Annotated in this window: 48 protein-coding genes; 28 read left to right on the top strand and 20 right to left on the bottom strand. The window is 70.7% G+C overall.

The genetic code is table 11. From position 1 onward, the window contains the following. Nucleotides 1-606: aldo/keto reductase (locus Q0116_RS04425; protein ID WP_297885893.1), on the top strand; the 606-nt coding region annotated here is incomplete at its 5' end. 357 nt (nucleotides 607-963) lie between these two features. On the opposite strand, the gene Q0116_RS04420 is transcribed toward Q0116_RS04425, so the two are convergent. Next, nucleotides 964-1,359 carry a universal stress protein gene (locus tag Q0116_RS04420; protein WP_297885891.1) on the bottom strand — a complete coding sequence of 132 codons (396 nt, stop codon included), beginning with the start codon at nucleotides 1,357-1,359 and terminating at the stop codon, nucleotides 964-966. A gap of 190 nt (nucleotides 1,360-1,549) precedes the next feature. Here Q0116_RS04420 and Q0116_RS04415 point away from each other — a divergent pair, with 190 nt between their 5' ends. The 7 genes from Q0116_RS04415 (at nucleotide 1,550) to Q0116_RS04385 (ending at nucleotide 9,958) form a co-directional block, all read left to right on the top strand. Beyond that, nucleotides 1,550-2,800, top strand: a complete 1,251-nt coding sequence (locus Q0116_RS04415; protein WP_297885889.1) for an ABC transporter substrate-binding protein — start codon at nucleotides 1,550-1,552, stop codon at nucleotides 2,798-2,800. Next, nucleotides 2,800-3,642 (top strand): ABC transporter ATP-binding protein, encoded by an 843-nt coding sequence (locus Q0116_RS04410; RefSeq protein ID WP_297885887.1) that lies wholly within the window; start codon nucleotides 2,800-2,802, stop codon nucleotides 3,640-3,642. Before Q0116_RS04415 ends, Q0116_RS04410 begins: the two co-directional genes overlap by 1 nt. Further along, nucleotides 3,642-4,475 carry an ABC transporter ATP-binding protein gene (locus Q0116_RS04405; protein ID WP_297885886.1) on the top strand — a complete coding sequence of 278 codons (834 nt, stop codon included), beginning with the start codon at nucleotides 3,642-3,644 and terminating at the stop codon, nucleotides 4,473-4,475. Before Q0116_RS04410 ends, Q0116_RS04405 begins: the two co-directional genes overlap by 1 nt. Continuing rightward, the gene (locus Q0116_RS04400; RefSeq protein WP_297885885.1) at nucleotides 4,476-6,554 is read left to right on the top strand and encodes an AMP-binding protein; all 2,079 of its coding nucleotides are present in this window, start codon (nucleotides 4,476-4,478) and stop codon (nucleotides 6,552-6,554) included. Further along, entirely contained in the window at nucleotides 6,555-7,508 is a 954-nt protein-coding gene (locus Q0116_RS04395; protein WP_297885883.1) for a branched-chain amino acid ABC transporter permease, read from the top strand. Between the two features lie 87 nt (nucleotides 7,509-7,595). Further along, nucleotides 7,596-8,642, top strand: coding sequence for a branched-chain amino acid ABC transporter permease (locus Q0116_RS04390; protein ID WP_297885882.1), 1,047 nt, complete (start codon nucleotides 7,596-7,598; stop codon nucleotides 8,640-8,642). A 152-nt stretch (nucleotides 8,643-8,794) separates the two neighbouring features. Then, a complete protein-coding gene (locus Q0116_RS04385; RefSeq protein ID WP_297885881.1) occupies nucleotides 8,795-9,958 on the top strand; it encodes a phenylacetate--CoA ligase family protein in 1,164 nt (387 codons plus the stop codon). Between the two features lie 54 nt (nucleotides 9,959-10,012). Here Q0116_RS04385 and Q0116_RS04380 read toward each other — a convergent pair whose 3' ends face one another. Together Q0116_RS04380 and Q0116_RS04375 are read right to left on the bottom strand one after the other, a co-directional pair. Continuing rightward, on the bottom strand, nucleotides 10,013-10,858 hold the full coding sequence (locus Q0116_RS04380) for an amidohydrolase family protein (RefSeq protein ID WP_297885880.1): 846 nt from the start codon (nucleotides 10,856-10,858) through the stop codon (nucleotides 10,013-10,015). After that, nucleotides 10,851-11,312, bottom strand: a complete 462-nt coding sequence (locus Q0116_RS04375) for a PaaI family thioesterase (protein ID WP_297885879.1) — start codon at nucleotides 11,310-11,312, stop codon at nucleotides 10,851-10,853. Before Q0116_RS04375 ends, Q0116_RS04380 begins: the two co-directional genes overlap by 8 nt. Nucleotides 11,313-11,447: 135 nt before the next feature. Between Q0116_RS04375 and Q0116_RS04370 the strand changes: the two genes are divergently transcribed. From Q0116_RS04370 to Q0116_RS04355, 4 genes are all read left to right on the top strand, one after another. After that, nucleotides 11,448-12,020, top strand: a complete 573-nt coding sequence (locus Q0116_RS04370) for a peroxidase-related enzyme (protein WP_297885878.1) — start codon at nucleotides 11,448-11,450, stop codon at nucleotides 12,018-12,020. 121 nt (nucleotides 12,021-12,141) lie between these two features. Next, a complete protein-coding gene (locus Q0116_RS04365) occupies nucleotides 12,142-12,882 on the top strand; it encodes a helix-turn-helix domain-containing protein (RefSeq protein ID WP_297885877.1) in 741 nt (246 codons plus the stop codon). A gap of 47 nt (nucleotides 12,883-12,929) precedes the next feature. Continuing rightward, nucleotides 12,930-13,121: a hypothetical protein gene (locus tag Q0116_RS04360; RefSeq protein ID WP_297885875.1), complete on the top strand. Its 192-nt coding sequence runs from the start codon at nucleotides 12,930-12,932 to the stop codon at nucleotides 13,119-13,121. Nucleotides 13,122-13,284: 163 nt separating this feature from the next. Continuing rightward, the gene (locus Q0116_RS04355) at nucleotides 13,285-13,491 is read left to right on the top strand and encodes a hypothetical protein (RefSeq protein WP_297885873.1); all 207 of its coding nucleotides are present in this window, start codon (nucleotides 13,285-13,287) and stop codon (nucleotides 13,489-13,491) included. 20 nt (nucleotides 13,492-13,511) lie between these two features. Here Q0116_RS04355 and Q0116_RS04350 read toward each other — a convergent pair whose 3' ends face one another. The 3 genes from Q0116_RS04350 to Q0116_RS04340 all read right to left on the bottom strand — a co-directional run bounded on the left by Q0116_RS04350 (nucleotide 13,512) and on the right by Q0116_RS04340 (nucleotide 16,051). Continuing rightward, nucleotides 13,512-14,888 carry a M28 family peptidase gene (locus Q0116_RS04350; RefSeq protein WP_297885872.1) on the bottom strand — a complete coding sequence of 459 codons (1,377 nt, stop codon included), beginning with the start codon at nucleotides 14,886-14,888 and terminating at the stop codon, nucleotides 13,512-13,514. Between the two features lie 56 nt (nucleotides 14,889-14,944). After that, nucleotides 14,945-15,652, bottom strand: coding sequence for a DUF2270 domain-containing protein (locus Q0116_RS04345; protein WP_297885870.1), 708 nt, complete (start codon nucleotides 15,650-15,652; stop codon nucleotides 14,945-14,947). Between the two features lie 63 nt (nucleotides 15,653-15,715). Further along, nucleotides 15,716-16,051 (bottom strand): hypothetical protein, encoded by a 336-nt coding sequence (locus Q0116_RS04340; protein ID WP_297885868.1) that lies wholly within the window; start codon nucleotides 16,049-16,051, stop codon nucleotides 15,716-15,718. Between the two features lie 125 nt (nucleotides 16,052-16,176). On the opposite strand from Q0116_RS04340, the gene Q0116_RS04335 reads away from it, so the two are divergent. Then, nucleotides 16,177-18,069 carry an ATP-binding protein gene (locus Q0116_RS04335; protein ID WP_297885866.1) on the top strand — a complete coding sequence of 631 codons (1,893 nt, stop codon included), beginning with the start codon at nucleotides 16,177-16,179 and terminating at the stop codon, nucleotides 18,067-18,069. A gap of 13 nt (nucleotides 18,070-18,082) precedes the next feature. Here the strand turns inward: Q0116_RS04335 and Q0116_RS04330 are convergent, their stop codons facing one another. Then, on the bottom strand, nucleotides 18,083-18,493 hold the full coding sequence (locus Q0116_RS04330; RefSeq protein ID WP_297885864.1) for an RDD family protein: 411 nt from the start codon (nucleotides 18,491-18,493) through the stop codon (nucleotides 18,083-18,085). Nucleotides 18,494-18,618: 125 nt separating this feature from the next. Here Q0116_RS04330 and Q0116_RS04325 point away from each other — a divergent pair, with 125 nt between their 5' ends. After that, the gene (locus Q0116_RS04325; protein WP_297885863.1) at nucleotides 18,619-19,071 is read left to right on the top strand and encodes a universal stress protein; all 453 of its coding nucleotides are present in this window, start codon (nucleotides 18,619-18,621) and stop codon (nucleotides 19,069-19,071) included. A gap of 24 nt (nucleotides 19,072-19,095) precedes the next feature. On the opposite strand, the gene Q0116_RS04320 is transcribed toward Q0116_RS04325, so the two are convergent. Beyond that, nucleotides 19,096-19,383 carry a transcriptional regulator gene (locus Q0116_RS04320; RefSeq protein ID WP_297885862.1) on the bottom strand — a complete coding sequence of 96 codons (288 nt, stop codon included), beginning with the start codon at nucleotides 19,381-19,383 and terminating at the stop codon, nucleotides 19,096-19,098. A gap of 189 nt (nucleotides 19,384-19,572) precedes the next feature. Between Q0116_RS04320 and Q0116_RS04315 the strand changes: the two genes are divergently transcribed. After that, nucleotides 19,573-20,295 (top strand): DUF4013 domain-containing protein, encoded by a 723-nt coding sequence (locus Q0116_RS04315; protein ID WP_297885861.1) that lies wholly within the window; start codon nucleotides 19,573-19,575, stop codon nucleotides 20,293-20,295. A gap of 95 nt (nucleotides 20,296-20,390) precedes the next feature. Here Q0116_RS04315 and Q0116_RS04310 read toward each other — a convergent pair whose 3' ends face one another. From Q0116_RS04310 to Q0116_RS04295, 4 genes are all read right to left on the bottom strand, one after another. Next, complete coding sequence (locus Q0116_RS04310; protein ID WP_006112818.1) at nucleotides 20,391-20,867, bottom strand: 50S ribosomal protein L11; 477 nt, start codon at nucleotides 20,865-20,867, stop codon at nucleotides 20,391-20,393. Between the two features lie 132 nt (nucleotides 20,868-20,999). Further along, entirely contained in the window at nucleotides 21,000-22,361 is a 1,362-nt protein-coding gene (locus Q0116_RS04305; RefSeq protein WP_297885858.1) for an MFS transporter, read from the bottom strand. After that, on the bottom strand, nucleotides 22,358-23,140 hold the full coding sequence (locus Q0116_RS04300; protein WP_297885856.1) for a TetR/AcrR family transcriptional regulator: 783 nt from the start codon (nucleotides 23,138-23,140) through the stop codon (nucleotides 22,358-22,360). The genes Q0116_RS04305 and Q0116_RS04300 overlap by 4 nt, the downstream gene beginning before the upstream one ends. A 166-nt stretch (nucleotides 23,141-23,306) precedes the next feature. Continuing rightward, a complete protein-coding gene (locus Q0116_RS04295) occupies nucleotides 23,307-23,501 on the bottom strand; it encodes a cold-shock protein (RefSeq protein ID WP_004046659.1) in 195 nt (64 codons plus the stop codon). A 244-nt stretch (nucleotides 23,502-23,745) separates the two neighbouring features. On the opposite strand from Q0116_RS04295, the gene sdhC reads away from it, so the two are divergent. From sdhC to Q0116_RS04265, 6 genes are all read left to right on the top strand, one after another. Continuing rightward, nucleotides 23,746-24,171, top strand: coding sequence for a succinate dehydrogenase, cytochrome b556 subunit (gene sdhC / locus Q0116_RS04290; protein ID WP_006112815.1), 426 nt, complete (start codon nucleotides 23,746-23,748; stop codon nucleotides 24,169-24,171). A gap of 1 nt (nucleotide 24,172) precedes the next feature. Further along, nucleotides 24,173-24,544 (top strand): succinate dehydrogenase hydrophobic membrane anchor subunit, encoded by a 372-nt coding sequence (locus tag Q0116_RS04285; protein ID WP_297885845.1) that lies wholly within the window; start codon nucleotides 24,173-24,175, stop codon nucleotides 24,542-24,544. Nucleotides 24,545-24,551: 7 nt separating this feature from the next. Further along, nucleotides 24,552-25,442, top strand: coding sequence for a succinate dehydrogenase/fumarate reductase iron-sulfur subunit (locus Q0116_RS04280; RefSeq protein WP_297885843.1), 891 nt, complete (start codon nucleotides 24,552-24,554; stop codon nucleotides 25,440-25,442). A gap of 53 nt (nucleotides 25,443-25,495) precedes the next feature. Next, nucleotides 25,496-27,325 carry an FAD-binding protein gene (locus Q0116_RS04275; protein ID WP_297885841.1) on the top strand — a complete coding sequence of 610 codons (1,830 nt, stop codon included), beginning with the start codon at nucleotides 25,496-25,498 and terminating at the stop codon, nucleotides 27,323-27,325. Nucleotides 27,326-27,615: 290 nt separating this feature from the next. Then, nucleotides 27,616-27,843 carry a helix-turn-helix domain-containing protein gene (locus Q0116_RS04270; protein ID WP_297885839.1) on the top strand — a complete coding sequence of 76 codons (228 nt, stop codon included), beginning with the start codon at nucleotides 27,616-27,618 and terminating at the stop codon, nucleotides 27,841-27,843. Between the two features lie 101 nt (nucleotides 27,844-27,944). Next, nucleotides 27,945-28,580 (top strand): uracil-DNA glycosylase family protein, encoded by a 636-nt coding sequence (locus Q0116_RS04265; RefSeq protein ID WP_297885837.1) that lies wholly within the window; start codon nucleotides 27,945-27,947, stop codon nucleotides 28,578-28,580. A 30-nt stretch (nucleotides 28,581-28,610) separates the two neighbouring features. Here Q0116_RS04265 and Q0116_RS04260 read toward each other — a convergent pair whose 3' ends face one another. After that, a complete protein-coding gene (locus Q0116_RS04260; RefSeq protein WP_297885835.1) occupies nucleotides 28,611-29,786 on the bottom strand; it encodes an NAD-binding protein in 1,176 nt (391 codons plus the stop codon). A gap of 119 nt (nucleotides 29,787-29,905) precedes the next feature. Between Q0116_RS04260 and Q0116_RS04255 the strand changes: the two genes are divergently transcribed. The 6 genes from Q0116_RS04255 to Q0116_RS04230 all read left to right on the top strand — a co-directional run bounded on the left by Q0116_RS04255 (nucleotide 29,906) and on the right by Q0116_RS04230 (nucleotide 35,420). Beyond that, entirely contained in the window at nucleotides 29,906-31,171 is a 1,266-nt protein-coding gene (locus Q0116_RS04255; RefSeq protein ID WP_297885833.1) for a potassium channel family protein, read from the top strand. Further along, nucleotides 31,168-32,559, top strand: coding sequence for a TrkA C-terminal domain-containing protein (locus Q0116_RS04250; RefSeq protein WP_297885832.1), 1,392 nt, complete (start codon nucleotides 31,168-31,170; stop codon nucleotides 32,557-32,559). The genes Q0116_RS04255 and Q0116_RS04250 overlap by 4 nt, the downstream gene beginning before the upstream one ends. A gap of 22 nt (nucleotides 32,560-32,581) precedes the next feature. Next, a complete protein-coding gene (locus Q0116_RS04245; protein ID WP_297885830.1) occupies nucleotides 32,582-32,866 on the top strand; it encodes a ubiquitin-like small modifier protein 1 in 285 nt (94 codons plus the stop codon). Nucleotides 32,867-32,905: 39 nt separating this feature from the next. After that, the gene (locus Q0116_RS04240) at nucleotides 32,906-34,003 is read left to right on the top strand and encodes a deoxyhypusine synthase (RefSeq protein WP_297885829.1); all 1,098 of its coding nucleotides are present in this window, start codon (nucleotides 32,906-32,908) and stop codon (nucleotides 34,001-34,003) included. A gap of 114 nt (nucleotides 34,004-34,117) precedes the next feature. Then, entirely contained in the window at nucleotides 34,118-34,591 is a 474-nt protein-coding gene (locus Q0116_RS04235; RefSeq protein ID WP_297885827.1) for a hypothetical protein, read from the top strand. 109 nt (nucleotides 34,592-34,700) lie between these two features. After that, nucleotides 34,701-35,420, top strand: a complete 720-nt coding sequence (locus Q0116_RS04230) for an SDR family NAD(P)-dependent oxidoreductase (protein WP_094582899.1) — start codon at nucleotides 34,701-34,703, stop codon at nucleotides 35,418-35,420. Between the two features lie 39 nt (nucleotides 35,421-35,459). On the opposite strand, the gene Q0116_RS04225 is transcribed toward Q0116_RS04230, so the two are convergent. From Q0116_RS04225 to Q0116_RS04195, 7 genes are all read right to left on the bottom strand, one after another. Then, the gene (locus Q0116_RS04225) at nucleotides 35,460-36,869 is read right to left on the bottom strand and encodes a carotenoid oxygenase family protein (protein WP_297885824.1); all 1,410 of its coding nucleotides are present in this window, start codon (nucleotides 36,867-36,869) and stop codon (nucleotides 35,460-35,462) included. Between the two features lie 138 nt (nucleotides 36,870-37,007). Continuing rightward, the gene (locus Q0116_RS04220; protein WP_297885822.1) at nucleotides 37,008-37,631 is read right to left on the bottom strand and encodes a hypothetical protein; all 624 of its coding nucleotides are present in this window, start codon (nucleotides 37,629-37,631) and stop codon (nucleotides 37,008-37,010) included. A 129-nt stretch (nucleotides 37,632-37,760) separates the two neighbouring features. Then, the gene (locus Q0116_RS04215) at nucleotides 37,761-38,798 is read right to left on the bottom strand and encodes an LLM class flavin-dependent oxidoreductase (protein ID WP_297885820.1); all 1,038 of its coding nucleotides are present in this window, start codon (nucleotides 38,796-38,798) and stop codon (nucleotides 37,761-37,763) included. 156 nt (nucleotides 38,799-38,954) lie between these two features. Beyond that, nucleotides 38,955-39,131 (bottom strand): 50S ribosomal protein L37e, encoded by a 177-nt coding sequence (locus Q0116_RS04210; RefSeq protein WP_006112801.1) that lies wholly within the window; start codon nucleotides 39,129-39,131, stop codon nucleotides 38,955-38,957. After that, nucleotides 39,128-39,370 carry an LSM domain-containing protein gene (locus tag Q0116_RS04205; RefSeq protein WP_297885809.1) on the bottom strand — a complete coding sequence of 81 codons (243 nt, stop codon included), beginning with the start codon at nucleotides 39,368-39,370 and terminating at the stop codon, nucleotides 39,128-39,130. Before Q0116_RS04205 ends, Q0116_RS04210 begins: the two co-directional genes overlap by 4 nt. Nucleotides 39,371-39,451: 81 nt before the next feature. Next, nucleotides 39,452-40,744 (bottom strand): hypothetical protein, encoded by a 1,293-nt coding sequence (locus tag Q0116_RS04200; protein WP_297885807.1) that lies wholly within the window; start codon nucleotides 40,742-40,744, stop codon nucleotides 39,452-39,454. Next, nucleotides 40,741-41,391 (bottom strand): hypothetical protein, encoded by a 651-nt coding sequence (locus Q0116_RS04195; RefSeq protein WP_297885805.1) that lies wholly within the window; start codon nucleotides 41,389-41,391, stop codon nucleotides 40,741-40,743. The genes Q0116_RS04200 and Q0116_RS04195 overlap by 4 nt, the downstream gene beginning before the upstream one ends. Before the next feature lie 255 nt (nucleotides 41,392-41,646). On the opposite strand from Q0116_RS04195, the gene Q0116_RS04190 reads away from it, so the two are divergent. Continuing rightward, nucleotides 41,647-42,609 (top strand): ribonuclease J (locus tag Q0116_RS04190; protein WP_297885803.1); only part of this gene is annotated, 963 nt, incomplete at its 3' end.

Genomic DNA, 42,609 nt, shown 5'->3' with positions numbered 1-42,609 from the left:
GGCTGGGCGCTCGGCCCCTCGATCGGCTGGCTCGCCGAGGGCGACGCCGCCGTCGAGTACGAGGAGTTCGACGCGGTCCAGACCGTCTTCAACCTCTTCGAGCAGGAGCCCGGCCGCCACTTCGTCGACACGATCCGCGAGTCCGGCTCCGACACCTCGGTCATCGCCCGCGTCCCGCACTCCTCGGGGCTGCTCAACGAGCAGGTGACGCCGGACACCGTCCTCGAGGACGGCGACCACCGCTCGCACCGCCCGAAGGAGTGGTACGAGACCGGCTGGGAGAAGGTCGAGGCGATCCGGTTCCTCGAAACGCCCGATCACGGCGAGGGGACCCGAACGATGGCGCAGGCCGCGATCCGCTGGCTGCTGGCCCACGACGAGGTCGCCTCCGTCACGCCCACCTTCCGGGACGGCGACGACATCGCCGAGTGGAGCGCCGCGAGCGACGTGCCGCCGATATCCGACGCCGAGTACGACCGCCTCGAAGATCTGTACGCCCGCAACTTCGACATCGACGGCGACGACGGGATGGACGTGCTCCGCACGTCGGTCGACGGCGACGACATCGAGGCCGCCGACCTCGACAAGCAGGCCGCCTCGTACTGAGCCGCGAACCGGCGACCGACTCCTCGCGGCCACCTCGAATCGCACCCGCTCCTTTCGCGTCGAAACCGCCGGACAGCGAGCCGGCGACTCCGCCTCTGACCACTTTCACCCCGACCCGACCGGCGCCGTCGATCCGGGGCCGGTCGTGCGCCGCCGATCCGCGGGGCGGCCGCGTCGCTGGCGGTCGTGGGAACGGTGGCTCGGTGGAAACCCGTCGTCACAAGGGGCTCAGTGGGGGTAACCGACTCGTCATCGCCACCACACCCCGATATACCCGCTCGCAGTGATAAACTGATCGCGATGGGCCCGGCTGACTCCCGGGCCGCCCCCCCGGGGCCCGTCCCCCGGGAGTTCGGTTCACTCGTCGCCGCTACAGACGAGGACGGGTCGTTGGGTGTCGAGGATGACGCTCTGGGTGACGCTGCCGAACAGGACCTTCCCGGTCGGCGTGCGCTTCCGGCCGGCGACGACGATCTGGTCGGCGTCGTAGTCGTCGGCGACGTTGAGGATCGCCGTGGCGGCGTCGCCGCCGTACCCCTCCGGCGTCACTTCGATCCCGGCGTCTTCGAGTCGAGACTGAGCGACCCGGACGGATTTGACCTGTTCGACGGTGGCGCCCTCCCGGTTCTCGCTGAACGAGTGGACGAGCACCGCCGTCACTTCGTCCGCCTCCAGCGGCATCGACGCGATCGTCTCCGCCTGTGTCTCGGCCCGCCCGACGTCAGTGTCGATACCCACGACGAATGTAAACATGGACTAGCCCTCTCGGCACTCGCATTTGTTTGTTTCGGCGAACCGACCGCTCCGCTCGCCGCTCGCGACCGCTCCGGTTCCGGGTGATCGCCCGCCGCGGGGTGAATCTATCCCTAATGATTATGTGGTATGTAGCTCACGGTAGTAGGTAGAACTCATGACAAACGATGACACAGCGAATTCGTCACGAGTGTACCGGCGGCGGAACGTCCTCAAGAGCGGCGCCGCGGGCGCCGCGACGCTGGCGCTCGCCGGGTGTATCGGCGGCGGGGACGGGGGCGACGGGAGCGACGGAGGCGACGGGGGCATGGCCGACTCGGTCACGGTACCCGGCATCTACGACGAGAGCGGGGCGACGTCCGACGTGGGGCGGCCGACGGCCATCGGCTCGCGGGACACGATCGCGTACATCAACGAGAACGACCTGTTCGACGTGACCCTCGACCACCCGAACAACGACTACGCCTACGAGGTGCCGCAGGCCCAGCAGTACTACCAGCAGTACACCTCCGAGTCGTCGCCGCCGCTGATCATCGGTTGGGGCACCGCCGACACCGAGGCGCTGGCGGGCACCGTCGCGGAGGACGAGGTGGTGTACGTCTCCGCGTCGTACTCCGCGAACCTCGTCACCGAGGAGTTCCCGTACAACTTCTTCGGCAACCTCGATTACACCAGTCAGGCCCGCGCGCACCTGAAGTGGATCGCGGACAACGACCCGGAGGCGACGGTCGGGTTCATCTTCTCGAACACGGCGTTCGGCCGGTCGCCCGTGGAGGGCGGCAAGCAGTACGCCGAGGAGCTCGGGCTCGACGTGGCCCCGGACATCAACCTCCCGTTGACCGCAAACTCGGCGACCACGCAGCTCCGGCAGGCCAGAGACCAGGACATCGACTACCTCATCCACCAGAACACCTCCGCGCCGATGCGGGTGCTCCTGGAGGACCGACAGGACATCTACCCCGACCTGACGGTCTGCGGCCTCACCTACACCGTCGACGAGCGCGTGGTCCAGCAGTCGCCCGACATCTTCGAAGGCGTGCGGTACGTCAACGCGTTCCGCACGTTCCAGGGCGCGCTCGACAGCGGCGGCCGGGGCGCGGAGATCATCGAGGCGAACTTCGAGCGCGAGGGGCGCAGCATGGACGACCCCGAGGTCGCCCAGCTCAACTACGTGCGCGGCGTGATCCACGCGCTGCTCGCGCTGAAGGGCATGCAAAACGCCGCCGAGGCCGGGAACGACGTCACGACCGGGCCGAATATCAGGCAGGGCATGTTCGGCATCGAGGACGACGACATGTTCGGGCTCGCCGAGCCGTTCAGCTACGCGGAGGGGGACCGCCGCCCGACGATGAACGGGCGGCTGTTCGAGGTCACCGACGGAAGCCTGAGCTTCGACACCGGCGTCGAACTGCCCCGGCGAGACTCATGGATCGGCCTGTAATGGCGACCAACGAGCAAGCGACCGCGACCGCGGTAGACGACGGCGACCGGCCGGTCGTCGAACTCGACAACGTCGAGATCGTCTACGACCGGCACTTCCTCGCGGTACAGGGCGTCTCGCTGTCGGCCAGCGAGGGCGACATCGTCGCGCTGCTCGGCCCGAACGGCGCCGGGAAGTCGACGATCCTGAAGATGATAAGCGGCATCGGGCGGAGCGAGCGCGGCGAGGTCACCCGCGGGCGCGTGTTCCTGCGCGGCGAGGACGTGACCAACGACGGCGCCAACGAGATGGTCGAGCGCGGCATCACGCACATCCTCGAGGGGCGGCGGGTGTTCGAGGACCTCACCGTCGAGGAGAACCTCCGGTGCGGGCTCTACCGCCAGGGCCGCCGGTTCCAGTTCGACGAGGACGACTACCAGATCGCCTTCGAGTACTTCCCGCAGCTGGAGGACATCATGGACCTCAAGGCCGGCTACGCCAGCGGCGGGCAACAGCAGATGCTCGTCATCGCTCGCGCGCTGATCCACCGGCCGAACCTCCTCCTGTTGGACGAGCCCTCCCTCGGGCTCGCGCCGAAGCTGGTCCGCGACATCTTCGAGACGCTCGTGGAGATCAACGAGCGGGAGGACATCACGATGCTCATCGCGGACCAGAACGCCAAGCGAACGCTCGAGATCGCCGACTACGGCTACGTCATGGAGAACGGCCAGATCGAGCTCCACGACCCGGCCGACGTGCTCGTCGAGCGCGAGGAGATCAAGGAGTTCTACCTCGGGACGTCCAGCGAGGACTCCCGGTACACCGACATCAGGCACTACAAGATCCGCAAGAGGTGGACCTGATGAGCGCCGATCAGGGGGCCGAGACGCGCGCGGCGTCGCTCAGGAGCGGCGCGCACGTGCCCCCCGAGGAGGCCGCGATCGGCTGCCGGAACGTGACCAAGACGTTCGGCTCGATCACCGCCGTCGACGACGTGGAGCTCGGCATCGCCGACGGCGAGTGGGTGTCCATCGTCGGCCCGAACGGGGCGGGGAAGACGACGCTGTTGAACATCCTCAACGGCTTCTACACGCCCGACGCCGGGAGCGACGTGTACCTGAACGGCGAGGAGGTCAGCGGCAGGCCGGAACACTACCGCGCCCGGCACGGCCTCGGTCGGACGTTCCAGGGGTTGGAGCTCTTCGAGAGCGAGGACGTCTTGGAGAACGTGATGACGACCCGGGCGGTCGCCGAACGCCCGAACGTGCTGTCGGCGATGCTGTACTACGGCACCGGGCGGAAGACGGAGGCCGAGAACATGCGGTTCGTCGAGGAGATACTCGACTACCTCGAGCTGTGGGAGTACCGCCACACGACGGTCTCGACGCTGCCGCTGGGCGTCCAGCGACGGGTCGACCTCGCCCGCTCGCTCGCGCTCGAACCGGACGTGCTCCTGCTCGACGAGGCGATGAGCGGGCTCACCTTCGACGAGAAGTACGACATGATCCGGTTCCTGACCGACCTCCACGAGGAGGAAGGGCTGACGCTCGTGATGATCGAACACGACCTCGAAGTCGTCACCGCGGTCTCCGAGCGGATGATCGTCATGCAGAAGGGCGGCGTCATCGCCCGCGGGCCGCCCGAGGCGGTGACGGACGACCCCGAGGTCGCCCGCGTCTACACGGGGGTCGAGTAGATGGCGGCCGACAACGCCGAGACCGAGGGGGTCGCGTCGGGCGACGCGGCCGACTCGGGGCTCTCCGTCGAGCGCGTCCTGACCGCGCCGGAGGGCGAGTCGGTGCCCATCGTCTCCGACCGGGCGCTCCCCGAGATCCTCATCGACCACGCCGCCGAGCACCCGGACGACATCGCCCTGCGCTGGAAGCAGTACGGCGTCTGGCAGGAGTTCACCTGGGAGGAGTACTACGACCGCGTGGAGCGGTTCGCGCTCGGGTTAGAGGAGTACGGGTTCGGCGACGAGGACGTGCTGTTCACCATCGGGTACAACCGCCCCCACCAGCTGTGGGCGTGGATCGCCGCGCAGTCGCTCGGCGGGATGGCGGCGCCGAACTACGAGGACATGCTGCCGGAGGACATCGAGAAACAGCTCCGGCTGCTCGAACCCGAGGTGGTGTACGCCGAAGACCAGGAGATGGTGGACAAGCTCCTCCTCGTCTCCGACGACGTGCCCTCGCTGTCGACGATCATCTACCGGGACGACAAGGGCATGTTCCGGTACGAGAACGGCGAGAAGACCGGGCCGGGCGACCCCGAGATCGTCGCCTACGAGGACGTCGAGGAGCGCGGCCGCGAGCGCCGCGAGTCCGGCGACGTGCCCGACGACTACCTCGCGTCCGAGATCCAGGCCGTGCCCGCGGAGGCGACCGCGATGCTCGCGCCCACGTCGGGGACGACGGGGATGCCGAAGCGCGTCCGGCTCTCGCATTTCAACCTCGTGAACCTCGCCAACGCGGCCATCGACATCGACCCGCTGCCGAAGGAGTCGGACTACTTCTCGTACCTCCCGATGGCGTGGGTGGGCGAGCAGATGATCCTCCTCGCGGCCGCGTTCGTCGCCGGGTGGACCGCGAACTTCCCGGAGCAGCCCGAGACCGAGGAGGAGGACCTCCGGGAGATCGGCCCGGAGATCATCTTCTCGTCGCCGAAGCGGTACGAGGCGTGGGTCGCGGACGTCAAGGCGAAGATCGAGAACACCTCGCGGTTCAAAGGCTGGGTGTACGACAAGGCGATGAGCGTCGGCGAGAAGTACGCCGAGTACGTCATCGGCGAGAAGAACGACGAGGAGCCCCCGGCGTGGCTGCGCGGGGCCCAGTGGCTCTCCTACTGGGTGGCGTACCGCCCGATACTCGACAAGATCGGACTGAAGCGCGCGAAGAACGTCTACACCGGCGGCGGTCCCCTCGGCGAGGACCACTTCGAGTACTACCACGCGATGGGCGTCCCGCTCAAACAGATCTGGGGGCAGTCCGAGGTCTGCGGGTTCGTGACGATGCACCGCGACGACGACGTTCAGGTCGAGACGGTCGGCGAGGTGTTCCCGAACGTCGAGGTGGGGATCACGCCGGGCGGCGAACTGCTCGTGCGCGGCCCGGTCGTCACCTCCGGCTACTACGGGATGCCGGAGAAGACCGAGTCGGCGTTCGAGGACGGCTGGCTCCACACCGACGACTTCGGCGCGCTCACCGACGACGACCACGTCCGGATCTTCGACCGGATGGACGACGTCTTGGAGATGACCGACGGCACCGCCGTCGCGCCGATCAGCGTCGAGACGAAGCTGAAGTTCAACCCCTACGTGAAGGAGGCGATGGTCGTCGGCGACGACCGCGCGGAGCTCACCGCGGTCCTGAACATCCGGTACGACAACGTCGCCGAGTGGGCCGACCAGCGCGACATCCAGTACGCGGGCTACCGCGACCTGACGCGGAAGGAACCGGTCTTGGAGCTGCTCCGCGGCGTCGTCGCGGAGACGAACGAGGACTTGGACAACCCGATCCGGCGGTTCGTGCTCCTGTTCAAGGAGTTCGACGCCGACGACGGGGAGCTCACCCGCACCGGGAAGCTCCGCCGCGAGGTCGTCGTCGAGCGATACGGCGACCTCGTGACGGCGCTGTACGACGGCAGCACGGAGGTAGAGATGGAACTCACGATCACGTACCAAGACGGCAGAGAGTCCGAGGAACACGGCGTCATGCGCATCGTGGACGTGGACCAGCCGGTCCTCGACGACGAGCGCGAACTGGAGGTGAGCTAGATGGTCAACTGGGTCACGCTCATCGACATCTCGCTGAGCGGCCTCGGACTGGGCGCGCTGTACGCGCTCGTGGCGATGGGCTTCTCGCTCATCTACAAGGTGACCGGCGTCCTGAACTTCGCGCAGGGCCAGATCGCGATGGTCGGCGCGTACGGGGTCGTCATCTTCGGCACGGCCACCGTGCTCCCGGCGGCGATACCGGCGTGGGCGGCGGTGCTCGTGACGGTCCTGCTCGGCGTCGTTCTCGGGCTGGCGCTCGAACGCGTCGTGTTCCGCCAGTTCATCGGCGAGCCGGTGTTGTCGGTGATCATCGTGACGCTGGCGCTCGGCAGCATCCTCGAGGGGGTCATCTTCTTCCTGTACGGGCAGAACGCGCAGGCGTACCCCGAGGCGCTGACGTTCGGCGGCCAGCTCAGTCTCCCGCTCGGCACGTCGATACAGGCGGCGTACGCCGTCGCCGTCGCCATCGCGCTGGTCGTCGTCGCCGTGCTGATGCTGTTCTTCCGGCGGACCGTCACCGGGTCGATCCTCCGGGCGTCCGCCAGCGACGAGCAGGCCGCGATGGTGCTCGGCGTCTCCATCGAGCGCACCATCGCGCTCGCGTGGACGCTCTCCATCGCCATCACCGCCATCGGCGGCATCCTGCTGGCGACGTCCAGCGGCGGGGCGGCGGTCTCCATCGAGAACACGGGGATCATCATCTTCGCCGCCGTCGTGTTGGGCGGACTGGACAGCATCCCCGGGGCGTTCATCGGCTCGATCGTCGTGGGCGTCCTCCAGGAACTCGGGTCGTACTACCTCGTGGGCGGCACCGCGGTGTACGTCCCGTTCACGGACATCCAGGCCAACTTCGGCGCGGGCTTCGGCGAGATCCTGCCGCTCGTGCTCCTGCTCGTCGTCATCCTGGTGAAGCCGTACGGCCTGTTCGGGACCGAGCGGATCGAGAGGCTCTGACCATGACGGGACACAGATCGCGCGCCACGCGGCGCTCCGACGGTGCATCGACGACTCGAACGGCCGCGGCCGACCGGGGGTGGTCGCATGCCCTGCGGTGAGTACTTCACCGACTACGAGTCGCGGATGGGGCTGGTCCGGTGGCGGACGCAGAAGATCGCCCTCGCCGTGGGCCTGCCGATCCCGTTCATCGCGCCGTTCCTCCTCGGCGGCGGCACGACCACGCTGTTGACGCAGGCGTACATCTTCGCCATCGCGGTGTTGGGGCTGAACGTCATCCTCGGCTACGCCGGCGAGATCGTGCTCGCGCAGGGGGCGTTCATGGCCATCGGCGCGTACAGCACGAGCCGGCTGCTCGCCGTCGGCGCGGGGCTCTTCCCGGCGCTCGCGGTCGGCGGCCTCATCTCCGCGCTGGTCGCCGTCGGCTTCGGCCTGCCGTCGTTCCGCGTCAAGGGGTTCTACATCGCCATCTCGACGCTGGCGCTCCAGTTCATCGCCGAGGAGTGGTTCTTCGTGAACTCCCAGCTCGCCTTCATCCACGGCGGGACCACCCAGTCGCTGCCCTCGAACGTCGGGCTCGTCGGGTCCGTCGGCACGCTCGGCACGACCGTCGACAAGTACCTGCTCGCGCTGGTGCTCATGCTGGTGTTCGCGATGCTCTCTTTGAACCTCTCCCGGACCGGCATCGGGAAGACGTTCCGCGCCATCCACGAGAACGACCTCTCCGCGTCCGTCCTCGGCGTGAACGTCTTCAAGAACAAGCTGCTCGCGTTCGCCATCGGCGGGTTCATGATCGGCGTCGCGGGCGGCCTGTTCGGGTTCCAGATCGGCTTCATCAACGCCGAGTACTTCACGATCGGGCTCACCCTCGAACACTACGTCATGCTGCTGTTCGGGGGCCTCGGACGCGTCTGGGGGGCGCTGCTCGGCGTCGGCGTCGTCACGCTCGTTCAGGACTACCTCAACGACGGGCTGAACTTCCTCGCCGACCTCACGGGCACCAACGCGACCGCGCTGCTGCCGGTGTTCTTCGGCGCGATCATCATCGTCGTGCTCGCCGTCGAGCCGAAGGGGGTGTTGGCCGGGCTCGGCAAGATCAAGGAGTACTTGCGCACGTGGCCGTTCGCGTACTGAACGCGACGGCCCGCGGTCCGCGTCCCTATCGTTTCGGCCTCTCTTGACCGCGCACGCGTTTCCGTTACGGCGCCGCCCCGCGCGGGCGTCGCCCGCACCGTCTCCACACCGGTGACGGAGCTTTATGTGGCAGTTTGCCGTGTGTTAACGCGATGTACGACGACAGTACACTCGCGGCGGTGGGGGAGCAGCTGGAGCGGGTCGCCGACCGCGACTTCTACGCCGAGAAGTTCGCGGACGCGGGCGTCGACCCGACGGCGGTGGACTCGTGGGCCGACTTCCGCGCCCTCCCGTTCACGACGGCCGCCGAGCTCGAGGCCGACTTCGAGGACGCGCCGCCGAGCGGGTCGCTGTACGACGGCGCGGCGATGGTCACGTTCTCGCCGATGGGCGAGCGGCTCCGGCCGGTGTTCGACACGGCCGACGACCTCGACGGGCAGGCGGCCGCCAACGCCGAGGTGCTCGAACGCGCCGGCATCGAGCCGGGCGACCGCGTCGTCAACACGTTCGGCTACGAGCTGTTCGGCACCGGCTACGTCCTCCACCGGGCGCTCGAACGCCTCGGCGCGGAGGTGTTCCCGCTCGGTCCCGGCGACTCCGAGCAGGCCGCCGCGACCATCGAGGCGTACGACGTGGACGCCGTCGTGGGCAACCCGAGCTTCGCGCTGAAGATCGGCGCGGAGGGCGGCTCGGTCGACACGTTCGTCGGCGCCGGCGAGCCGTTCACCTCGATCCCCGGCCGCCGCGAAGCGGTCAAGGACGCGCTCGACGCGTCCACGGCGGTGGACTACTTCGGCACGCGACACATCATGCCCGTGGCCGCCGAGACCGCCGCCGAGGACGGGCTCCGCGTCCGCGACGACTACGCCGTCGTGGAGGTCGTCGACCCGGACACCGGCGAGGCCTTAGACGCCGGCGAGCGCGGGGAGGTCGTCGTGACACACCTCCGGAAGGAGGGCATCCCGCTGGTGCGCTACCGGACCGGTGACCTCGCCGAACTGGCGGTTCGGGACGGGACCGTCGTGTTGCCCGACGGCGTCATCGGTCGCACGGACGAGCGGCTGAAGGTCAAGGGCGTGAAGGTGTACCCGGAGAGCGTCGAGACCGTGCTGGCCGGCTTCGAGGGGTTGACCGGCGAGTACCGCGTCGAGGTGTCGCAGCCGGAGACCACCGACCGCCTCGTCGTGGTCTGCGAGGGCGAGGCCGACGTCGACGAGCTGCGCGCGGCGCTCGGCGATCGCCTCATCGTGACGCCCGACGCCGTCGAACTGGTCGCGGACCTCGACGATCCCGGCGTCGTGGACGAGCGGTACTGAGCGCACGGCGGGCCCCACGGACACCCGCCGTCACCGACGAAGCGACGCCGTCCCTCAGTCGTCGCCGAGGAAGCGCCGCGCGGTTCGAGAGAAGATGTCACGCTGGGCCGCAACCGGGAGGTCCCGGGAGAGCAGGTGTTCCCGCTCCCGGGCGTAGGGATACGGGATGTTCGGGTAGTCCGACCCGTACATGACCGACTCGGAGAGCTCGATCAGCGTGTCGTCGTCGACGCTCGCGGGGTCGAAGTCCATGTACGTCTCGGCCACGCTCGACATGGCGAAGGTGGTGTCGAGGAAGACGTTGTCGTTGTCGCGGGCGAGCCCGACGAACGCGTCGACCTCGTACGCGCCCATGTGCGCGGCGCACACCCGCACGTCGGGGTAAGAGGCGAGGAACGACTCGAAGCGTTCGACGCCGACGTGGGGGCTGTCCTCGAACATCGGCGCCGTCCCGGCGTGGAGCACGACCGGCGCGTCGCGGGCGGCGACGACCTCGTAGGCCGGGTCGAGCCGCGGGTCGTCGGCCGCGAACCCCTGAACCGGGAGCTGGAGCTTCAGGCCGCGCGCGCCGGCGTCGAAGGCGTCGGAGACGACGGTCCCCGGATCGTCGTCGGCGGCGTGGACCGTGGCGAACGGGACCGCGCGGTCGGACGCCGCGGCGGCGTCGATCACCCACTCGTTGAGGTCGGCGGCCGCCCCCGGACGCGCGGCGTACGGGAGCGCGGCGTACCGCTCGACGCCCGCGTCGGCCAGCGTCGCCTCCATCCGCTCGCGGTCGGTCGGGTGGTCGAACGCCCAGCCGGCGTCGTCGCCGAGCGCCTCCCGGATGGCGGCCATCAGGCGCTCGGGCATCAGGTGGACGTGGGCGTCCACGACGCCGTCGACGGGGAACTCAGTCATCGGTGAGCTTGTAGACGCCCGTGCCGGTCGCGCAGACGGCGTCCCCGGACTCGACTTCGACGCTCGCCACGCCGATGTCGGCACCGCGGCGGTCCACCGTGGCCGTCGCGTACAGCGGCTCGCGGCCGGCGGCCTCGAGGTAGTTCACGCGGAGGTCGACGGTCGGGGTGTACGCCTCGCGGTCGCCGACGAAGACGGCGGCGCCGGCGAGGTCCACGAGCGCGCTGACGACGCCGCCGTGGAGGACGCCGAGGTCGGGGTTCCCCACGAGCCCGGGGTCGAAGGGGAGCTTGACCCTGGCGCGGTCGGGAGTCACGGAGAGCACCTCGAGGCCGTGTCGCTGGTGAAACGGGATGTCCCCGTACAGCCGCTCGACGACCGCCGTCCGGTCGGCCGCACCCGAACTCCTCGTCCCCCGCCGGTCGCCCTCGCCGGTGTCACTCGGGTCGGCCATGCGTGTGCCAACGGACAGCACGCCCCCGCATAAATCAACCGCCGCGGCACCGAGACCGTCCGAGTCGACCGCGAGCGGCGCAACGGCGCGCGGTCCGGGGGAACGGCTTTGTGGTCGCGGCGCGCGTCTGCCGGTATGAACGACGACGCGATGCGGCGGTTCCCCGTGCCCGACTACGAGGACCTCCCCGAGGACCTCCGCGAGCGCATCGACGAGGAGACCGAAGACGCCGGATTCACGCCGAACGTGTTCTCGGCGTTCGCGTACAAGCCCAGTCACTTCCGGGCGTTCTTCGCGTACTACGACGCGCTCGTGACGGACACGCCGCTCGCCCGCGAGGAGGTCGAGATGATCGTCGTCGCGGTGTCGGGCGCGAACGGCTGCCTCTACTGCGTCGTCGGCCACGGTGCGCTCTGTCGCATCTACGCCGGCGCGCCGAAGCTCGCCGACCAGCTCGCCACGAACCACCGACAGGCCGACGTGTCCGATCACCACATGGCGATGCTGGACTTCGCCGTCAAACTCACCGAGTCCCCCGGCGCCGTGACGGGCGAGGACGTCCAGCGACTCCGAGACGCCGGCTTCTCGCCGGAGGAAGTGTGGGACGTGGCCTCGGTCGCGGCGTTCTTCAACCTCTCTAACCGCATGGCGACCGTCGCGGACATGCGCCCGAACGACGAGTTCTACGCGATGGGGCGCGGCGACTGACCGCTCCCGCGAGGGGCCGGCGTCCCGGTGTCGCCGTCTCGACGGCGGCCCGCGCTCGCCCGTATAAATGCCTCGCGACCGGTCCGGAACGCGTTTGAACCCCGGCGGTCTCGAATCGATCATGCGGGAAGTGACGTTTCGGATCCACCACGCTGGGGAGCCGGAGTGCGAGGTGAGCGCGCGCCACCCGGAGGTGCGGTACCGGTCCGTCTCGTCGATGACGGGCAGCGGCTCCGAGCGCAAGCGGATCGCCGAGCTCACCGGCCCGACGGCCGAGATCGAGGCGTTCGTCGAGGAGTTCCGCGAGTTCGACCTGGTCGTCTCCGCGGAGCCGCTCGCGCCGATCGAGGGAACGCACGCGTACGTCGCCCTCACGATCGACGTCTCGGCGGCCGACTGGGAGGGGATCAGCGAGCGGTTCTCGCGGCTGGGGATCCACTACCGGATGGGCACGACCATCTCCGGCGGCGTCGAGCGCTGGACGGCGTACCTCGAGGACGGCGACGACCTCTCGGCGGTGATGCGGGAGCTCGAACGCGGCGGCAACGAGGTTAAATTGGCGCGGAACGTGGAGCTGGCCTCCATCGAGCGCTCCCCGCAGCTCCCCGCCTCCGGCCTCCTCGACGGCCTCACCGACCGGCAGCGGGAGGTGCTCGCGACAGCGATCGCCGCGGGCTACTACGACCACGGCGGCGGCGTGGGCGTCGAGGAGGTCGCCGCCGAGCTGGGGCTCGGCTCCACGACCGTGTGGGAACACCTCTCCCGCGCCGAGTCCGCGGTGATGAACGCGCTGTTCGACCGCTTCGCCGAGGGCGAACCGGCGGGCACCGTTCGCGGGGCCGACCAGACGGATCCGTCGTGAGCGGGGCCAGACCAACGCTTTTGTAGCTCCGGGACGCACCGCCGCGTATGGACGAGGGAACGGTCACCGTGCCGGACGAGCAGTACGAGCGGCTCGCGGCCCTCGCCGCCGCCCGCGGCGTGAGCCCCGAGACGCAGCTGGCCCGGCTCATCGACGACGCGTACGCCGGCCTCGACGCCGACGGCGACGCCCCCGAGTCGCTACCCCTCGGCGTCTGCGACGGCTCCGACGGGGAGTGATCCGGGCGGCGGACCGGGACGGGTCCGTGAGCCGCCGCGCCGGGCTCGACCGTGACCGACCGATTTTACGCCGAGCTCCGGCCCGTTAGGACACGCTCGCCGATTCCGGACCGGCGCTCACACCGAACCGATTTTCGCGGCGGCACCCGTACCGCCGACGGAGATGCCCGACGAGAGGACCTGTCCCGACTGCGACGAGCCGCTCGAACGGATGGAGCTACAGGGGACCGACGCCCTCGGCGAACTGTCGATCGCCTCCCCGTCGACGGACGACGGGTTCCTGAGCGGCGTCAGGGCGGCGGAGATCCTGACGCCGGTTCCGTACGTCTGTCCAGAGTGCCGACGGACGCTCCTGTACGCCGAGGAGTAGCCGCGCCGCGCCCGTCGCCGTCACTCGTCGTAGGGCCACCGTCCGCCCGTCTTCAGCTCCTCCACGTAGCCCTCGTCGATGGCGTCGCGGACCGACTCCCGCGAGCGGTGGGTCGCGCCGACCTCGCCCGTCGCGAACCGGTAGACGGCCGCGGCGACGAGCGTCGCCACCTCGCGGAGGTCCCGCGAGTCGAGCTTGTCGAGCGTGTCGGCGTGGGTGTGGCCCCAGCCGCGGCCGGACTGGTCGCTCGTCGTCGACGCCATCACGGCCGGGATCCCCTCCTGGACGAACGCCCACTGGTCGCCGTGCGGGGAGATCGTCTCGCCGGTCGCGAGGGGGGCGTCGAACGCGTCCGCGACCGCCTCGAACGTCTCGCGCATCCCGTCGAACCCGTTCGTCCCGACGCGGAGGTTCCGGGAGCTACACGCGCCGTCGAGGTTCACCACGCAGGCGATCTCCTCGCGCGGCGTGGTCTCCGCGGCGTGATACGCCCCCCACAGCCCGATCTCCTCCGAGCCGAAGGTGACGAGCCGCACCCGCGTGTCGAGGTCGTCCTCGACGGTCGCGAGCAGGCGACCGACCTCCGCGACGAGCGCCGATCCCGCCCCGTTGTCGTTGGCCCCGTCGCTCACGTCGTGTGCGTCGACGTGCGCGGTGAGGTACACCGCCTCCTCGGTGTTCGGGCCGAGCTCCGCGACCGCGTTCACCGACGTCGTCGGCTCGTTGCGGCAGTCGACGTCGAGCGAGACGGTCGGGCGGTCGCCACCCTCCGTGTCGCCGCCTTCCGCGGTTTCGGCGAGCCGCGCGAGCCGGTCGCCGACCTCCTTCGAGACGCCGACCGCGGGGATCGGGCCCGGTCGGTTGTGGTAGCCGATCTCGCCGGTGGGCGGGAGCGCCCCCTCGATGTGGTTCCGGAAGACGAACCCGACCGCGCCGCGCTCGGCCGCCGCGACGTACTTCTCCATCCGGTGGATCCACCGGTCGTGGCTCTCGGGCGTGCGCGAGGAGGCCATCGCGACCGCGCCGTCGAGGTCGTCCTCGGCGGCCGCGAACTCCTCGTCGGTCCCGTCGCCGACGTCGACGAGCGGGGCGCTCACCTCGCCGCTCGGTGTCCCGGGCAGCGCGATCACCTCGTGGGAGTTCTCGTGGCGGCGCTCGACCGCCCCGGACACCGACAGCGACGACTCGCCGCGCCACCAGCCGGGGATCTCGAACTCGTCGAGGCCGGCGTTCCGCAGTCCGGCCGCCTCGAACGCTTCGACGACCCGCTCTGCCCCGCGGCGCTCGCCGGTCGACCCGGCCATTCGGTTCCCGACGTCCGTCAGGTCCGTGAGAAGGTTCCACCCGAAGTCGCTCGTCCGCGCGTCGCCCACGACGCGGTCCGGTAGCTCCGTCATACCCACTGGTTGGGCCGCGCGCGAAAAGGGGTTGCGGGAGGCGGAGCCCGCCCGGCTCACTTCCACTCGTCGGCGTCTTCGGCGGCCTGCATCTCCCCCTTGGCGCGTCTCGGGGTCCGCCGAAGCGTCGTCGCTAACACGGCGGCGGAGAAGCCCCCGACGAGCGCGAGCACGAACGCACCGGGGATCGGCCCCACCGCCGCGGTCGCGACGACGCCGCCGCCGGTGGGGGTGAACACGGTGAGCCTGACGACCCACGCGGCGATGAGCACGGAGAACAGGGGAGCGTACACCCGCCGGAGCCGGCGAGACACCGCCTCGACGGTCGACATCTTGATCGTCGGCTCGCGGAGGTCCTCGCTCAGCAGCGCCCGCCAGTTCGACTGCTCGACGCCCTCGGGGTCGAGCGCGTTCGCGAACACGTTCTCCTCCAAGAGCCGCACGCGCGACCGCCAGACGTCGAAGGTCCGGTACCGCCGCGTCTCGATGCCGAGGAAGACGCTGAGCATGACGAGGCCGATGAGCAGCACGTAGTGCGGCCGCGACTCGTTCGAGAAGGTCCACGTGAGCAGCGACGCGGTCACCACCACCGCCCAGTTGGTCGTGCGGTCGATGCGGGTCCGCCACGAGCTCGTCCGGCCGAGCTCGCCGCGGTAGGCGTGGCCCATCAGCGAGAGGAAGTCTGACCGGTCGCCCGCGGCCTCGGCGGCGACCTCGCGCTCCTCCCGGGACCCGGGGTCGAAGTCCTCCGACGGTTCCGACATACTCCCCCGTACCGGGGCGGGACTCGTAAAAGGGGGACACGGACCGCCGACGGGACCGGCCCGTCAGGCGGGGTCCGGCGCGGTCACCTCGACCGACACCGCGGCGGGGTCGACGCCGATCCGCGCGAACTGCGTCCGGACGTGGTCGCGGGCCGCCTCGACCGCCTGATCGCGGGTGTCGAACCCGCGGGGCATCGGCTCCTCGAAGGCGACGCGGATCTCCTCGCCGTCGACGACGAGCGGCGAGCCGCCGCTCTCGACCTCGTAGAACGAGTCGCAGACCCACACGTACGGCGCGTCCTCGTCGGGCGCGCCCTTGTACGCGGGCGGCTCCTCACCGCGTTCGAACACCGTCCCGGTGAGGTCCGTCCCGCCGCCGCTACCGCGAACGAGTATCATAGGACACGTACGAGGCCGAGCCGGATAAGGCCCCCGTGACCGGTCGCGCAGGGCCGGTCGGCGGCGAATCGGCGCCCCGGCGCGCGAGGGCAAACGCTTTCGGCCCGGCGACCGGTGGATCCGCCATGACGCTGGAGGATTTCACCGAGTTCACCGGTGACGGCGACGGCGACGGCGGCTCCCCGGACGAGGCCGATGATGGGAGCGACGCCGCGGTCGGACCCGGCGGCGAGTCCGCCGCCGACGGGGGGAGCGCGGCGGGCGCGGCCCCCTCGGACGCGCCCGAACCCGACGCGAACGGCGACCGCGAGGGCGACGCGTTCGCCGACTACGAGGCGACCCCTGCCGGGAGCGACGCGGGGCTCGGCGTCGTGTCGGTGTCGCAGGGGCTCCGCGTCGCCGAGGAGGAGGACGAGACGTCGCTGAAGGCGTTCGTCACCACGGGGAACCGCGAGTCCGTGCGGCTCGGGAAGTACCTCCTGATCCCGTACCCGGACGGCGAGCGGCTGTTCTGTCGGATCACGGGGCTGGAGTACGCCCAGGAGTTCCAGTCGGACGACGCGACCGAGATCCACGCCCGCCGGCAGATGCGCCGCGACGAGTTCGCCGAGCGCGACTACAAGTTCGTCGCCGACTTGGAGCCGATGTCCGTCGTCTACGGCCAGGGCGAGGGGATGAAACGCCGCATGACGGACCGCGTGCCGAAGCCGGGCGCGGTCGTCGAGGAGGCGGCCGACGACGCCGAGATCAAGACGGGGCTGAAGATCCCCGACGACGGCGTGTTCCTCGGCCACCTCTCGGTCGGCGGCGAGAAGGTCCGGACCGCGGCCGAGCCGCCGACCGTCGACTACCGGGTGAAGGACGACTACGCCGACGGCGACCCGCTCGCGTTCCGGCACACGCTCGTCGCCGGCGGCACCGGGTCCGGGAAGACCCACGCCTCGAAGAACGTCCTGCGGCAGTACCTCGATTCGGACCGGACGTACCCGATGGGGGACGGGCGCGAGTCGCGGATGGCCGTCGTCCAGTTCGACCCGCAGGACGAGTACGCGCAGATGCACGACGACAACCCCGACCTCGACGACGCGTTCGCGCGCCGGCTGGAGCGCGAGGGAATCGCCCACGGGGGTCACGACGACACCGTCGCGCTCGTGCCCCGCGTCGCGAACGCGACGTACCCCGGCGAGGGCCACCGCGCCGAGCGCGTCGAGTTCACGATCCCCTTCTCGCTGGCCCGGGACATGCCGTGGCTGGTGGCCGGATCCGGGCTCAACGACAACCAGTACCCGGCGCTACTGACGCTGCTGAACCGCTTCTTCGACGACTACGGCGACGCGGGGACGTACAGCCAGTTCCTCTCGTACCTCGACGACCCGGCGCTGAAAGAGGAGCTCCACGAGAGCGGCCGGATCCACGAGGCGACGTTCGACGCCGTCAAGCGTCGGGTCCGCGGGGTCCCGAGCGGCGTGTTCGATCAGGACGCGAAGCCGATCACCGAGCTCGACCACACGCTGGTGCGCCCCGGCGGGCTCTCCGTCGTCCCCACCTACCACCTGCCGACCTCCCGGCAGAAGGAGATCGTCGTCCTCGCGGTCGCGGGGCTGCTCGTCGACGACAAGCTCTCGAACGACCCCGCCAGCGACCGGATCAAGGAGACGCCGCTGTTAGTCGGGATGGACGAGGCGCACAACTTCCTCGCCGACGCCGACAACGTCCAGGCCCAGAAGGTGGTCCAGAAGTTCACGGAGGCCGCGAAGCAGGGCCGCAAGGAGCGGCTCGGGCTCTTCCTCATCACGCAGGACCCGCAGGACGTCGCCGAGTCGGTGTTCAAGCAGGTGAACACGAAGATAGTCCTGAACCTCGGCGACGAGGACGCCATCTCCAGCGTCAACATCCCGTCGAACCTCGCCGGGAAGGTCCCGTACATGGAGAAGGGACAGATGGTCGTCTACTCGCCGGACAACTCCGAGCCCGTCGAGCTGATCGGCCTCTCGGAGTGCGTGACGCGGCACGACTGACGGCGGCGTCCCGCTAGACCCGCACGACCAGCGTGTCGGCGAACCGGTCGCCGAGCCGCTGGTTGTCGCGCGAGTCGGCGATGAACACGACGCCCGCGAGGACCAACAGGATCGAGCCGCCGCCGATCACCTTCGTGAGGTTCCGCACGACGGCGGCGCGCGCGGAGACGTCGCCGCCGTCGGCCTCCACGACTCTGATTCCGGCGACCCACTTCCCCGGGGTCCGCCCCCAGACCGCCTCCGGGACGACGTACCAGCCGACCGAGACGAGGAGGAACGCGAGGAGCCCGAGCGGGTCCGCGGCGACGCCGGCGACCCCCGAGACGACCGCGGCGACCACGAGGCTCGCGACGATGTCGACGAGCCAGGCGCCGCCGCGCGCGGTGACCGACGCCAGCTGCGACCGCGCGTACGGCTTGCTCATGTGGCCCGGTGACCCGCGGTCCGGCAAGTGCCTTGTGACCGCCCCCGTCGCGCGCCGCGTCGTGGATTGTCGCCGCCCCGGAGTCGCCGCCGCCCTTTTTGACCCGAGGCGGCGAACCGACGCGTATGTCCAAGCGCATCCTCGTCGCGGTCGACGGGTCGTCGGAGGCGATCGAGGCGTTACAGTTCGCCGCCACCGAGTGGCCGGACGCCGAGCTCACGGCGCTCCACGTCATCAACCCCGCCGACTCGGCGACCGGCGCCGACGGCGGGTTCCCGGGGGCGTCCGACCAGTGGTACAAGAGCGCCAAACAGCGCGGCGAGCGGACGCTCTCCGAGGCGACCGAGGCGGTCGACCGCGACGTCGAGACGCGGCTGGAGGTCGGCCGCCCGACAAAGACGATCCTCGGCGTGGCCGGCGGCGAGGAGCCGGCCGGCGGCGACGGGGACGCCGGCGAGCCGTTCGACCACCTCGTGCTGGCGAGCCGGGGGCGCACCGGCCTCTCGCGGGTCCTCCTCGGGAGCGTCGCCGAGGGCGTGGTCCGCCGCGCCGAGGTGCCGGTGACCGTCGTCCGCTGAGCGACCTCCGAGCGGGGTCTGCGGCTACTCCTCGGCGCGCTCGGCCGAGACCACCTCGCCGACCATCGACCAGCCCCCTTCGTCGGGCCCCGAGCGGCCGAGCAGGATCCGCTCGTAGCCCTCGGAGCTGATCAGCCGGAAGTCGGCCTCGGGGTCGGCGTCGGTCCGAACGCCCTCGCCGCGGAACTCCCGCTGGAAGAACTCCGTCGACGAGAACTCGTAGACGCCGGTCTCGCCGGAGTCGAGTTCGAGCCGCACCGGTCGGGGTTGGACGTTGTGGATCCGCTTCGCGATCGGATTGAGATCCGGCATGTCGGCGTCTCCGTCCGGTTCGGGCATAAGTGGACGGCTCCGCCGGCGGCGATCGGACCGCGGTCGCGGGGGCGCTGCGGCCGTTCGCCGCGCTGTCCACCTTCGCCGCGGTGTTCCCCGGTCGCCGTGCCGTCTCCGTTCGCCGTACTAGTTTAAGCCGTCTGAGCGCGTTCGGACGTGGGATACACCATGATAGAAGCGTCACTCAACTACCTTCGCGACGGCGACGACGCACTCGTCACGACCCTGATCGGCGGCGTCCTGCTCCTCGCGAGCCCGCTCCTGATCCCGTCGTTCCTCGTGCTCGGGTACCTCGCGCGCGTCATCCGGCGGACAGCCGACGGCGACGACGAACCGCCGGCCTTCGACGAGTGGGGCGACCTCCTCGTCGAGGGGCTGAAGGCGTTCGCGGTCACGTTCGTCTACTCGCTCGTCCCCCTCGCGGTCCTCGCGGTCGCCGCCGCGTTCGGCGTCGGCGCCGCCGTCCTCGGCTCCGCCGAGGGCGCCGGCGGCCTCCTCGGCGGCCTGGTCGGCGGGCTGGTGGCGCTGGCGCTCGTCGTCGTCGCGCTCGCCGCCTCGCTCGCCGGCCTCTACGTCACCCCGGCCGCGCTGGCCGCGGTCGCCGAGTCGGGGCGCGTCGGCGACGGCTTCGCCCTCGGCACGCTCTGGGGGATCGTCACGAAGCGGGCGTACGCCGTCGGCTGGCTCACCGCCGCCGCCGTGGTGTTCGCCGGCGCGCTGGCGATCGGCGTCCTCTCGATCGTTCCGGTGTTGGGGACGATCGCCGGATTCTTCGTCCAGTTCTACGCCGTCGTCGCCGCGGCCGCCATCATCGGCTGGACGTGGACCGACGTGCGACCGGTGACGGCCGAGCCGACCGAGGCCGAGCCTGCGGAACGACCGGTCGTGTAGGCGGCCGCTCCCGGAGGCGGTCGCTCTTGGAAACGGTCACTCCCGTGGACGGTCGGTGAGAAACGGACGGCGTCGGAAGAGGGCGGCCGCGGGCGTTACTCGTCGAGGACGTCGTCGTACTCGCCGGCGTCGACGCGGTCGTCGAACGTCCGGGCGTCCTCGCCCTCGATGGTGACGCCGAGGGAGGCGCAGGTGCCGCCGACTTCCTTGGCGGCCGCCTTCGTGTCGTACGCGAGCAGGTCGCTCGACTTCTGCTCGGCGACCTTCTTCACCTGCTCGATCGACATGTCGGCGACGAAGTTCTCCTGGGGCTCGCCGGAGCCGGTGTCGAAGCCGGCCTCGTCCTTGATGAGCTCCGCGGTGGGCGGCACGCCGACCTCGATGGTGAAGGAGCCGTCGTCGTCGTACTCGACGGTGACGGGCACCTCCATGCCGTCGAAGGCAGCGGTCTCGTCGTTGATCTCCGCGACGACGTCCTGGACGTCCACCGGCGTCGGTCCGAGCTCGGGACCGAGCGGCGGGCCGGGGTTGGCCTGCCCGCCGGGGACGAGCGCTTCGATAGTTCCAGCCATGTCCGTACGAACCCGTCGCCGACTTTTAACGGTTGTTCTTTCGGGCAGGGGGCGATAGCGGTTCGCATACGGCGTCCCGACGCCCCGCCGGAGGCGGTTCCCGCCCCGCCGCTCGGGCGGCGACGAGCGCGGCTACGCGTCGGTCGCGACGGGGTCGCTCCCGCCGGCCTCGCCCGCGACGCGCCCCGGGAGGAACGTCCCGGTCTCTCGACGGACCCCGAGGAGGAGGACGCAGCCGGCCAAGAGCGGGAGAGCCGCGCAGGCGGCGTAGATCGGCGCGAAGCCGACCGCCTCGATGAGCGGGAGCGACACCAGCGGCCCGAGCCCGCCCCCGACGTCGCCGAGGACGTTGTTCGTCCCGGAGGCGCGGCCCATCCGCTCGTCGGGCGTGAGGTCCGCGAGCAGCGCCATCATCGGGCCGCTCGTCCCGCCCTGTCCCGCGCCGATGAAGACGCAGGCGAAGCCCAGGGAGAGGACCGATCCGGCCCGGGCGAGCAGCAGGAACCCGACGAACGAGACGACGAGGAAGACTAAGAGGATCGGCGTCCGCGAGTCGCGGGTGTCCGAGACGCGACCGCCGACGAGCATGAAGAACGCGGCCGAGAGGACGGTGCCGGCCATGAACAGCCCGGAGGTCCCCTGCGGGGCGAGGCCGAACAGCGAGATGTCGTTCGCACCGAGGAACAAGACGAGCGTGGAGAACAGCGCGCCGATGTACGCGAACATCAGTCCGAAGTTGACCAGCCCGACCGTCAGCGCCGGGACGGCGGTGTCGACCTCCCACGGCCTGATCGAGTCCCCGGAGCGGTCGCCGGTGACGTGCGTCTCCGGCACGTAGCGGTGCGCGACGACGCTTGCGGTGAGCGCGAACGCGGCGGCGACGGCGAACGCCGCGACGTTGCCCGCGAGCGCGGAGACGACCCCGCCGAGCACGAGGCCGGCCGGGAACCCCATGGTGATCCCGCCGCGGACGATCCCCATGTTCGTCCCGCGCGAGCCGCTGTCGGAGAGGTCGGCGGCGATGGTGTACGCGGTCGCGAACACCGCGGCCGAGCCGAGCCCCCAGAGGACGCGCGCGAGCAGGAACCACGCCTCGGGCGCGACGACGACCGAGAGCGCGGCGAACCAGTCCGCCGGTCCGACGACCCCGAGCGTCGGCAGCGAGGCGGCGAGCGGGCGGAGCGACTCGGCGGGCGGCATCGCCAGCGCGACGACGTAGCCGAGCGTGGCGATCCCCTCGACGAACAGGCCGACGACGAACGGCGTCCGCGTCCCGTACCGGTCGACGAGCGCGCCGGCGGGTGCGTTCGCGACGAGCCGGATCCACCGGTTCGCGGAGAGGATCGCACCGACCATGAACGCCGAGATACCGAGGACCGCGCCGAGGTTGGGGAGGATCGGGAAGACGACGCCGCCGCCGAAGCCGACGAAGAAGGTGCTCGCGATCACCGCGAGCAGCACCGGCGGCGGCCGCTCGAACCCGAGCCGGGTCATCCGCTCCCGTCGCCGGCCTCCGCGGACTCCTCGGCCGCTCGCTTGTCACTTCTGTCGGCCGCCTCCCCGTCCGTTCTGCCGGCCGCGTCGTCGTCAGTTCCGTCGGCCGCGTCGTCGTCGGGGTCGCCCCGCAGCGCGCCGATCGCCCCGTCGAGCGGCGGCAGTTCCACGCCCTCCGCGAGCAGGGGGCCGACGATCCGCCGGAGCGCCGCCTCGGCGACCTCGCGGGTGTACCCCGCCGTGTCGCCGTCGCGTTCGGCCCCCGCGAGGGTGATCTGCCTGGTCCGTGCGCCGTCGAGGGTCGCCACGAGCAGCGCCGCCGTCTCCTCGACGTCGACATCCCGGAAGACGCCCGCCTCGATCCCCTCCGTGAGGATGTCGGCGACCGTGCCCCGGAGGAGCCGGTCGCTGCGGGCCAACTGTTCGCGGATCCGCTCGTTGAACGGCCCCTGCGTGCGCAGCTCCAGCAGCGCGATGTGGAACGCCTCGCGGTCGGCCTCGTCGGGCGCGAACACGAACCACCCGACGAACTGGACCAGCCGGTCGACGGGCGGGTCGTCGGCGCGGGCCGCGATCCGCTCTTCGGAGTCGGTGACGACGTAGTCTAAGAAGGCGACGAGCAGGTCCTCCTTCGTGTCGTAGTGGTAGTGGAGCAGCGACTTGCTCTTCGAACACTCGTCGGCGATGTCCTGCATCGTCAGGTCGGCGTAGCCGTGAGCGCGGAGGGCGCTGTACACCCCGTCCATGATCTCCGCGGCCGCGCTCGGCGAGTCGCTCATTGACTGACTGGTCAGTCAACGAACGGTAAATTCCTATCGGTCGGGGCCGTCGCGCGCGCAGCGCCGCTCGACGCGGCCCGTCGTCCGTGACGCGGGCGCTCCGTCGCCGTCGCTCGGCGGGTAGAAATCGGTCGAAAATCGATTCGCCTCGGGTGTCGTCTCCGACTTACAGACGGGTGACGTTCGTGGCGCGCGGACCCTTGTCCGCCTCCTCGATGTCGAACTCGACTTCCTGACCCTCTTCGAGGTCCGGGCCGCCGACGTCCTCCATGTGGAAGAACACGTCCTCGTCCGCGTCGTCAGTCTCGATGAATCCGTAGCCGCCAGTGTCGTTGAAGAAATCGACTTCGCCTTTCGCCATTGCGACCGGAGAAGCGTGTGTGGGACATAAAAGGCTTCCGCGACGCACCGCGCCGTGGAACGCCCTCTCACGGGGCGGGTCGCCGGCGCCGTGGGCCGCGCCTCGGCGCTCGCGGCGCGTCTCGGAATCCGGCGGCTCGGCGTCGCTCCCGGTCGAACGGGCGGACCGATCGCGTCCCGAGCGCGGGAGTCAGACGCCGCCGTGTTAGTAACTACTATACGACCCCGGTTCAGAACCGTTAGGTATGAGTCAGTCGTACAATCGAGGCCTCATCGAGGACTTCGCCCGCTGGCGGGAGTTCGAGGCGGGGATGTGGGCGTGGATCTTCCACAAGTTCACGGGCTGGGTGCTCATCGGGTACCTGTTCACCCACATCGCCGTGTTGAGTACGGGGATTCCGGCGGCCGGAGCCAGCGAAGCGGCGATCGCTGCCGGAAACGACGTGTACACGCAGACGATCGTCTCGCTGGAGGGGCTGCTGCTCGTCCGCCTGCTGGAGGTCGGCCTGCTGGCCGTCGCCGTCTTCCACATGCTCAACGGGACCCGACTCCTCCTCACCGACCTCGGAATCGGGCTCGACGCACAGGACAAGAGCTTCTACGCGTCGCTGATCCTCACGGGAGCGATCACCGTCGCGTCCGTGCCGACGTTCATCGCGGGGGCGTTCTGAGATGGCCGAGCGCTACTCCTCGTTCCAATCGGGCGGTCGCATGTGGCTGCTCCAGCGGGTCACCGCGGTCTTCCTCTTAGTCGTGTTGGCGTTCCACTTCTTCCTGCTCCACTTCGTCCACCACGCCGACGAGGTGTCGTTCCTCGCCAGCTCGGCCAGGATGGAGTCGCTGAGCTACTACTCGCTGATGATCCTCTTCCTCGTGACCGCGACGTTCCACGGGGTCAACGGCGTCTACAACGCCTTGGTGAACCAGGGGCTCACCGGCACGAAACGCACCGTGATCAAGTGGACGCTCGTCGCCGCGAGCGTCGTGCTGATCGCGCAGGGAATCCGCACCGCGAACGCGTGGGCGGGCATCGGACTCTACTGAACCGACCATGAGCACGCAAATTCCGAAGCAGACCGAGGAATCGAGCGAGACCGAAGCCGAGACGCAGCCCGCCTCGAAGGGCGAGGAGCGCCGCGCGGAGAAGCGGCGTCGCGCGGCCGAGCGCCGCGAACAGCGGCAGGAGGAGGAGGCCGAGAAGGCGGCCGCCGACGAGAGCACGGTGGAGCTGAAGGTGTTCCGCTACGACCCGCAGGTCGAGGGGAAACAGGAGCCGCGGTTCGACACGTTCCACGTCCCGTTCACGAAGGGGATGACCGTCCTCGACGCGCTGATGTACGCGCGAGACACGTACGACTCCTCGCTCACGTTCCGCCACTCCTGCCGGCAGGCGGTGTGCGGCTCGGACGCGATGTTCGTCAACGGCGGCCAGAAGCTGGCGTGTAAGACGCAGATCTCGGACCTCGAAGAGCCGGTCCGCGTCGAGCCGCTCCCGCACGCCGAGGTGACGAAGGACCTCGTCGTCGACATGGAGCACTTCTACGAGCAGATGGAGGCCGTCGAGCCGTACTTCCAGACGGACGAGTACCCGGACGGCGAGCTCGAAGAGCAGCGCCAGGACCGGGCGAACCGCGAGAAGATCAAGATGTCCACGCGCTGTATCTGGTGTGGCGCGTGCATGTCCTCGTGTAACATCGCCGCGGGCGACAACGAGTACCTCGGGCCGGCCGCGATCAACAAGGCGTACCGGTTCGCGATGGACGAACGCGAGGGGGAGGAGATGAAACAGAAGCGCTTAGAGATCATCGAACAGGAGCACGGCGTCTGGCGGTGTCAGACCCAGTTCTCCTGTACCGAGGTGTGCCCGAAGGACATCCCCCTCACCGAGCACATCCAGGAGCTGAAGCGGGAGGCGGTCAAAAACAACCTGAAGTTCTGGTAATTCCGACAGACAGTATCAAGGGACTCCGGAACTTACGAAATTCCATACCAACAATGTACGAACACGACGTCGTCGTCGTCGGGGCCGGCGGGGCGGGACTCCGGGCGGCGATCGCGGCACAGGAAGCGGGCGCGGACGTGGCGATGGTGTCGAAGCTCCATCCCGTCCGGTCGCACACGGGCGCGGCCGAGGGCGGTATCAACGCGGCGCTGCGCGACGCCGACTCCTGGCAGGACCACGCGTACGACACGATGAAGGGGTCCGACTACCTCGGCGACGCGCCCGCGGTCGAGGCGCTCTGTCAGGAGAGCCCCGAGGAGGTCATCCGCCTCGAACACTGGGGGATGCCGTTCTCCCGCGAGGACGACGGCCGCGTCTCCCAGCGACCGTTCGGCGGCCTCTCGTTCCCGCGGACGACGTACGCGGGCGCGGAGACCGGCCACCAGATGCTCCACACGATGTACGAGCAGGTGGTCAAACGGGGAATCACGGTGTACGACGAGTGGCACGTGATGGACCTGGCCGTCACCGACGAGGACGATCCGGCGGAGCGGACCTGCCACGGCGTCGTCGCGTACGACATCCAGAGCGGCGAGATCAGCGGCTTCCGCGCCGAGAACGGCGTCATCCTCGCGACCGGCGGGATGGGCCAGGTGTTCGACCACACCACCAACGCGGTGGCGAACACGGGCGACGGCGTCGCGATGGCGTACCGCGCCGGCGTCCCGATGGAGGACATGGAGTTCATCCAGTTCCACCCGACGACGCTGCCGTCGACGGGGGTCCTCATCTCCGAGGGCGTCCGCGGCGAGGGGGGGATCCTCTACAACAGCGAGGGCGAGCGGTTCATGTTCGAACACGGCTACGCGAACAACGACGGCGAGCTCGCCTCCCGCGACGTCGTCTCCCGCGCCGAGCTGACAGAGGTCAACGAGGGGCGCGGCATCGAGGACGAGTACGTCCACCTCGACATGCGCCACCTCGGCGAGGAGCGCATCCTCGACCGCCTGGAGAACATCCTCCACCTCGCGGAGGACTTCGAGGGCGCGGACGGGCTCACGGAGCCGATGCCGGTCAAGCCCGGCCAGCACTACGCGATGGGCGGCATCGAGACGAACGAGTTCGGCGAGACCGTCATCGACGGGCTGTACGCCGCCGGCGAGTGCGCCTGCGCCTCGGTCCACGGCGCGAACCGCCTCGGCGGCAACGCGCTGCCGGAGCTCATCGTCTTCGGGAAGCGCGCCGGCCGCCACGCGGCCGGCGAGGAGATGGGCGAGGCCGAGATCGAGACCGGGCGGTCGGGCAACTGGCAGCCCGCCGACTACGAGTTCGGCGTCGAGGTCGGCGAGACCGGCGGCTCCGGCACGGCCGCCGCCGACGGCGGCGCGGTGGTGAGCGACGCTGAGAGCGTCCTCGGGGCCGCCGTCGACCGCGCGCAAGAGCGCGTCGACGAGCTGCTCTCCCGGAAGGGGCGCAACCACGCGGAGATCCGCTCCGCCGTCCAGGAGACGATGACGGCCAACGTCAACGTGTTCCGCGAGGAGGGTCGGTTAGAGGAGACGCTCGCGGACCTCCGCGAGGCGCGCGAGGCGTACAAGGACGTCGCGGTGTCGGACCCGTCCCGGACGTTCAACACCGACCTCATCCACACCATCGAGACGCGCAACATCCTCGACCTCGCGGAGGCGCTGACGATGGGCGCGCTGGCCCGCGAGGAGTTCCGCGGCGCGCACTGGCGCAAGGAGCACCAGGAGCGCAAGGACGAGGACTGGCTGAAGCACACGCTCATCTCGTGGAACGACGGCGAGCCGGAGCTGTGGTACAAGCCGGTCGTCCTCGAGGGCGAGAACAAGACGTACGAGCCGAAGAGCCGCTCGTACTGACCCGCCCGCCGTCCCCCGGTCGCCCGCGGCAACGTGCCGTCTCGCCGACTCGGGATTCGCGGTCGCTGGCCGGGCCGTCCCGACTGATCGATCCGGATCGTTCACGGTCTCCTATCCGTCGACGGTCGAAACCGAGCGTCGATACGCGTCGATTCGGCGTTCGTCGATCGACGTTACCGGGCAGATTCCGGCGAAAACGAGCGCCTGAGGCGGCTTTCGACCGCTTCTTGCTATTTCGACGAACGTTGAAATGGGGGTTTATTATCGTCGAACCCGTTCTATCAGACAAGATGTTAGAGACGGAGACCGCGTCCGCGGCGGCCCCCGCGCTGCCCCGGGAGCTCCAGTCGCCCCGCGCCAAGCTCGTGTACCTGTACCTGACCACGAACGGCGACGCCACGGTGTCCGAGATGGGCGAGTCGCTCGGCATGAAGAAGCTCTCCCTGTACAGCATCCTGAAGACCCTCCGCAGCGAGGGGCTGGTCGACTGCGACGGCGACCACTACGTGCCGAACTGATCCGGCCGCGTCGCGGCCGCGAACCGCTGTTCCTCCCGAACCCTTCTGCTGACGGCTCTCCGCGTCGGAGCGTTTAGGAACGCGGAGCGCACAGGACCACCGTGGACGCGAACCAGACGGAGTTCGAGAACCCGTTCGCGATGGACGCCGACTGCGAGAACTGCGCCGAGCTGTGCGGCGCCCGCGACCGCGTCGTTCACGGCTACGGCGACGTCGGCGCGGAGTTCCTCGTCGTCGGGACCCGTCCCACGGCGGCCGCCGAACGCAACGGCGTCCCCTTCACCGGGCCGGACGGGGGCGAGCTAGTCCAGTCGATATTCGCCGACCTCGGCTTCGTCCGATCGGAGCCGGACGCCGCGGAACCGGAGGTCCAGAACGTCTTCTTCACGAATCTCACCCGCTGTCGACACCCGGAGCGCGGCCCGACGGACCGGGAGGTCGACACCTGCGAGCCGTTCCTCAACGCGGAGATCCGGATGATAAACCCCCAGATCATCGTGCCGGTCGGCGACCGACCGCTCCGCGAGCTGGCGGTCGAGTACACGACGCGGCGCCCGGACTCCTTCGACGTCGAGGCCGAGCACGCGACGACGATCCGCGGGCGCGGCTTCGAGCTGGTGCCGATGAAGGAGCCGGCCGACATGAGCGGCGAGGAGGCGGACGCCTTCCGCGAGCACATGCGCGAGAACGTGTTGAGCAGAGACTACCGGCAGACGAAGGGTCGGCAGAACCGCTGAACGCGGCTTCGGGACCGACGACCGACCGCCTCAGTCGTCGAGGCTGACGTCGTCGAGGATCCCCTCGGTCGCGTCCTTGCTGTCCGCGCCGAACGCGCAGTCGACGAGGATGTGTCCCCCGAGCGTCGACGGCGAGATAACCTGGTCGGCGCCGGCGCGCCGGAGCTTGTCGACGTTCTCCCGTTGGGTCACCGCCGCGACGATCCGCACGTCGGGGTTGAGCTGGCGGGCGGTGAGGATGGCGAGCGCGTCGCGCGCGTCGTCCTCGGTCGCGGCGACGACCGCTCGGGCGCCGTCGAGGTTGACCCGCTCGAGCGGGTCGACGTCGCTGGGGTCCGCGGTGTACACCGGGATGTCGCGGTCGGCGAGCCGCCTCGCGGCGGTCTCGTCCGGCGTCACGACGGCGTACTCGACGCCGTCGCGGGCGTCGAGCTCTTCGAGTATCGGTTCCGTCAGGTCCCCGTGGCCGAGCACGAGGACGTGGTCGTCGAGGAGGTCGATCTGTCTGTCGGTCATCTTTCCGAGCGCCTTGGAGAGCTGCGCCTCGATGGCGGGCGTGAGGAGGACCCCGAGCGCCACCGCGAAGGCCGCGACGTTCACGACGAGCGAGGAGAGCGCGAACAGCTGCGCGATGTCGGAGGCGGGGCCGGTCGCGGGGTGGACGTCGCCGTACCCCACCGTCGAGGCGGTGACGACGGTGAAGTAGAACGCGTCGACGATCGTCTCGATGCCCTCGAACTGCTCCCTGAGGGCATACGAGCCGAGCGTCCCGTACGCGACCGCGCCCACGAGCGCCGCGCCCGCGGCCAACTGCGTCGGAGAGGGCCTGAAGTCCCGGTCGAAGCGCCCCCGGTTGATCACGAGCGTCGGCACGGAGAGGAGCGACAGCGCCACGAGCGGGAACGACAGGACGGACGCCTGCATCAGCCCCTGGAGGGCCGTCAGCGGCAGCAACACCGCCGTGGTGTACCACCCGACCTGATACCCGTTCCGCAGCGCGAAGCCGCTCCCGAACATCGCGAAGCCGGTGATCGTCCCCGTGAACCCGACGGTCTGCCGGATGTAGCCCGGCACGTAGGGGGCGAGGGGGCCGGAGACGCCCAGCCCGCCGATCTGAGCCAGCCCGGCGAGGATCGACAGCACCGCGACCGCGAACGTCAACAGGATCGACGCTCGGACGGTCACCCAGTCCCGGGTCAGCTCCATGTGCCCGGGTCGCCGAGACCGAACTTAAACCCCGCGAGCCGTCACGGCGCCGATCCGGCCGGCGGTCCGCGGGTCGCCCCGCCGACACACGTTTAACCGCGCCGCGGATTGGAGGCCGTATGTCGCTGCCCGTCGAGATAGTCTTCGGCGTCTACCTCGGTGTCATCACCGGGATCGTCCCGGCGCTGGTGGCCGGCACCCTCGGCTTCGTGTTCAAGTACGTCACCGACGTGACGATCCCCGGGCTCGGGGTGGTCGTGCTGTCGCTCGCGATCGCCGGCGTCAACGGCGGGCTGCTCGCGCTCAACGACGAGACGATCCGGTCGTCGGAGCGCGCGCCAGCGATCCTCACGGCGATCGTCGTGGTGCTGATGATCTCGCTGTACGCCCACGCGCAGGGCGACCGGCTCGGCGCCAGCGTCCCGAAGCGGATCTCGCTCAAACGGCTTCGGGACCGGACGCTCTCGACCGACGTGATCGAGCTCGTCGGCGGCCGCGGCCGAGTCTCCGTCGAGGTGACCGGCGAGGTGAACGACATGGAGGGGTACCCGCCGCTGCCGGCCGACACGCGCCGCGCGATCCTCGACGGCGACTGGACGTTCCCGGCCGACCTGCCGCTCGCGGAGCTCGAGAGCCGGTTCGCCGAGCGGCTCCAGACGGAGCTCGACTTGGCCGACGTGTCGGTCCGGATCGACGAGCGCGCCCGCGCCACCGTGGCCGCAGCCCCGCCGACAGGCGCGCTCTCGAAGCGAGTGCCCGCGGGGAAGCGCGCGGTGTCCGTGTCGGCGCTGGTCCCGACCGGGATCGCCCGCGGGGACGTCGTCCGCGTGATCACCCCCGACCTCGACGCCCAGGGGCTCGTGATCGCCGCCCAATCGAGCGGGAAGCCGGAGCCGGGAGCCGGCGCCGCGTCGACCTCCGCCCCCGTCGCGGGCGACGACGCGGATCCGGACGACCTCCGAACCGACGGCGGGGAGGCGGCCGTCGCCCCGCCGCCGGCGGCGACCGCCCCCACGACGACCGGCGGCGAGGGGCGGGTGACGCTCGCGCTCGACCGCGCCGAGGCGACGGCGCTCCTCCGCGCCGACCGGGGTCGCGTCCTCGTGTTGTCGCGAGGGACTCGCCGCGAGTACGAGCTCACGGCCCTGCTGCGCCGGACCGGCAAGCGGTTCCGGCGGGCCTCGGTCGTCGCCGGGGGGCCGCTGGACGGTCACACCATCGGCGAGGCCGAGGTGCGCGAGGCGTACGGCGTGGCGGTGCTCGCGGCCCGACACGACACGTGGACGATCGCGCCAGGTGGCTCGCAGCCGCTGTCGGCCGGCGACGACCTGTTCGTCGTCGGCAGCCGCGAGGCGCTCGACCGGTTCGCGGAGGTGGCCGCGTGACGCTCGCCGTCGCCGCCGCCGTCGACGCGGGGTTCGCCCGCCCGCGGCAGGCGGCGGTCACGCTCGTCACCTTCGCGGTCGTCGTCTCCCTCGCGGCCGGGGGCGCGGCGCTCGCCTACCGCTGGTACTTCCGCACGGAGATCCCCGAGGGCGTGACCGCGCTGCTCGGGGTCTCCGTCGTGGCGCTGTACCTCAACACGACCTCGCTGGGGTCGGTCGCGGTCGGGGACAACCCGGCGCTGTTGGCGCCCGAGAGCGTCTTCTTCAACCTCGTCTCGCTCGGCGTCGCGGCGGTGACCGCGCCCGTCGGTCGGTACGCGGGCGACCGGCTCGCGGTCGACGTGTTCGCGCTCTCCGGGGCCAAACAGCTCGAGGGCGAACTCAGCGGCGTCGTCCGCGCGGTGGGGCGCTTCACCGCCGTGACGCTCCCGCCCGCGGACGAGATCGGCGACGTGGACACGTACGACCCCGTCTCGCCCGAGAAGAAGGCCGAGCTCGCCGAGAAGACGCTGCTCTTCCCGCGGAAGCTCTCCCCCGAGGCGCTCCGCGAGCGGTTCGTCACCCGGATCAAAGACGAGTACGGCGTCGGCTACGTCGACGTCGACCTCGCCGACGACGGGGCCGTTGAGTACTTCGCGGTCGGCTCCCGCGCCGCCGGGCTCGGCCCGACACTCGCGCCCGGGTCGGCGGCGATCGCGGTCTCGGCGGACCCGCCGAACAACGCCACGGTCGGGGACACGGTCCAGCTGTGGCGCGACGACCCGGAGCCGACGCGCGTCGCGACCGGCGAGCTCCGCGGCGTCGCCGACGACGCCGTCACCGTCGCGCTCGACGAGTCGGACGCCGAGCGCCTCACCGACGAGGGGGGCTACCGGCTCGTGACGCTCCCCGCTGAGGCGCGGGCGGACCGGGAGTTCGCCTCCCTGCTGCGGAACGCGGACGAGACGATGGCCTCCGTCACCGTCGCGGCCGGGAGCGCCCTCGACGGGAGCACGGTTGGCGAGGTCGACGCCGTCGGCGAGGTCGACGCCGTCGTCGCCGCGGTCCGGCCCGCGGAGGGGTCCGTCCAGCCGATCCCGCCGCGCGACTACGCCTTCGGCGCCGGCGACCTGGTGTACCTCGTCGGCCGCCCGGGCGCGATCCGCCGGTTCGAGACGGCCGCCGCGACGCCGACCGAGGCGGACGACACGGCCGGCACGGCCGGCGGAGACGGCGCGGCTGATGGGGACGGTGCGGCCGGCACGGTCGGTGGAGACGGGATGGCCTCCGCGGTCGACCGCGGCGGCGAGCCGGACGACGCCGCCGGTCCCGACGAGACTCCCTCCGACGACACCGCCGACCGCGACGGCGCGTCCGCCGCGGATCCCGACGGGACGCAACGCTCTTGAGTCGCCCGCGCGGGGATCCGCCATGGAGTGGAAGCTGTTCGCCGACCTCGCGGAGATCGCGGGCGACCGCGTGGTGGCCGTCGACGCGGAGCCGGGCGACACGGTCGGCGACGCCCTCGATGCGCTGTTGGACGCACACCCGGCCCTCAGGGACCGCGTCATCGAGGACGGCACCGTCGCGGACCACATCAACGTCCTCCGGAACGGGCGGAGCGTGCGCCACGACGACGGGCTCGACGCGACGCTGGAGGCGGGCGACGAGCTGGCGCTGTTCCCGCCGGTGAGCGGCGGGAGCGCCGGGCGATAGATCGGTCGTTTCAAACGCGCGCCGCCCCCACCCGCAGCCATGACCGACAGCGACGAGGAGGCGCGAGACGCGGCCGCGGACGGCGGCGACGGCGACGACGGTCACGCCGAGGGCGACGACCACGAGCCGCACCGCGAGGAGTTCCACGAGGACCCGGTCGGCCACACCCGCGCGACCGCCGGGATGACGGTGAGCGAGCTCGTCGACGGCTACGGCGACGCGGGGATCGGGGCGGCGTCCGTCAACGAGGCGGGCGACGTGCTCGGGGAGATGTTCGCGAACGAGGACTGCACCGTGTTCCTCTCGCTCGCGGGCGCGATGGTGCCCGCCGGGATGCGCCGGATCGTGGCCGACCTCATCCGCGACGGCTACGTCGACGCGCTGGTGACGACCGGGGCGAACCTCACCCACGACGCCATCGAGGCCATCGGCGGGAAACACCACCACGGTCGCACCCACGACCCCGAGAAGAGCCTCCGCGAGCACGACGAGGGACTCCGCGACGAGGGAGTCGACCGCATCTACAACGTCTACCTCCCGCAGGAGCACTTCGCCGAGTTCGAGGGCCACCTCCGCGAGGAGGTGTTCCCCGCGCTGGAGGCCGACCCCGACGCTGACGGGACCGACGCGGTCTCCATCGCCGACCTCACGCGCGAGCTCGGCCGCGCCAACGCCGAAGTCAACGACCGCGACGACGTCCCCGAGGGGCCGGGCGTCGCGGCCGCCGCCTACGAGTCCGACGTGCCGATCTACTGCCCGGCGGTCCAGGACTCCGTGCTGGGGCTTCAGGCGTGGATGTACGCGCAGACGGCCGACTTCACGCTCGACGCGCTCGCTGACATGACCGAGCTGACCGACCTCGCGTTCGAGGCCGACGACGCCGGCTGCCTGCTCGTCGGCGGCGGCGTGCCGAAGAACTTCACGCTCCAGACGATGCTCGTCACGCCGCGGGCGTACGACTACGCCGTCCAGATCACGATGGACCCCGAGGCGACCGGGGGGCTCTCAGGCGCGACGCTCGAGGAGGCGCGCTCGTGGGGGAAGCTGGAGAAGGACGCGCGCAACGCCTCCGTCTACGGCGACGCGACCGTGATGCTCCCGATGCTTATCGCCGCCGCCCGCGACCGCGTGGAGTAGGGTCGCGTCGCCGGTCGCCGGCGAGCGCGCAGGCGATCTCGGCCACGAGCGAGGCCGGACGCCACACGCGATACGGGGAGAGATATATGGGTGAAGACACCGATACGTGCGCGTATGGGCTCGATCGGCGGCCGGCCGGAACTGCTCGGGGGGCCCGACGACGTCCTCGATCCGCGCTCGCGGCACAACGTCCACGTCACCCGCGCGGCGGACCTCGACCCGGTCGGTCCGTGGTCCCGCGAGACGCTGTACGCGGTCGTGCGGCGGGCCGACGGCGAGGAGCGAGTGGTCGTCCTCGATTACGGTCGTCGCGAGATCTACCTCACGGCCGGGGACGGACTCGCGTACGAGCCACCGCAGGGACTCGGCCTCGCGTCGCCGCCGACGCTCCGCGTCGCCGAACCGCATCGAGTCGCCCCCGACCAGGGGGCGGTCACCGCTATCGACCCCGTCGACGTCGCTCCCGAGTTCGACGTCCTCGTCCCCGCCTTCGACTGGGACGAGATCGACGAGGACGACGTCTTACCCCCGGTTCACCGCCGGCCGTCGGGGGCGCCCGCCGGAAGCGGCACCGGCACGTCCGGCTGACGTCCGGTGCGCATCGACCGGTCCGCCCCGCCGATGTCAGCATCGCACGCGGGGACAGCTACCCCACGCCGTCGCCACAATTTACACGGGAGGCCCGAGTACGCGACGTATGACGCGAACAGCGGTCATCGCGGGCGTCGGTCCGGGACTCGGCGAGTCGCTCGCCAGAAAGTTCGCCGCCGAGGGCTGTCGGGTGGCGCTCTTCGCTCGCTCGGCGGACTACCTCGAAGACCTCGCCGCGGACCTGCCGGACCCGGGCGAGGGGCTCGCCGTTCCGACCGACCTCACGGCGGTCGAGCAGATCCGGGACGGGTTCGAGACGGTCCGAGAGGCGTTCGGGCCGGTCGACGTCCTCGTGAACCACGCGAGCGCCGCCTCCTGGACGGGACTCATGGACACGAGCGTCGAGGAGTTCGAGGAGTCGTGGGCGGTGAACGGCCGCGGCGCGTTCGCCTGCTCGCAGGAGGCGGTCGGCGACATGCTCGAGACGGGCGGCGGGACGGTCGTCTTCACCGGCGCCACCTCGTCGGTGCGGAGCCTCGGCGGCGCGATCGGGTTCACGGCCGCGAAGTTCGCGGCCCGCGGGATGGCGATGGACATCGCGCAGGAGTTCGGCCCGGAGGGCGTTCACGTCGCTCACGTCGTCATCGACGGGCAGATCGACTCGCCGGGGGTTCGCGAACGGTCCCCGGACCGGGACGGCGACACGTTCCTCGACCCCGACGAGATGGCGGAAACGTACTGGCACCTCGTCGAACGGGACGACGTCGGCACGCAGCCGTTCGAGGTCCACGTCACGAACGGGCCGCGGAACTCCGAGTTCATATAACGGGGTCGGTACAGCGGACAACGGACGGTGCGGTGACGCTCAACTGTCACGGAAGAACCGGCCGTGGAAGCCGAACGGCTCCGCGTGGGGGAGCGACGCGTCGGCGAGGAGTGCGAGCGTCCCGGCGTCGAAGACGAGCAGGCGGGTCTCCTCCGCGCGGCTGTCGAGCGCCGGCGCGACCACGACGCCGTCGTCTTCGGCGGTCGCGTCCGGCCGCCGCACGGGGACCGGCTCCTCCACGAAGACGCCGTCCTCCCACCACTCGCGCGTCCGACCGGTCTCGACGTCGAGCTTCACCAGTCCGTTCGCGCCCTCGCGGTCCGTCGCCTGCGCGTACGCGTACCGGTACTCGCGGCCGACGACGTCGGGGGCGACTCGGGGGAGCTCCACGCCGACCGGGTGGAGGGTCGACCGGTCGACCCCGTTGGACCGCAGGTCGACCCGATACCGGACTGGGCGCCCGTCGGGGACGTCGACGTCCGAGGGGTCATCGTCGAGCGCGTCGAGGCGCATCGCGTCGACGATGCCGGGGTCGGGAAACTCGACGAGGTCGACGACGACCTCGTCGCCCGTCGCGTACGCGTTGACGTGGTGGAAGGCGAAGACGGGCGGGAGCGCGGGATCTGCGACGAGGTCGCCGGTCTCGCGATCGACGACGAGGACGCGCGTGCCGCGCTCCGGCTGCCAGTCGAGGACGTCGAGGATGCCCTCGGAGAACGGGCTCAGCGCGCGGCGGATCGGCATCACGAGCGGCGTCTCGACGAGGACGACGTGATCGGTCGTGATGCTACAGTCGTGGACGTACCCCGGACCGTCCGCCGCGATCGACGCGACCCGTTCCCTGGCGCGGCGGTCCGGGTCGAGCCGGTAGACGTGATACTCGGGCGTGCGACCGAACTCGGTCACGAAGCCGAACCACGCGTCGGTCTCGGGGTCGCGCACGAGGTGCGCGGCGGTGACGTGTTCGCCGAGGTCGTCGTCGAAGCCGAACGCGCCTCGGGTCTCGAGCGTCGCGGGGTCGAACGCGACCCGACGCGGCGCCTCCGTGAGCGCGACGTACTCGCCGTCGAGGCGGGCGACGTGAACGTTCGCGTTGTCCGTGATCTCCGGCGGGCCGAGCGCCCGCAGCCACGACGCGATCTTCCCCACGCCCGTCCGGTCGGTCCCGAACTGCCCGGAGACGGAGCCGTCCATCGCGTCCGCGTAGGCGTCCGTGCGGAGGAAGCGATTCGAGTACGACAGCGTCCCGTCCTCGAACGCGTATCGCCGAAGCATCGCGAGGCCGTCGAACCAGTGCCCGAGTCGCTCACCGCCGACGTCGAACAGCCCCGGACCGTTCCGAATGAGCGTCCCCGACAGCCACGACGGGATGTCGCCCTCGACCGGGGGACGGTGGTCCGTCACTTCCGTCGTGAGCGATCGGAACCCGACCCCGTATCCCTGCCCCATACGAACCGCTGATACGGACCGTACGGTAATCAATTGACCCGTCCATCGAGACGGAACGGGCGGAACGCCCCCGAGCAACGACGTCTCGCGGCTCCGGAACTCGCCGGGGCACCACCGGAACTCGTCCTCGGGGGCGGTTCAGTCGGCGTCGAGCGCCGCCGCCAGCTTCGCCGCGCCGTCCTCGGAGACGCTCTCGCCGTGCCCGACCAGGATTCGCTCCGGGCGGTAGTCGGCGAGGCCGTCCGGCGCCTCGTCGAGCCCCGGGTGGACGCCGACGTCGTCGTCACCCTCACAGAACCCCGGAAGGGTGCCCAGCGTCTCCATGACGACGAGGGTGCCGCCGGCCTCGTCGACGAGGACCGCCTCCTCCCACTCGTCCGTGTCGATGAGGCGGTGGACCTCGTAGTTCGTCCCCGGGAGCTCACCGTCGAGCGGCTCCGGGTCGCCGTCGAGTTTCTCTCGCGTCAGGTCCGTCCAGCCCGGGACGGACACCGCGACGTCGTGGCGCGCCGCGATCGATTCGGCGTCGCGCGTGTGCCGGTCCTGCGTCACGACCACGCCGGCGACCTCGCCGAGGTCGCTCAGCCGGTCGTCGAGCCCGTCGGCGTCGAGCGGGTCGACGACCCAGACGCCGCCCTCGGTCGCGAGCGCGTGGCTCCCGCGCATCGCGTCTTCCTCGGGATGCGCGATCCAGCTGATGCCGCCGTTCCACTCCGTCACCGCCTCGAGCGAGGGTCGCCTCGTCGGCTCGTCGTCGGACATGTGTGCGGCTATTACCCACGACGACTAAACGCCTGTCCGTACCGGCACCGAGGCGAGCCGTCCGTCACTCCTCGTCGCTTCGACGGTCGGTCGCTACGGTTCGCCGTCCGCGTGTCAATCGCCTGCGCGTCAGTCGGCGCGCGGCTCCAGATCCATCGCCTCGGCGAGCAGCGCGTGCGAGTCGAGCGCGGCCTCGCGGTCCGGCACGGTGTGCTGGATCATCACCTCGTCGACCCCGACGCGGTCGGCCAGCTGCTCCAGCAGCCCCGAAATCGTCTCCGGGCTCCCGGAGATCGACCGCGGCCACTCGTCGTCGTCCAGCGTCGCCGGCGTCGGGTCCGGCGCGCCGCCCAGCTCGTCGATCGCCTCCGCCTCGGTCGGCGTCTCGTCGCCGAGGTCGCCGCGCTTCATCCGGCGGAACGTCGCCTCCGCGGGGGCGCGCCGCCGGGCCGCGGCCTCGTCCGTCTCGGCCGCGACCGCGTTGACCGCGATCATCCCCCGCGGCTCGTCGAGCCCGCCCGGGCCGGCCTCGGGCTCGAACGCCTCGCGGTACTCGGCGAACGCGCGCTCGCCGAACCCGGGGCGGATGAAGCCCGCGAAGCAGTAGCGCAGGCCCAGTTCGCCGGCGAGCGCGCCGCTCGCCGGACTGGAACCGAGCACCCACGGAACGGGCGGCCCCTCGTCGGACCCCGGCACGGTGAGGTCGGCGTACTGGTGTTCCGGCGGGTAGGCGTCGCGGAGGTGGTTCACCACCGCGGCGATCCGCTCGCGGTGGTCCTCGTTCGGCTCCTCGACACGGCGGTCGGTGCCGAGCGCGCGGTCCGACGCGGGCGAGCCGTTCGCGCGGCCCATCCCGAGGTCGACGCGGCCGGGCGCCAGCCCGTCGAGGACGCCGAACGACTCGGCCACTTTGAACGGGCTGTAGTGGTTCAACAGCACCGCGCCGGAGCCGATCCGGATCGAGCCGGTCGCGCCCGCGAGCCGGCCGAGCAGCACCTCTGGCGTGGTGCCGGCGAGCCGGTCGCCCATGCCGTGGTGTTCGGCGACCCAGAACCGCTCGTAGCCCAGTCGCTCGGCGTGGCGCGCGGCGTCGACCGTGTTCGCGAACGCGTCCGCCGCGGTGCCGCCGCGGGGGACCGGCGAGAGGTCGACGACTGAGAGGTCCATACCCCCGGTCGGCGACTGATCCGCTTAACGGTTGGCTCGGCGGCGGCGCGGTCGGGGGACCGAAACCGCGCGTGGGTCACGCGTCGCTGATGCTCTCCGAGCGGAGCCCCGCGACTGGTCGGCGGTGGAAACGAGGCGAAGAGAAGAACCGCGTCGTCAGTTGTCGCCGGTCTTCGACTGCCAGGCGTAGTCGCGCCGGGAGGCGGACTCGCCGAAGCCGCACGAGGAGCAGCGCTCCTTCTTGACGTGGTAGGACTTCTCACCGCAACGTCGACACTTCACGTGGACCGTCTTGTTCTTCTTTCCCTGAGAGGGCGTACCTGCGCCGGTCATGCTTTGATGGTGACGACGTTATCGCCGCGTATAATCGTTGTGTCTTCGATCGCGACCGCGAACTCCCCGTCGAGGTCGCCGTCGACGCGGTCGTCCACGTCGTCCTCCGGCTCGATGACCACGTTCATGTGCTGGTCGTACCCGCCGAGGACGCCGTAGTACGTCGTCCCGTCCTTCAGGTGTACCGTCACCGGCTCCTCGAGCGACGCTTCGAGCACGTCGAGGGGTCGTCCACTCATTGTCCGTACCGCCGCCCGTCGCGATAATAAAAATACCGGGACGCGGCCGTCGGACCCGCCCGATATGAGACGAGTCGGCCGTCACTCCAGCCGCTCGCGCACGAAGTCGGTCGCCGCCGGAACCGCGCTCGCGTAGCGGGCGGCGTACACCAGACTCGCCTGCGTCCGGCGGGCCGAGCCGTACCCCTCCCCGACGCGGTCGGCGACGTATCCGAACAGCTCCACCCCGGGGCGGACGAGCCGCGCCGCCAGCGGATCGTCGACCGCGCTCGCCTCGTCGACCGCCGTCCGCGCCCGCTCCGCGGCCGACCGGACGGACGACTCCGAGGGGACTTCGCGGTGTCTCCCGTCGCGGATTTCGTCGACGATCCGCCGGTACGCGTCGACCTCGGCCAGCGCGGTGCCGGCCTCGACCACCGCGGTCGCGTGGTCGCCGTCGTCGACCGCCCGTTCCACGTCGTCGACGGCCGACTCGACCCGGCTCTCGCTCGTGGCGACGAGCTCCTGTGCGACCGTCCCGCTCAGGTCCTCGCCGTCGAGCGGGTCCTCGCCGCCCTGCCGCTCGCGAACGGTCGCGCGCGTCCGACTCACCGAGGCCCGCAGTTCGTCGGCGGCCGCGACCAGCGACGCCCACTGCGGGGCCGGGTCGTCGCGCTCGCCGAGGAACGCGTCCCGGAGCCCTTCGGCGTCGCTCGCGGCGGCTCGCGCGCGCTCGACGCGGGCGACCGCCTCGCCGGCCCGGAACGGGTCGGCGACCGGGTCCGCGGGGTACGCGACACTGGGTTCGACGTGCGCCGCGCACCGCGCGAGCAGCGACTCGACCGGCTCGTACGCCACGACCGCCTCCGCGGGGGAGTCGGCGCGGTACGTCAGGTCGGCCGCGAGCGAACTGCGGTCGGTGCGGACCGCGCGTCGGCGAGCGGCCAACTCCGTCCCATCGTCGGTTCCGGTAGCCGCGCGGTGCGCGCCGCGGACCGCCGCGGCGTCCTCCCGCCGCCGCCGCCACGCGGAGAGGGCGTCGACCGGCCAGCCGTCGGGCGGGGCCGCGTCCGTCCGCTCCATCGCGCGCTCCCGGTCGTTCCCGATCCTCTCGGCGACGGCGACGTTGGGGACGTCCGGGTCGGCCGGCACGTCGGCGAGCATCTCGAGCGCCCGCGTCTCGTGGGCGTCCGCGAGCGACCCGGGGACGGCCGCCGGGAACGGGGACGCCGGCCACTCGACCGATCCGACGGCGTCCGACGGGAGCGACGCGGGCGCCGCCGGACGCTCCTCATCGCCGGTGAACGGGAGCGCCGAACAGCCGCCGAGAGCCGCCGCGCCCGCCGTCGCGATCCCGGCGAGGAACCGGCGGCGGGAGCCGGAGTCGGCGGTCACGTGTCGTCACCCCCCGACTCGGTCGCCGACGAGTTGAACACCGCTGGCCGACCCCGCCGCCGACAGGAGCCGCTCATGCCGCGCCCGCTCCCGGTCGAGCGGTCGGCCGCGACGGGCAGCCGGATCGCGAACCCGACGGTGTGGAACTCGTCGGGGGCGCACGCCGCGTCGGCCGGGCGGTACGCCTCACAGAACTGCGCGTAGGGGTGGAGGTCGCCCTCGGCGGCGTCGTCCGGCTCGACGGACACCGACCGGAACCGGATCTCTCGGCAGGCCATCACGGGCATCGCGAGGAGGTACACCGACGCGGCGTCGAAGTCGGTCGCCTCGCAGAACGACCGGAGCGCCTCGCCCGGGTCCGTCTCGGCGAAGGTGAGTTCCGCGAGGTCGTCGTCCGCGACCAGCACTCGCCGCGCTCCTCGGCGCTGTCGCGCCGGCTCGTCGGTGGACGGCGACGGGAGCGCGTCGCCCGCGGCGACGAGCGCGTCGCCCGCTTCGTCGCGCGCCTTCTCGAGCTCGTAGTCCTCGATCGGCCGTTCTCTGGTCGGGAAGCTGTTCGACGCCGTCTCGCTGCCGGCGCAGCCGGCCAGGGCGGCGATCCCTGACGCGGCCGCGAGGAGGGCTCGGCGGCGGGGAACGTCTGCCATGGTCGGCGCTTCGTCCGAGGCCGTGAAACGCTTTGTGGGAGCCGCTCGGACGCGAACCGGCGCCGCGGGGCCGAACCCGGGAGTTTTTAACGTGGGCGAGAGTACGCCGATGTACCACACTCCCGCGGGACACGGTGAGTCGCGACGACTCGGCCGTAGCGGGGCCTTCAACGACGCGCGGTAGGACGTAGCGCCGACGGCTCCTTGCGGGGTTCAGTGACCGACGCCGACCACGGCGTCACACACGGACACACTATGGAAATCGAAATTGCGACACTCGGCGGTTACGAAGAGGTCGGTCGACAGATGACGGCGGTTCGCGCGGGCGACGACATCGTCATCTTCGACATGGGCCTGAACCTCAGTAAGGTCCTCATCCACGACAACGTGGAGACCGAGAGCATGCACAGCCTCGACCTGATCGACATGGGCGCAATCCCGGACGACCGGGTCATGAGCGAACTGGAGGGCGACGTCCAGGCGATCGTCCCCACCCACGGCCACCTCGACCACATCGCGGGGATCCCGAAGCTCGCCCACCGCTACGACGCGCCGATCGTCTCCGCGCCGTACACGATCGAGCTGGTCCGCCAGCAGATCGAAGACGAGGGCAAGTTCCAGGTCGACAACGACCTCGTGAAGATGAAGCCCGGCGCGTCGATGGCGATCGGCGACTCCGAGCAGGTCGAACTGGAGTTCGTCAACGTCACCCACTCGATCATCGACGCGATCAACCCGGTCATTCACACTCCGGAGGGCGCGGTCGTCTACGGCCTCGACAAGCGCCTGGACCACGACCCCGTCATCGGTGACCCGATCGACATGGAGCGGTTCCGCGAGATCGGCCGCCAGGACGAGGGCGTCCTCGCGTACATCGAGGACTGTACGAACGCCGGCCAGAAGGGCCGCACGCCCTCCGAGTCGTACGCGAAAAAGCACGTCGAGGACACGCTGAAATCGATGGAGGACTACACGGGGGGCATCATCGCCACCACGTTCTCCTCGCACATCGCCCGCGTGAAGACCCTCGTCGAGTACGCCCGCGAGATCGGCCGCCAGCCGGTCCTGCTCGGGCGCTCGATGGAGAAGTACTCCGGCACGGCCGAGCGGCTCGACTTCGTCGACTTCCAGGGCGACGTCGGCATGTACGGCCACCGCAAGTCGGTCGACCGCGCGTTCAAGCGGATCATGAAGGAGGGGAAGGGCAACTTCCTCCCC

Source organism: uncultured Halorubrum sp. (assembly GCF_937146585.1).
GTDB lineage: Archaea > Halobacteriota > Halobacteria > Halobacteriales > Haloferacaceae > Halorubrum > Halorubrum miltondacostae.
This window is presented reverse-complemented; position numbering and strand designations above follow the sequence as displayed.

What these genes read in the sequence shown, in the direction of transcription:
- Q0116_RS04420 (WP_297885891.1), bottom strand. Translation starts at nt 1,359, where the DNA reads ATGTTTACATTCGTCGTGGGTATCGACACTGACGTCGGGCGGGCCGAG.
- Q0116_RS04410 (WP_297885887.1), top strand. Translation starts at nt 2,800, where the DNA reads ATGGCGACCAACGAGCAAGCGACCGCGACCGCGGTAGACGACGGCGAC.
- Q0116_RS04405 (WP_297885886.1), top strand. Translation starts at nt 3,642, where the DNA reads ATGAGCGCCGATCAGGGGGCCGAGACGCGCGCGGCGTCGCTCAGGAGC.
- Q0116_RS04400 (WP_297885885.1), top strand. Translation starts at nt 4,476, where the DNA reads ATGGCGGCCGACAACGCCGAGACCGAGGGGGTCGCGTCGGGCGACGCG.
- Q0116_RS04395 (WP_297885883.1), top strand. Translation starts at nt 6,555, where the DNA reads ATGGTCAACTGGGTCACGCTCATCGACATCTCGCTGAGCGGCCTCGGA.
- Q0116_RS04390 (WP_297885882.1), top strand. Translation starts at nt 7,596, where the DNA reads ATGCCCTGCGGTGAGTACTTCACCGACTACGAGTCGCGGATGGGGCTG.
- Q0116_RS04385 (WP_297885881.1), top strand. Translation starts at nt 8,795, where the DNA reads ATGTACGACGACAGTACACTCGCGGCGGTGGGGGAGCAGCTGGAGCGG.
- Q0116_RS04380 (WP_297885880.1), bottom strand. Translation starts at nt 10,858, where the DNA reads ATGACTGAGTTCCCCGTCGACGGCGTCGTGGACGCCCACGTCCACCTG.
- Q0116_RS04375 (WP_297885879.1), bottom strand. Translation starts at nt 11,312, where the DNA reads ATGGCCGACCCGAGTGACACCGGCGAGGGCGACCGGCGGGGGACGAGG.
- Q0116_RS04370 (WP_297885878.1), top strand. Translation starts at nt 11,448, where the DNA reads ATGAACGACGACGCGATGCGGCGGTTCCCCGTGCCCGACTACGAGGAC.
- Q0116_RS04365 (WP_297885877.1), top strand. Translation starts at nt 12,142, where the DNA reads ATGCGGGAAGTGACGTTTCGGATCCACCACGCTGGGGAGCCGGAGTGC.
- Q0116_RS04360 (WP_297885875.1), top strand. Translation starts at nt 12,930, where the DNA reads ATGGACGAGGGAACGGTCACCGTGCCGGACGAGCAGTACGAGCGGCTC.
- Q0116_RS04355 (WP_297885873.1), top strand. Translation starts at nt 13,285, where the DNA reads ATGCCCGACGAGAGGACCTGTCCCGACTGCGACGAGCCGCTCGAACGG.
- Q0116_RS04350 (WP_297885872.1), bottom strand. Translation starts at nt 14,888, where the DNA reads ATGACGGAGCTACCGGACCGCGTCGTGGGCGACGCGCGGACGAGCGAC.
- Q0116_RS04345 (WP_297885870.1), bottom strand. Translation starts at nt 15,652, where the DNA reads ATGTCGGAACCGTCGGAGGACTTCGACCCCGGGTCCCGGGAGGAGCGC.
- Q0116_RS04340 (WP_297885868.1), bottom strand. Translation starts at nt 16,051, where the DNA reads ATGATACTCGTTCGCGGTAGCGGCGGCGGGACGGACCTCACCGGGACG.
- Q0116_RS04335 (WP_297885866.1), top strand. Translation starts at nt 16,177, where the DNA reads ATGACGCTGGAGGATTTCACCGAGTTCACCGGTGACGGCGACGGCGAC.
- Q0116_RS04330 (WP_297885864.1), bottom strand. Translation starts at nt 18,493, where the DNA reads ATGAGCAAGCCGTACGCGCGGTCGCAGCTGGCGTCGGTCACCGCGCGC.
- Q0116_RS04325 (WP_297885863.1), top strand. Translation starts at nt 18,619, where the DNA reads ATGTCCAAGCGCATCCTCGTCGCGGTCGACGGGTCGTCGGAGGCGATC.
- Q0116_RS04320 (WP_297885862.1), bottom strand. Translation starts at nt 19,383, where the DNA reads ATGCCGGATCTCAATCCGATCGCGAAGCGGATCCACAACGTCCAACCC.
- Q0116_RS04315 (WP_297885861.1), top strand. Translation starts at nt 19,573, where the DNA reads ATGATAGAAGCGTCACTCAACTACCTTCGCGACGGCGACGACGCACTC.
- Q0116_RS04310 (WP_006112818.1), bottom strand. Translation starts at nt 20,867, where the DNA reads ATGGCTGGAACTATCGAAGCGCTCGTCCCCGGCGGGCAGGCCAACCCC.
- Q0116_RS04305 (WP_297885858.1), bottom strand. Translation starts at nt 22,361, where the DNA reads ATGACCCGGCTCGGGTTCGAGCGGCCGCCGCCGGTGCTGCTCGCGGTG.
- Q0116_RS04300 (WP_297885856.1), bottom strand. Translation starts at nt 23,140, where the DNA reads ATGAGCGACTCGCCGAGCGCGGCCGCGGAGATCATGGACGGGGTGTAC.
- Q0116_RS04295 (WP_004046659.1), bottom strand. Translation starts at nt 23,501, where the DNA reads ATGGCGAAAGGCGAAGTCGATTTCTTCAACGACACTGGCGGCTACGGA.
- sdhC (WP_006112815.1), top strand. Translation starts at nt 23,746, where the DNA reads ATGAGTCAGTCGTACAATCGAGGCCTCATCGAGGACTTCGCCCGCTGG.
- Q0116_RS04285 (WP_297885845.1), top strand. Translation starts at nt 24,173, where the DNA reads ATGGCCGAGCGCTACTCCTCGTTCCAATCGGGCGGTCGCATGTGGCTG.
- Q0116_RS04280 (WP_297885843.1), top strand. Translation starts at nt 24,552, where the DNA reads ATGAGCACGCAAATTCCGAAGCAGACCGAGGAATCGAGCGAGACCGAA.
- Q0116_RS04275 (WP_297885841.1), top strand. Translation starts at nt 25,496, where the DNA reads ATGTACGAACACGACGTCGTCGTCGTCGGGGCCGGCGGGGCGGGACTC.
- Q0116_RS04270 (WP_297885839.1), top strand. Translation starts at nt 27,616, where the DNA reads ATGTTAGAGACGGAGACCGCGTCCGCGGCGGCCCCCGCGCTGCCCCGG.
- Q0116_RS04260 (WP_297885835.1), bottom strand. Translation starts at nt 29,786, where the DNA reads ATGGAGCTGACCCGGGACTGGGTGACCGTCCGAGCGTCGATCCTGTTG.
- Q0116_RS04255 (WP_297885833.1), top strand. Translation starts at nt 29,906, where the DNA reads ATGTCGCTGCCCGTCGAGATAGTCTTCGGCGTCTACCTCGGTGTCATC.
- Q0116_RS04245 (WP_297885830.1), top strand. Translation starts at nt 32,582, where the DNA reads ATGGAGTGGAAGCTGTTCGCCGACCTCGCGGAGATCGCGGGCGACCGC.
- Q0116_RS04240 (WP_297885829.1), top strand. Translation starts at nt 32,906, where the DNA reads ATGACCGACAGCGACGAGGAGGCGCGAGACGCGGCCGCGGACGGCGGC.
- Q0116_RS04235 (WP_297885827.1), top strand. Translation starts at nt 34,118, where the DNA reads ATGGGCTCGATCGGCGGCCGGCCGGAACTGCTCGGGGGGCCCGACGAC.
- Q0116_RS04230 (WP_094582899.1), top strand. Translation starts at nt 34,701, where the DNA reads ATGACGCGAACAGCGGTCATCGCGGGCGTCGGTCCGGGACTCGGCGAG.
- Q0116_RS04225 (WP_297885824.1), bottom strand. Translation starts at nt 36,869, where the DNA reads ATGGGGCAGGGATACGGGGTCGGGTTCCGATCGCTCACGACGGAAGTG.
- Q0116_RS04220 (WP_297885822.1), bottom strand. Translation starts at nt 37,631, where the DNA reads ATGTCCGACGACGAGCCGACGAGGCGACCCTCGCTCGAGGCGGTGACG.
- Q0116_RS04215 (WP_297885820.1), bottom strand. Translation starts at nt 38,798, where the DNA reads ATGGACCTCTCAGTCGTCGACCTCTCGCCGGTCCCCCGCGGCGGCACC.
- Q0116_RS04210 (WP_006112801.1), bottom strand. Translation starts at nt 39,131, where the DNA reads ATGACCGGCGCAGGTACGCCCTCTCAGGGAAAGAAGAACAAGACGGTC.
- Q0116_RS04205 (WP_297885809.1), bottom strand. Translation starts at nt 39,370, where the DNA reads ATGAGTGGACGACCCCTCGACGTGCTCGAAGCGTCGCTCGAGGAGCCG.
- Q0116_RS04195 (WP_297885805.1), bottom strand. Translation starts at nt 41,391, where the DNA reads ATGGCAGACGTTCCCCGCCGCCGAGCCCTCCTCGCGGCCGCGTCAGGG.